Here is a 57,671-nt window from a genome sequence, read left to right as displayed (position 1 = left end):
TTGTCGGCGTCGGCGGCGCGAGCCGCAAGTACAGCGCGAACCAATGCGTCGGCCGCATCCATGGCTGGCTTTTCGCTGACCTTGCCGCTGCCCACGGCCATTCCTGCCGCGTATCCCGCAAGGTAGGTAGTCAGCGGGGCGGCGGGCCTGACGATGGTGTGCGCGGCAACCCCTGCCAGAGAGAGCACCTGATCGATGTCGATCTGGGAATCGGTGAGTTCAAAGGCGGCCAAGAGTTCACTAACCCATTGTTCAAGCTGGGCTTCCTGCATGCTGTGTTCTCCTTGTCAGTGGCCGTTGGCCACCGCTATGCCGTGCCGCCCGGCGTCCCCGGGCGTATCGATGTCGCTGAAGTCCGCGTCGGGAAGCTTCAGTCGCTCCATCTGCACTGTAGCAAGCAGACGCATCATTGATGCATTTTCAAGACTTCCCCGCGGCTCCGAGGCTACAGAGATGGCACGGTGCAAAGAATCGGTAAGGATTGCGCAGGAAAGCGTCTGCAAAACTCCGGCAGCATCCTGCGGGACCCACGCCTCGGTGCCCGGGGCTGGATTCAGCGTGGCCTTCAGCAGGGCTTGGACCACCGGGCCCGGGTCTAAGAGGTCAGACGCCAAGACAACGGTGAGTGCCGAGGGCTGATTCAATTGCTGCGCGTCCTCGTCATCTGGGCCATCATCCAACGCGGCACGTCCTGCAGCCACTGCTGCGGCAGGTCCAGCAAAGCTGGGGTACTCACGGGTGATGACCACGCGCTGGAAATCTGGTGCAGAATCCATGTAGCGGGTGACCGCTTCGGCCAATGCGTGAGCACCCACTACGGCAATGCTTTGGGCATCACGTACCGCATTGAGCGAATGTTCAAGTAGCGTTTCGCCGTGGTGTTCAAGAAGGGGTTTGCTGACGCCGCCCAAGCGTGATCCGCGGCCGCCGGCCACGATGATCGCATCATATTTCATGCTGCACTCCGTAAGAAGGGACTCCATGCTTCCGCGGGGCGCTCTAGTTCGGTGATGAACCACTGTGCACCACGCGGTCTGCTGGGGGCGAACCGTAGTTTCCAGCCGAGTTGCGCAAGCGTCCGGTCTGCTTTGACGCTATTGCAGCTCTGGCAGGCTGCCACTAAATTCTCCCATGAATCCTCTCCCCCACGGCAACGCGGGGTGATGTGGTCAATCGTGTTGGCGCTGCGTCCGCAGTAGCCGCAGCTGTGACCGTCACGGCGGAGCACTCCGCGACGCGAAACGTGGGCGACGTTTCGATACGGTGTGCGGATGTAGCGGTTCAGGAGAATCACCGTAGGTCGTGGCATGACCTGATTAACCCCGATGATGGGGTCGCGGTCGTCATCTGCCAGGACGGTGGCCTTCCCTGTGAGGACAAGGAGCAGCGCCCGGCGAAAAGTAACAACCGCCAGTGGTTCAAATCCTGCATTCAGTACTAGGGTTCGCATGGGCGCATCCTTAGATCCTGACCCGGCGCAACGAAGGGACCCGTTCACAACGGAAATCCCTCACGTCGGCGCACGCGGCACTCGGCTTTGGCTCCTGTGCCCTAGCCTAAAACAAGAAAGCCGGTTTTTGCGCACATTTTGGGGCATCTGGTTAAAAAGCCACCAAAATTTCCCCTGGTGTACATCGTGGCCGTCTCCTGTGCTGAGTGCCAGCTTCGGATCACCTGCTCAGGAGGGGGCCCTTCGAGAGCATCATGGCGCGCTCGGTACAACGCATACGGAACTACCGGTAGCCAGAGGTACTTCAACTCTTGCTCAGGGCGAGCAGAGCTCCGCGAATTCCAGTTCGATGAGCGGAGGATTCTCCGGTTAAACGCAAATCCCCGGTTGATCCAATGAGATCAACCGGGGATTTGTGAAGTTTTCGATTAGCCCTTGAGGGTGTAGTAACCGTAGAGCGGGTTGCGCGATACATCGTGGATGATGGTGTCGACGGTCGGGTTCTGAGCGCCGATCATCTTGCCGCCACCGAGGTAGATGCCAACGTGACCGCCACCGTTCTGGAAGACCAGGTCGCCCGGCTTGGGGCTGCTGGTGCGAACGAACTGGCCCGATGCGCGGATGGCAGAGGTGCCGCGTGAGATGTTGATGCCGTTCTGGGCGTAGACGTAAGCTACGAAGCCCGAGCAATCCCAACCCGACGTTGAGCCGCCGCCCCATACGTAGGGAACGCCAACGTACTTGACTGCTGTTGCCGCGATACCGGAAAGGTTTGCGGTGTTGACCGAATCGCTCTTGGCGGCCGGTGCTTCAGCAGCTGAAGATGATTCGCTGGAGGATTCGCGGTTCGAGCGGGTGACCGGTGCGGAGGCATCCGAATCGCTGCTCGAAGTGGAGCGTGAGCTCGTGTTCGAGGTCGAGTTTGACGTCGAGTTCGAGCTTGAGGTTGCATTCGAGCTCGAACGCGTCACCGGTGAGGTGGAGTTCGAGCTGGAGGAAGTCTGGGCGGTGACCTCATTGGCCACGGCGATAACTACGGGAGCAGGTGCCGGCTTGGAGGTGAACGCTGCGCGTTCGATCGTCAGATCCTTGCTCTGCTTTGCCGAGACAGAAACTGCCTTGACGGCAACGCGCTCTGCGGAGAGGCCTTCAACGGGAACGGCGGTTGCTTCGCGGGAAACATTTCCCTGAGCTGCCGGAACACCGAGGGTCAGTACGAGACCTGATGCGGCTGCAATTACTGCTGCCTGACGGCCAACCGATCCAGCGTTCGAGGCGACTGCCTTCGAAATGGACTCTAGTGGGTTGGTCCGAACTGCGGTCGCGCGGTGGCGGCCTAGTGCTTGACGTGTAGTCACGTGGTATTGCCTCTCCTGATGCCTACGAGGTGAGCTGTCGGGTTCGAGTGGGAGTCACTCGGCAATCCGGTCTCTTAGACCGAACTACTTAACCCCAAGGCTTCCTGTGTGGAAACCGAAAGTGGGTCCCCCGCCACTGCCAAACGAGTTTTGAACGGACACCGTGGGCTGGCAGTGCTCGGCACTTCCCGCGGCGGTGAACAGGGTTGATCCCTGGTCACGTATCTAGAATATATGAAGCGAATCCAAAAGTCACGTTCTGATCACGGAACGGTGACAATTGCCGTTATAACCAGGCTTCGGGGTTGACCCATTGGCCGTTGACGATGACCTCAAGGTGCAGGTGAGGGCCGGTTGAGTTGCCCGTGCTACCACTCAAAGAAACTACGTCGCCACGCTCAACTTTTTGTCCGACCTTTACCTTCAAGACCGAATTGTGGTTGTAGCTGGTGTGCAAACCATTGCCGTGGTCGATCTCCACGCGGTAACCGGAGTGACCCGCGAGTTCCGACTGGACGACGACGCCTGCGGCAGCGGCCTTGACCGGGGTGCCTAGCGGAACTCCGTAGTCCAGACCGTTGTGGTTCATGTAGCCGGCTGCCGTCGGGTTCTTGCGGTAGCCGAATCGCGAGGTCAGTCGAACACTGTCTACCGGCTGGGCCAGAACGCCAGAGGTAGCAATCTTAGTAACGTCCCCACCGGCTGCGGTCATGACCGTCGCCAGCTTGTCTTCCTTGGTGAACTTGCTGGTCACCGATGCCCGAACAATGGAGACTTCTTCACTGGCCGGGGCCTTGACGTCAACGACAACGGACTCGGCCACGCGCTGGGTGTCAGCGGCAAGCTCTTCGGTTTCCTGACCGGGGGTCGCCGCAGCGAACGCCAGACCCGAAACTGCAGCAACAGCAGCGAGTTTGTGCGCGAAACCAAGGCGAGAATGCTTCTTGACCGGCGCGAGCGCCAGTACATTGTCCATCTCATCTGAGCCCGCAGGCAACGGCGCCGGCTCAATAACGGCCGAGGGCAACACGGCGATTTCGGAGGCGGCAATCTCCGCCTGGTCGGGCAGGGCACCGTAGCGCAGCGCCGCACTAAAGCGGCGACCAATGTACTGTGCTGCGTCCGATGCATCAACGGCTTCAGGGACTACGCTCAATGCGCGTCGGCCGGATGAGCGGGAAGAATTTTCGCCGCTGAGTGCGGATTCAACGATCTGGTCTAGCGATTCTTCAACAGGTGAAGCATCAACCGCCCCGGGCGCACGGCGACGTCCGGAAGTGTGCTGCTGTGTCAAATGACAACCTCTCATGTATCGCCTGCGAAGTTAGCTGTCGGATTCGAGTCATGAGATCAACTCGGCCGTGCCCACCAAAGCGGACTCGACTTCACCCCAAGATCCATGGCCAAAAGCCATGCAACGGTTGAATGGGTCCTCCGCCCCTACCGGAAATCCATGCTCCCAGATCCGCCGGTAGGGTTATGCGAACCGGATCAAGAGAGATTGCCTAGTGCAATCCAAGGTGCAACACTACCGGGATTTATACCAAAGTTACAATTCCGTTATCATCCAAGCGACGGACAAATACATGGGCGCTAACTTCGGTCGGAAGTTCCAACGCGCCTTCAATCCCTTCAACGCGGACCACCACGTATTCTCCGGCCCTTTCAAGCGTGACTAGGGCACCAGGGCGAATTCCGCCCTCATCAAGCTGTACGAGCAGTTCGGGTTCAACCTGAATGGTCTCGGCAAGTCGCTCGACTCGAACGGGTCCTACATTGCCATCCAACAGTGCGGAATCGAGATTCTGAACATGTACGGCGATTTCGGCGAAACCGGGACCGCCGAGGGCTTCGAGTCCCGGAATCGGGTTTCCATACGGGGAGACATCTGGTCGGCCGAGCAAGGCGAAGAGTCGCTGCTCAACGCGTTCGCTCATCACATGCTCCCAGCGGCAGGCTTCCTCGTGGACGAATTCCCATTCAAGCCCGATCACGTCGGCCAGTAGTCGCTCGGCAAGACGGTGCTTGCGCATGACGCCGGTGGCGAGGGCAGAGCCCTGTTCGGTGAGTTCCAGGTGGCGATCGGTACTGACAATAACCAGCCCGTCGCGTTCCATCCTGGCCACCGTTTGCGAGACCGTTGGCCCGGAATGTCCAAGCCGTTCCGCAATACGTGCGCGCAAGGCAACAACGCCCTCTTCTTGGAGTTCAAGAATGGTGCGCAAATACATTTCGGTGGTATCGATCAGGTCAGACACGTGTGCAGCTCCCGCATGGGTCGATTTTTCAACAGTTCACTACGCTTTCCACTCTACCCGCGTCACGCGTTCACATTTCGGACGCCTTATTACACATTGGGAGCCAGCGTGCGCGATTATTGATGTACTGGCACCCGCAACACGCGTGAGGAGATTGGCGCAGCGAGGGTGTTAAAGCAAAAAACACCTTTATGAGGAGCAACATGAGCACTGCCGTGACTATTCCCCAAGAACTCTTGCCCGTCGACGGACGTTTCGGCGCGGGACCGTCGAAGGTGCGCCCCGAGCAGGTTCAGGCCTTGCTGGATGCCGGTACGAAGCTCTTGGGCACTTCGCACCGCCAGGCCCCGGTGAAGAACCTGGTTCGCGACATCCAAGAGGGGCTGAAGACCTTCTTCAACGCTCCAGCCGACTATGAAGTGGTTCTCGGCGTGGGCGGTTCCACCGCATTCTGGGACATCGCATCCTTCGGCTTGGTCCGCAACAAGGCTCAGCACCTCTCATTCGGCGAATTCGGTTCAAAATTCGCCGCCGCCACCAACAAGGCACCGTTCCTGGCACCGTCTTCCATCATCGTTTCCAAGCCCGGCACCCGCCCGACTCCCGTTGCCGAAGCCGGCGTCGACGTATACGCCTGGCCCCAAAACGAGACCTCCACAGGGGTTGCGGCTCCCGTGCACCGTGTTGAAGGCGCAGACGAAGGTTCGTTGGTCCTCATTGACGCCACCTCCGCCGCAGGCGGTTTGGATGTTGATGTCTCGCAGGCCGATGTCTACTACTTCGCGCCACAGAAGAACTTCGCGTCCGATGGCGGTTTGTGGATTGCTCTCTTCTCCCCCGCCGCGATTGCCCGCGCCGAGGAAATCGCAGCCTCCGACCGCTGGATCCCGGACTTCCTGAACCTGAAGACGGCGATCGATAACTCGCGCCTGAACCAGACCTACAACACCCCGGCGCTCTCCACCCTGGTGTCGCTTAACGCTCAGGTGCAGTGGCTCAACACCAACGGTGGATTGGCATTCGCAGCAGCTCGCACCGCGGACTCCGCCTCGCGCATCTACGACTGGGCAGAAGCCTCCGAGGTGGCCACCCCGTATGTCGTTGCAGCCGAAGATCGCTCCAACGTCATCGCCACGATCGACTTCGATGATTCCATCGATGCGGCAGCGGTGGCCAAGACCTTGCGCGCCAACGGTGTGGTTGATGTCGAGCCGTACCGCAAGCTCGGTCGCAACCAACTGCGTGTCGCCACCTTCGTCGCCATCGAGCCCGACGACGTATCTGCCCTGCTCAAGTGCATCGAATACGTGCTGAAAAACAGCTAATCACTGAGCTACGATCCGGGGGCGTTGCCCGGGGACACAGAATCATTTCCGTGTCCCCGGGCAACGCCCCCTTTTCTGTATTGGCGGTTCACGCCGTGGTACCAACAGCAGAGGGAGTGGCCAGCGATCACCGATCGCTGGCCACTCCCTCTCCTAAACTGGGTGAAAAATCTCCCGGTTGACTAATCTCCTATTTGGAGTTGTCCTCATCCTGCTCACTGAGCTCTTCACCCGAGGCCGCTTCGTCAACAATCGATTCCTCGGCGTCGTTCTGGCGGGCTGCGAGCTGGCTTGAGTCGACGTCTTCGGCCTCACTCAACACGGTGCCTTCGGCGATGGCAGCTGCTTCCTCGGCGGCACGACGCTCAGCGTCAATTTCTTCCGGACGCACGCGTTCGGCCCAGGGAACCCAAGCCGGAGCCAGGAGTGCTCCCTTGCCAGGAAGGATGCCCACCTCACATACGGTGATGTCCTTGGCCTGAGCGCGAGCAACACGGGTCACCGTTGAGAACCAGCACCAACCTTCGTAGCCGGGCTGGAGTGCATCAAAGAGGTGGGTCACCAGTCGTTCGCCATCGTTGAGCGAATCAAGATGCTCACCGATCGTGGACTCGTCGGTAATTTCCAATAGTGCAGCGCGAGCTTGGTCTACTGCCTTGGCTAGGGTCGTATCAAGTAGTGGTTTGCGTGCCATGTGATCAGGCGTCCAAATCGTCGGCTACGGCGCGCAGGACTGCCGCCATCTTGGCACCCTGCGCCTTTTCGGGGTAACGGCCGCTACGCAGCCCATTGGAGACCGAGTCAAGCACCTTGATGAGGTCCTCGATCAATATGGCCGTGTCCTCTGCCGGCTTGCGCTTGGCGCGTGCCAGGGAGGGCGCAGCATCCAGAATGCGTACGCTTAGCGCCTGGGCACCCTTGCGTCCTTCGGCAATGCCGAATTCCATGCGTGTACCGGCGCGCAGCTCGGTCACTCCCGCGGGCAACGCTGACGCGTTCAAATACACTTCCTGGCCCTCGTCGGTTACCAGGAACCCGAACCCTTTTGAGGGCTCGTACCATTTCACTTTGCCGGTTGGCACGTCTAACTACCTCGGTTCTTGCATCTCAATGGGTACCGACGGATTCAAAGTTTGTTCCGCGATCCCAATTCTTATGATCTCCCGGCGCGAAACCATGCATTCCGACCCCTTCTGGGGCTTGTGGGCGGGCTCATGCGTCCGGGGAAGTCTTATATCTTCTAGGGTACGACATCAGCGGCTTTTACCTTCTCCATGGCCAGATGTCACAAGCATTTAGGGGCCACACTCACCGGCGCGGTAGTTTTAACTTGTGAACACCCCCGCCACCACGCCCCCAGCCCAACGCATACTCACGCTTTTGGCCGGCGCCATCGCCACCATTTCCTTGGCCACCTTGGTCATCATCCTGATCCAATACGTGATGCACGTTAGCCCCACTCCGGCCCTGCTCGCCGTGTCGCTCTATGGTTTACCGATCGCCTTCATCCTGCTCATGGTGATACTGGTGCTGAACTTCCGCCAGCGCCGGGGCTCCAACTAGACGTCCTTGCACGGCAAGTTCGGGTGAAGTTGGAGGAAACCTTAGGGCCAGGAGACCTTGGCCTCTCAAGTAACTCACAGGATTCATACAGTTAGCGGTTGCAGACTGGTATCCATGAATGCCAAAACTCCCGAAGCAAAGCTCCTGGTCGTCGACGACGAACCAAACATCCGTGAATTGCTTTCCACCTCCCTGCGCTTCGCAGGTTTTGAGGTTGTTGCTGCAGCCAACGGCCGCGAGGCCCTTGCCGCGGTAGAGGCAGACACCCCTGACCTCGCCGTGCTCGACGTGATGCTCCCGGACATGGATGGCTTCACCATCACCCGCCGGCTCCGTGCAGCGGGCAAGCATTTCCCCGTACTCTTCCTCACCGCACGTGATGACACCGAGGACAAGGTCACCGGTCTTACGGTGGGCGGGGACGACTACGTCACCAAGCCCTTCAGCCTCGACGAGGTGGTTGCCCGCATCCGCGCGGTGCTACGCCGCACACAGCCAGCCGAGGAAGACAGTGCGATCATCCGCGTTGATGACTTAGAGCTGGATGACGACGCGCATGAAGTCCGCCGCTCGGGTGAAGTTATTGATCTCTCCCCCACCGAATTCAAGCTGCTGCGCTACCTGATGATGAACCCCAACAGGGTTCTCTCCAAGGCCCAGATCCTTGACCACGTGTGGGAATACGATTTCAATGGTGACGCCTCGATCGTGGAATCCTACATTTCGTATCTTCGCCGCAAGATCGATGCGCGCCCGGAGTGGCCATCCCTGATCCAAACCAAGCGCGGTGTCGGTTACCTCATGCGCACGGCTGACCGCCGCTAAACGAAAGGCCGGTTCTCCCACGTGGAAAGCGCCCGCAGATTCTGGCGACAAGTCTCGTTGCGGACCAAGCTGGTGGCCCTGATGAGCGCCCTGATGATTGCGGGCATCGGGGTCACGGCCCTCGGCTCGGCTCAGTCACTACGACTGATGCTCACCGCCCAATTAGACACGGACCTGAAGTCCAACTCAGCAACCATCACCGCCACCATGCTCAACGATTACGCGGGCATCTCCTCCATCAATCCCAAATCCAATGGGCTGGCCCGTTTTTATGGGGACCTGCGTGACGAGTCTGGCAGCATTCTCTACACGATGCCGCACACCACGGCCACTACCAGCGACGCCACCGACATTCCCCAGCTAGATGCCACCGACATAACGCACCTGCGCGAAGATACTACTGCCTCAATCTCGGTGAACGGAAGTACGGAAAATTCGGGCGGGTGGCGGGTGCGTATCGTGGATCTACCACGCACCGACTACGACCTGGTTTATGCCCTGCCGATGGGCGCGGTACAGGACACCGTGACCAAGGCGGCCATGCTGGTGATGTCCACCGGCATGCTGGCCACCTTGTTGATGTCGATGATCGCCTACGGGATCACCACCCGCGCATTACTGCCGTTGCTGCGCGTTGAGCGCACCGCGGCCGCCATTGCCGCCGGTGACCTGTCCCGACGTGTGGAGGACTATCCGCCCGAAACTGAGGTGGGGCGACTCTCCCGATCGCTCAATGCCATGCTGGCCCACATCGAACATGCTTTCCGTGGCAGAGCCGCTTCCGAACGCAAGATGCGCCGCTTTATCCAGGACGCCTCCCACGAGCTGCGCACCCCACTGGTGACTATCCAGGGCTACTCCGAGTTCTACCGTCAGGGCGGTCTTGCCGACCCGGAGATGCTGCGCACCGCGATGGGACGTATCGAGGCCGAATCCAAGCGCATGGGTCAACTGGTCGAGGATCTACTGACCCTGGCACGGCTGGATGAGCAGCGCCCATTGGACCGAAAGCCAGTTGATCTCCTGCTCCTGGCCAGCGACGCAGCCGAGGACACCCGGGTCAACGCCACCGACCGCAAGGTGCGATTGGTGGGCCTGGACGGCGGGGCACCACAGCCTGCGCCGACCAGCGGAGATGAAGCAAGGCTGCGCCAGGTGGTAGCGAACCTGATGACCAACGCCCTGCGGTATACCCCGGAAGGCACCGACATCGAGATCGCCGTGGGCGTTAAGCCGGTGATCGACGGACGTTCGGATGCAGTATTAGAAATTCGCGATCATGGACCAGGTATCTCCGAGGAGGACGCAGGAAGGATCTTTGAGCGCTTCTACCGTGCCGATTCCTCGCGGCAGCGCGAAACCGGTGGCACCGGACTTGGTCTGGCCATCGTTGCCGCCATTGCCGCGCAGCACGACGGTTCGATCCGCCTGAGCGAAACAGCCGGTGGTGGGGCGACCATGTCCATCCACCTGCCCTGGGTCAAACCAGAAGACGAGCCGGAGGACAACAGTCTCGAGATCGACTGAGATTGACCTTCAGAGCTTTTCCACACCCCGTTGCGTACCTTGGGTTCGCGGCGGGGTGTCGGCTTTAGCCTAGGCACGAAGGCACGTCCGGCTAGTCTTGGGCTGCCTCCCGCCGCGGCCAGAAGTTTTTCCCCGCCACGGTGCCAAACGCCAACAGTTGGGAGCCAAACCGATCATGAGCACTTTTGCTGCTAATACCAACGAAATGCAGGCCCGATCCATGAACCTGCAAGCCACCATCGAGCGTGTGCGGGCGGAGGTTAATTCACTGACCTCCTCACTGCAAGATCTGCAGGGCACGTGGCAGGGCGCCGCCTCGACGAATTTCCAATCGGTGGTGGTCGACTGGCGCAACACCCAGGCTCGTGTCGAGGAGTCGCTAACCTCCATCGGTACCGCATTGAACCGCGCCTCGGTGCAATACGACGAGGCGGAGGCCGCCAACGCGTCACTGTTCACCTACTGAGGCTGCTCCACGTGGCACGGTCCGTGCCGGGGAGAGCTGACGCGTATTAGTCTGAGAACGTGTCCATCCTCATTGATCCCCCGGCATGGCCGGCCCACGGAACGCTCTTCTCGCATCTGGTCTCCGACCTGTCGATCGATGAATTGCACGATTTTGCCCGGGCCCATGACCTCCCCGAGCGCGCCTTCGACCGCGACCACTACGATGTTCCACTGCGACTGCACGCGCAATTAGTGGCCGCCGGCGCCATCTCGGTTCCCGCGACCGAGTTAGTCCGCCGGCTCATCGCCTCGGGGCTACGGGTACGGTCCAAGGAACGCCCCGAGCGGTTGGATGCGGTGTTGTCATCCCGCTGGGAGGCGTTGGGTCTGAATGCTCCGGCACTGGGAACTGAGCTTTTGGATTGCTGGAGTCAAGAGCAGCGTCAGTACCATGACCGAGCACATTTGCTGGCCGTTCTCAAGGCGCTGGACACACTGAGCGATACGACAGATCATGGAGTCGATCTCCTCGCGCTGCGTTTGGCGGCATGGTTCCACGATGCGGTGTATCGCGGGACGCCAATGGACGAGGAAGAATCAGCAGCGCTGGCGGCCACTCGCCTCGGCGAACTCGGGATCGCTCCCCAGGTCGTTGATGAGGTAGTTCGGCTGGTCCTCTTGACTCGCACGCACAAGCCCACGCCGGGAGATACCAGCGGCGCACTCCTCTGTGACGCGGATCTGGAAGTGCTCGCTCGCCCCGCGGCCGCCTACAAGCGTTACACCGAAGCGGTGCGGCGTGAGTACGCACATGTGCCAGACGCAGATTTTGCCCGAGGACGCACGCTGATTCTGCGTGGGCTCATGGAGGGCGGGTCGCTGTATTCAAGTGAACGGGCGCGCAGCTTGTGGGAGGGACCCGCTCGAGCCAATCTTGAAGCAGAGCTCAATGATTTGGTTTCCCTGGGCAGCTAGGACCTGATGCCGACAGCAGAGTAGGTGCTAAGGATTTAGGCACTGGGCCCAAAGTGTTTCATGCTCTTTGACGAATCTCGCGGCTTTTGCCCAGTGCGCCCCGTGCCCTTCGACGAACATACGGCCCCACGGTTGGATTCCTTCTTGATAAGAATCTGCCAGTAGGTCGTACATGGCTTGAGTTCTTGCCACCATGGCCGCCGGCAGTCCGACGAGCAGTGGGTGATCGGCGTGATAACCGTCAATAACGACGGCGCGAAGCCGGGCTGCTGCAGCTTTCGGTTCTTGGCCGTCCACGAGGAAGGCAAACGACTGCGCGGCATAGGCTAGGTCCCATAACCGGGTGCTCGGTCCGGCTCCGTCCCAATCGATGAAGACCATGCGCCGTCCATCGATCAGGTTCCACGGAGCCAGATCGTTGTGACAGATCAAATCTGCATGCTCAGCAGGAATCACGGTGTTCCAAGAATCCTCCTCCACGAGTGTGAAAGAAGCCGAAGCGTCGTGAATTTGTCGAATGATCCCACCGACGTCGCGCAGGACAGTATCCGACAGGGGCTGATCTAAGGGGACACAGAGACCCGAAATAAACTCCGCGACCTGTCGCCCCTGCGCATCGCGGCCAAGCGGCTCGGGGACATCGTGTAGCCCCTGTTCCCGTAGGTGCGCCATGAACCGGTGTACCGATGGGGTGCTGGTGTGCCAGGGCTTGCGAACGGTTGAGTCCACGCGCACCACCTCGGCTGTGGCATTGCCGCCGGAGAGCGGCTCTTCAATAGTGGCCATGGGCCCATAGTAAACCGAAGTCAGTCGCGTTAAAGCCGAAAGCCGCCGTCCGGGGCAGATGCACCGAAGCTCCCCTCCCGGGGTATTCGGTACACCGCTGGAAAGCGGCTTTCGGTCTTAGCTAGGTACTGCTAACGCACGTAGGCGTGGTGTGGCAACGGGGGGATTAGAATCCGCCCATGCCACCCATGCCACCCATGTCGTCGCCACCCGGTGCTGCTGCGCCGGCCGGAGCCGGCTTATCAGCAACAACGGCTTCGGTGGTCAGGAACAGACCAGCAATGGACGCGGCGTTCTGCAGGGCAGAGCGGGTGACCTTTACCGGATCGTTCACGCCGGCGGCGAGGAGGTCCTCGTAGACGCCGGTGGCTGCGTTCAGGCCGTGGCCTGCAGGCAAGCCCTTGACCTTATCGGCGACAACGCCCGGCTCCATGCCGGCGTTGAAGGCGATCTGCTTCAGCGGAGCTTCGATGGCAACGCGAACGATGTTCGCACCGGTTGCCTCGTCGCCCGTGAGCTGCAGCTTGGCGAACGCAGCAGCGCCAGCCTGGATGAGGGCAACACCGCCACCGGCGACAATGCCTTCTTCAACAGCAGCCTTGGCGTTACGCACGGCATCTTCGATGCGGTGCTTGCGTTCCTTGAGCTCAACCTCGGTTGCGGCACCAGCCTTGATGACTGCAACGCCACCGGCCAGCTTGGCCAGACGTTCCTGCAGCTTCTCGCGGTCGTAATCCGAATCCGTGTTCTCGATTTCGGCGCGAATCTGGTTCACGCGACCGGCGATCTCCTCGGCGTCGCCCGCACCCTCGACGATGGTGGTCTCGTCCTTGGTGACAACAACCTTGCGAGCAGAGCCCAGCAGGTCGATGGTGGCGTTTTCGAGCTTCAGGCCGATTTCCTCGGAGATGACCTGGCCACCGGTGAGGATGGCGATGTCGGCCAGCATGGCCTTACGACGGTCACCGAAGCCCGGAGCCTTGACGGCGACGGACTTGAACAGACCACGGATCTTGTTCACGATCAAGGTAGCAAGGGCTTCGCCCTCGATGTCCTCGGCGATGATCAGCAGCGGCTTGTTGGACTGCATGACCTTCTCAAGGATCGAAACCATGTCCTTGACATTGGTGATCTTCGAGTTGACGATCAGGATGTACGGATCCTCAAGGACCGTTTCCTGACGTTCGTTGTCGGTGACGAAGTAGGCCGAGATGTAGCCCTTGTCGAAGCGCATACCCTCGGTGAGCTCAAGCTCGAGGCCGAAGGTGTTCGACTCCTCAACGGTGATGACACCTTCCTTGCCGACCTTGTCCAGTGCTTCGGCGATCAAGGCGCCGATTTCGTTATCACCAGCGGAGATCGATGCGGTAGCAGCGATCTGTTCCTTGGTTTCGATTTCCTTGGCGGAAGCCAGCAGCTCGACGGTAACGGCCTCAACGGCCTTTTCGATGCCGCGCTTCAGGGACAGCGGGTCAGCGCCGGCAGCAACGTTGCGCAGGCCTTCCTTGACCAGTGCCTGAGCCAGAACGGTGGCGGTGGTGGTGCCGTCGCCTGCGACGTCGTCAGTCTTCTTGGCAACTTCCTTGACGAGTTCCGCGCCGATCTTCTCGTACGGATCGTCGAGCTCGATCTCCTTAGCAATGGAGACACCGTCGTTGGTGATTGTGGGTGCGCCCCACTTCTTTTCCAAGACGACGTTGCGTCCACGCGGGCCAAGGGTAACCTTGACGGCGTCGGCCAGGATGTTCAGGCCGCGCTCAAGGCCGCGGCGTGCTTCCTCGTCAAATGCAATCATTTTGGCCATAGTGGCTTATGTCCTTTCGGGACGTTCATGCGTATCTACGACCTGAGGCAACGCCCGCGACGGACGAAGAATCCACGATGTCATGGGACGATCGCAAAATCTTCTCGCTGCCCTGGTCAAGGACTCACTCGAACTCCGTCCCGGAACCGCGTATTTCCGCTCGATAATTCGAACGTATTAGCAGTCGGGACGTGTGAGTGCTAATACAAATCTTGGCACTCAACCACTCGGAGTGCAAGCTGTGGGTCTTTGCCGAGAGCGTAGTTCCGCCTACCGCGACTTAGCTGTAAGTGCTTCCCAGGACGATGGCAATATTTCCCGGGATGTTGGCACTCTGCATGACCGAGGTGATGCCCAGTTCCTGAGCTGCTGCTTCGGCAGTGGCCTTCTGGGACTCGACACGGTAGTAGACGGTCGAGTAGGTGACCTTTTTGGTCCAGTTATCGGCGAAGGCGTTTACGAAGCCGGCGCTTTGCAGCTGGGCGCGAGCAATTCCTGCCAGACCACCGGTTTCGGATCCGTTGTAGACGCCCATGGCTAGGGTGGCGTCGACATCCGCGGGCAGGTCGCTTGGACTTGCGCTCTCGGATTCGCTCGAGGAAGGCTCGGACGAGGGTTCTTCGCCCGGCTCGCTCGGGTCAACAGACTCGCTCGGGTCGACAGACTCGCTCGGCTCAATTGACTCGTTGCTGGGCGATGGCTCGGTGGAGGAGGTTGCTTCGGTAGCCGTCGCGTCGCTGGAGCTACTGCTCGCGGCAACCGGCGCCGGATCTTTGGAGGTAGCAACAAACTTGGGGAGGACGGTGAACGATAGCAGTCCCACTACAAGTGCAATCACGCCGAAAGTCATCAGCCAGCTCAGGCCGGAGCGAGCTCCGCCCACGCTGGCGGCAGCTGCCCAACCGTTTTCGCGGTGCGAACCGCTACGGTTGTTGAACTCTGGGACGCGATCGAATTCATCGCGCGGATAGTTGGTCATGCCCGTCCTCGGTGATGTCTCTTGCAATGTGGGCAGGCGCCTGGGTTGGAAAACCAACGTGTCCGGGCACCGAAGCACCCCAGATGCGTTGCTTTCACGCCTCGGTTCCGAGCCGTTTCTCCGACCGAGCGCGATGCCTCGTCGATCTGAGTCTACGCAATCGCTTGACCAGCATGGGGTCATGAGCCAATGCCGCGTCCGTGTCGATGAGTGTATTAAGCAGCTGATAGTAGTTTGTCGGGGAGATAGAAAACATTTCCGAAATGGCTTGTTCCTTGGCTCCGGCGTATTTCCACCACCGGCGCTCTAGCGCGAGAATCCGCTGGGAACGCTCGTCCAGATCGCTGGATTCATCGGGCTCAAATTCGACCCCAAGTGCCTCGCTAGACATCGCACGTCCCTCAACAATCCAGTTCTCGCACGATGGAGAACTGCCGGGCAATCTGCCCCAACTGTAATTATTCTAACGTGCCCCAGCGCCGCGGTAATTGCCCATCATGAGAGTTTTCGATCCACAATGTATGACATGGACCCCCACGAAATGCCGCTTTTTGACCTTCCCACGGATACCTCGGCCATCGATCCGTACCCCTTTGCCAGTGGGCTTGGCGAAGCGGTTGCGAGTGGGCATATGGCAGCCGATTGGGCGGAAGCTCTGGCGCCCGTGGAGGGTGAGCTCATCGCGCTGGCTGGGGAGCTAGAAACACGACGGGCCAGCGGCGAGCAGATCCTTCCAGCACCAGGAAACATACTGCGGGCCTTTGTCAGACCGTTGGCCGAGGCTCGGGTGCTGATCGTGGGCCAGGACCCCTACCCCACGCCCGGGCATTCGATGGGGTTGAGCTTTGCCACTCTCCCGGCACTCCGTCCGATCCCGCGCAGCCTCAAGAACATCTATACCGAGTTGCACGAAGACACGGGGGCGCCGGTGCCGGTGCACGGAGACCTTTCGGCCTGGGCGAAGCAGGGAGTGGTGCTGTTGAACCGGGTATTGACCGTGGCCGCGGGCTCCGCGGGTTCGCACCGGAAGCTGGGCTGGGAGGTCATCACCGATACCGCCATGGCTGCCCTTGCCGCCCGCGGTGGCCCACTGGTGGCAATTCTGTGGGGCAATGATGCCCAGTCTCTGGCTCCGGCCTTGGAAGGGATCCCGACGATCGAATCGGTGCACCCCTCTCCCCTCTCGGCGCGACGCGGATTCTTCGGCTCCAAGCCCTTCAGTCGGGCCAACACCCTGCTCGTCGCCCAGGGTGCAGCGCCGATCGACTGGAGCATTCCGGTGATCCCGCCGAGGAACTAGCGGCGTCGAATGTAGCGACGCTGAGCCAGCGCCTCGGCACCGATCAGTGGACGAGCAAGCGTATCGCCGAAGATGACGCCACCGGCGATCGCCATCATGATGGTGAAGGCGGTGAACATATCCACCATGGCACCGGACATGTCAGCTACGTCGAAGACAATTCCATACATGGAACGGAAGATCATCAATCCGGGCAACAGGAACACAATGGCGGGGGCGGCGAGCACCAGTTGAGGGGCCTTCATCTTGTAGGCAACCCAGCGTCCAGCCAGTCCGATGAATGTCGCAGCCACCGCGGGCGCGGCACGATCTCCCACACCGAGTGCTTCAATGCCCAGCAGGATCAGATAGCCCAGCAGCGCGATGGCACCGGTGGGCAGCAGCAACTTGGTATCCGACTGCTCGGTGATGGCTCCCATGATGACGGCAACAACCACAAGGGCCGCCAATAACCAACCCGGGTAAACGATCTTGTCGATAACCCGAACATCAAGTTGTGGGGCCCCGAGCAACGCCCCTCCGACCAACGCCGTCATAATTCCGGTCAAGATCGAGGCATAACTCAACGCCGCGGAGAAGAAGCGTCCGGCCGCGGTGACGGGAAACCCATTGATGGCGTCCTGCAGCGCCGAAACGAAGCGAGACGAGGGCAACAGCAGCAAAATGCCGCCGGCAACCACCAGCGACGGGTCAATGGGTGCGTTCAACGCATGGAAGAGCATCGCTACCGCGGTGATGAAGAAGCTAGCTGTGGCGATCGAGAAGAACTCCGGCACGCGCCACCGCGCGGAATACTTAATGATCTGTCCCACGACCAATGATGAGAGAAATGCTAGGGCAGCACCCAATATCGATCCACCGATGAAGAGTACAAAAAGCGCGGCAAAGGTGCCGGAGGCACCGCCAACTATCCATCGCGGGAAAGGTTTCGGTCGTCGAGAAATTTCTCGCAGCCGGTCCACAGACTGCTGACGGGTCACGCCTCCAGAGACAATATCGGAGACCAGACGGTGCACATGAGCTAGACCGGCGAAGTTGTTGGTCCAGGAACGCACCACGCGCAACATGGAGTACGACTCTCCCTCGGGCGGAGCGAAGTTCAGATGGATGGACTGGTTAGTGATATCGACGTCCGTGTGGCTGAGCCCGAGTGCCGCGGTCACCGCGATGACGCTGGTCTCCACCTCGAGAGCACCCGCTCCGTATCGGAACATCGTCTCGGCTAGGTCCAAGGCAAAATTGAGGGTCTTGCGCGCCGACGCGTCCTGGGCGTTAATCTTCGGGTTTGCATAGGGTGTGCCCTTGAGCCGCTCAACAATGTTAAATGCCTGGGTGGGAGGCGTATCGGATGACAGGAACCGCGCAATCATCCGGCGTGCGGCGGGGTTTGCTCTCGGTGGCAAGGCGATGGCACCGGTGGCGCTGACGCCGACCTGTCCGGTCTTGGCATTGATCGCAACCTGAGCCGCGGAGGTTGGACGTGGCGTATTGCTACCCCGGGGTGCCTTTCGCTTGAGCGGAGAGGTGTTCGCCAGCTGCACCGGCGATGACGGCGCCGGAGGTACTTTAGGGGCGGTGCTCGCGTGGGCAGCAGCAGCCTTTAAGGCCTCAGCGATATTGATCATTTCCCGCGTCTGTACCCGGCGCATACTCGAAACCTGCGGATGAGGATCCTCGCCCGAGGGCTCCGGTGTGGTGTTGTCCGGGCCCGTACCTGAAGACACGCTTTCTCCTGTCATTTGCGCTTCCTGAGACCACCATACCGCCGCACGATCTGCCTTCGGTTCGATGCTCCGAACGCGTATTCTTCCCCGAGGTCTACGGGAGGCTAAACGAAGCCCGGGAATAACCGGCGAATCCTCGCCGTTGGAGTCATATGAATGCAAACGCATATAAAATTTGTAGGGAGAGACACAGGAAATTATGAGCGAGCCCACCACTAAATCTCAACAAATCGAGATCGGCGTCGAAACATTCGGCGACGTCACCCACGACGCTAATGGACAACCCCTCCACCCGGCCCAGGTATTGCGCAACGTCGTTGCCGAAGCCAGAGCCGCCGAAGCCGCAGGGCTCGACTTCTTTGCAGTCGGCGAGCACCACCGTGACGACTACGCGATCTCCGCTCCCGAGGTCGTGTTGGGAGCCATCGCCGCGGTCACCGAAACGATCAGACTTGGCACAGCAGTAACGGTCCTCAGCTCGGATGATCCGGTCCGCGTGTATGAGCGCTTTGCCACCGTGGACGGACTGTCCAATGGTCGCGCCGAGGCCATTCTGGGTCGCGGCTCCTTCGTGGAGTCCTTCCCGCTCTTCGGCTACGAATTGTCCGACTATGAGCTGCTCTTCGAGGAAAAGCTGGCCCTCTTTGCCAAGCTACGCAAGGGCGAACCAGTCAGCTGGTCAGGTAAAACTCGATCTGCACTGCGCAACCAAGCGGTTTACCCGCCGATCGAAAACGGCAAACTGGACGCATGGGTCGGTGTGGGCGGTAGCCCAGAGTCGGTAGTCCGCGCAGCAAAGCACGGACTTCCCCTGTTCCTGGCCATCATCGGAGGAGCGCCCATGGCCTTTGAACCGCTAACGCGGCTCTACAAGCGCTCACTTGAGGAATTCGGCCACGAGCCCCAGCGCATCGGCGCACACTTCCATGGACTCGTCGCCGACACCGACCAGGAGGCACTGGACCTCCTGTGGCCTCACTACAAAGTCACCATGGACCGATTGGGCGCCGAGCGCGGATGGCCGCCAGCGAGCCGCATGCGCTTTGAGGCCTCGGCCGGACCCGACGGGTCACTGCTAGCAGGAAGCCCCGAAACCGTGGCGCGCAAAATGGCGAAGTTCGCCACCGGACTCGATCTCTCACGGATCGATATCAAGTACTCGGCAGGTTCTTTGCCCCACGAAACCATGCTGCGCAGCATCGAGCTCCTGGGCACCAAGGTCAAGCCGTTAGTCCAAGAGTTACTCGACGCCAAATAGTCCCGCCCCTGGGTCCACCGACCCCGGGACGACAAAAGAGCCCCAGAAAAATCTGGGGCTCTTTTGTCATTGGTGGTTCTTAGCAGACTCGAACTGCTGACCTCTCGCGTGTGAGGCGAGCGCTCTAACCAACTGAGCTAAAGAACCGATTTGTCGCTCCCTAAGGAGTACCTAGCAAGATTAGCCGAGCATCACTACACACACCAAATCGACAACAAACTTTCTTGCTCGCGCGTGGAGAACCGCCGGCGCGATTTGCGCTCGGTCCGAAACTCGATTCGGCCCCATCGCACAGACGAAACTGGCCAGTGAATTCTTGGCAAAACTTGAGTATCTCAGGTATCACGATTGGGGCCTGAACCCGCGTGGTTCCGCGAAATTTGGGGCACTTTTCATAGTCAATTCGCGAGCGAAATTTGAGGAGCCAAACGAGGGCGCATCGGCGGTGTTTACAACATGGCATTCGTCGGGTAATAATTTCCTTGTCGATTTCCTCGACGCCCAAACTGGGCCCTACAAGGAAGCTGCCGGGAACCACCGGTCAGCGGTCCCCTACCGGCCAAAGAACCGGCCCGGCGTAATTCCGGGAACCACTTCTTTTGTTCGCTCTCTTTTACATTTAGAGGACCGCTCCCAGTGCTTCCAAACATTGAGTACTCCCTGTCTTACGCCGCGCCCACGGGCATCGAACGCGATGCCCTCTCCGCGCTTGCGCTGAACCCCGATGCCCGCTGGCACGACCGCATGGACCATGCTCAGTTTGTGGTCACAGCGATGCATGAAGGCACCCGCGTGGGCCTGGGAATCGTGCACACCTCGGTGACGGCACCGTCCGAGGTGCCACGACCCATGGAGCTCGGTGGCATGTTTGTGCACCCGGCCTACCGCCGGCTGGGCATCCGCCAGTACATGGCCGAGACTCGCCTGACATATGCACTGTCGATGGGTGGCACGCCGATCACGGTGATTGATAACCGCAACGCCGCATCCTGGAGCTACTACGAGCGTTCGGCCCGGTGGGCCATCGAACGCGAGTACACCGGTTATTTCACTTCAATGCCCATGACCATCTGGGTGTCCACCGAGTCCTCGTGGTACCGCACCGGCATGGGCCTAGCCCCGCTGGTCCCGGCGCAGCCGAACACCGTGCTGCCCCAACAGTTGAACCACGTTCGGCCGCTGGCCCTGGGACCAGACCAAGACAGCTCGGTGACAGCTTAAGAAACAAGGCCCGTTGTGCCCGCCCTCGAAGGGTGTGCACAACGGGCTCTAGACAATGCTCGAACGTCAGCTCTAGACGCTCGGACGCATGTCACCAGAATCGATATAGCGCTGGTGCCACGACAGGGCCTCGCCCAGCAGGTGCGGTGTGTGTTTGCCGTAGCTACTGACCTTAGCGCGGTCGAAGTAGTCCTGCAGCATCGGGCGGTACTCAGGAGCCGAGCATTTGTCGATGACAACCTGGGCGCGCTGCTTGGGTGAGAGACCACGCAAATCCGCCAGGCCCTGTTCGGTAATCAAGATCATGGTGTCGTGTTCGGTGTGGTCCACGTGGCTGGCCATCGGCACGATCCCGGAGATCTTGCCGCCCTTGGCAACCGACGGGGACATGAAGACCGAGAGGTATCCGTTGCGGGCGAAGTCGCCCGACCCACCGATGCCATTCATGACGTGTGATCCCACCACGTTGGTGGAGTTCACGTTGCCATAGATATCTGCCTCGATCATGCCGTTCAGGGCGATGCACCCTAGCCGGCGGACTAGCTCCGGATGGTTGGAGATTTCCTGGGTGCGCAGCAGGATGTGTTCGCGGTAGAAGTCAACGTGGGCGTTGAACTCGTCGATGCCCGCGGCCGAAAGGGAGAAGGAGGTTGCGGAGGCAAACTCGAGGGTTCCGTCTTTCAGCAGTGACAGCATGCCGTCCTGGATTACCTCGGTGTAGGCCTGCAGGCCCTTGTATCCGCCGCGGGCAAGACCCGCGAGCACAGCATTGGCAATATTTCCCACGCCAGACTGCAAAGGCAGGAGTTTGTCGGTCAAACGGCCCGCGCGGATCTCGTGATCCAGGAAGTCCAAGAGGTGATCGGCAATCTGCGTGCTGGTCTCATCAACCGGGGCAAAGGGGCTCAGCCGGTCCGGCGCATGCGTCTCGACAATACCGACGATCTTGGCGGGATCCACACGCAGGTAGGGCTCGCCGATGCGCTGGTCAACGGTGGTCAGCTCGATGGGCTTGCGGTGTGGGGGAAGGGCAGTGCCGTAGTAGACATCGTGCATGCCCTCCATCGCGGCGGACTGCTCGGTATTGACCTCGAGGATGACCTTGTCGGCCATCTCCAACCAGGTCTTGTTGTTCCCGACGGAGGAGGATGGGATCAGCTGGCCGTCCTCGGTGACACCAACGATTTCAATGATGGCCAGATCGATGTTTCCGTAGAAACCGAACCAGGCATGCTGTGCCACGTGGGAGAGATGAATATCCATGTATTCCATCTCGCCGTCGTTGATGCGGCGTCGCAATTCCGGGTCGGACATGTAGGGCAGGCGCAGATTCATACCGCCGGCTTTGGCCAGCACACCATCAAGCTCCGGTGCGGTGGAGGCGCCGGTGAGCACGTTGATTTTGAAGGGATTGCCGGAGGCCTGTTCCTTCTCCATCAGTGCTGCGAGTGCGCCGGGGACGGCCTTCGGATAGCCGGCGCCGGTGAAGCCACTCATCGCTACCGTCATACCCGGCTTAATCAAGGCCGCGGCCTGTTCCGCCGACATTCGGAGGTCGAGAAATTGGGAGTATTTGATCCGATCGTGCACAGCGGCCCTTCCTAGAGATTTGCGACACGAATTGCTTAGGGTGTCATCCGCGCCACTTTAGTCCCTGATCGCGTCACATTTTCGCCACTTGGTGGTTTCAGCATGAAGAACCGCCCGAGTGTTCGCTAAAGAGACCCGCATTTGCGGTGACTGGCAGGGAACCGCCCGGCAATGAGATGCAAATCCGATGCTCCAGAGCGCGGTGCTGAGCTGAATATCGAGGTGTCTGGCGCTACCGGTAAGCGGTGAGAGGTGCGCTGGAGTTCATTTCGAGGAATTAGGTTACCCCTGTGCCAGCTCAAGCGCGATATGCCTGTAGCTATCAACGAGACCGAGGATTCTCGCACCTAGGCCACAGACTCGGTAGGCGTTTGGCCGTTAAGAACCGATCAGCATGCTCAGTCCGCTCGGGGACCGGAAGCCGTCGACTCATTAGTTGCGTCGCTTGTCCCCCAGTAGCGGATCGCTTTAATGAAATCGATTCGCTGCTACCAACGGTTCGGTCCGCGCTACCCGTCAGGTCATTCGTGCCGAAACCAAAATTGGAGTGTGACCATGTGGTCACACTCCAATTTCTACTGCACATCGGCTAGGGCCGTTCAATTCCCCAGCCAACTACATTTTTATGCGGCCTGCTCGGCGCGTGGTTCGATCTGATCGCGATGGGTCTTGCGGTAACGCATGACCATGGAAGCCGATAAGGCGCTGAGTAGCGCGATCATCGTGAAGGCCGCAATAACCAACGTTTCTGGACTTGATGTCATTTTGATCCGTCCTTTCCTGACAGTGCGGTGAGTGGACAGGTTTCCCTTAACCTTCACCGCCGGAAGCGCCAGATTCGCCGTTTATAGGCGACTGACACTGAGCGCATTCCGTTTGGTGCTGAAGCTGCATCTGCCGCGATCCCTTCATGGAAGGGATCGTCGTGGTTGTGGACAGCCCTCGAGGAAACCCTCGAGATGAATGACCCGGTGCCTGCAAAGAATTCTGGCACGTCATTCCCGATCGAGCGGCAACTCCGAGGGAAGTGGCGTCAAGGCCGTCAGCGCTGCATCGGGCCCTGGCATTAACTTCCCGGCTGGGCTATCCGTTCCATCCAAGAAATCGAGGTCACGTCGAAGCGAATCGACAGTCCCGATACTTCTAGAATTCCTTGGATGGGTCTACAATTGTCGCACGTTTGTACTAAATAAGCAAATGTTAGATATTCGTCGAAAACTAGCGGCACGACGTCCAGACGCACGAACTCACCGTTCCAATTCGCCGTGGGCCGTCTCAAGATCCAACACTCTGGCGGCAACACCGTAGCGGGTCAATCTAAATCGCGGGTCATCACCTTCCCATTCATCAATGTCGAGCCCTTACGCGAGAGAGCGACTCCAGCACCTCGGGAGGCACCCCGGATGGAATTTCTTGCTTGGTCTCACCCCTGATGCAGAATGATCAACGGTCCTCTCGCGGCAAGCGCCCTAATGGCCGTCCCGTGGCCTCCATCCGTGATGACCAGCGGGGCGTGCTTCAGCACATGGTGGTGGGTGCGGACGTACGGTGCCACCGGCATCTTTGAGGGCGAAAAGATAGGTGCGACGCGTGGGCTCCGTGGCATGCCCGGCCTGACCGGAACCCTGGCTACGTGCACTCATCGAAGTCACGGTACGCGCCGGCGAAGGCAACACGTATCGGTGTCAACACCTGTTTTTGGGTCTCGGCAATGCGGGGATGCACCGGCTTGCCTCAGCAATCGGGTAGTAGGATTCGATTCATGGCCGCCATCGTCTTTGTTGCCGTGCTTTCCCTGCTGCTGCTCTTCCAACTTGCCCTGGCTCTCGGTGCCCCGTGGGGCAGGTTCGCTTGGGGCGGGCAGCACCCCGGGGTGCTGCCCGCAGGCTATCGAATCGCTTCCGCGTTCTCCATCTTGTTGTACGGGTTCATGGCACTCGTAGTTTTGAACAGGGCAGGGTTTCTGGCTGTACTTCCGGATGCCTTCTCCCGGGTGGGAATCTGGGTTGTATTCGCAATATTCGCCCTCGGTGTGGCAATGAACGCGATGTCCAGATCCACACCGGAACGCTGGGTCATGGCACCGATAGCACTTGTTCTCGCCGTCCTTGCCCTTGTCACTGCGCTTTCACCCGCCGCGGAGCGGTCGTTCTCCGGCATGGTGCTGGATAACGGTAACGGGCCGATATTCTGCACGACTGTCATGGAGTCGTACCCACCGCAATGTGGTCGGGATTCTCCTTCGGTACGCGGTTGGGATTGGAACAACGTTGCCCATGAGCAATCCCAAGCAACACGGTGGGGTGAATATAGCTTCACGGGCGTGCACGAAGACCACACGATCATTGTGGTGGACGCGGCAGTTCCGTTGCGATGACCAAATCAAGAATGGGAGTTCGGTGATGATGGCAGTCAAGGGCGTGAGACGGCTAAACGTCGTGGCTACTTCGGTCTTGCTGCTGTCTAGCTGTTCTGGGCCCACGAGCGTCGCCGAGCGGGTTACCCGGGGTCTCCCCGACGCGCTGAGCGAGACCCAGCTTGCGGAAATCACCATGAAAGATCCGGCGGCCTTTTGGCTCGACATGGGCAAAACCATCGCACTGGTGACTTTCGGCAGTTCCTCCTGTCCCGCTGTGGTGAGCAGTATGGAGGCTATTGGAACCGATACCCTCAAGCTGCGGATCGATTCCTCCAGCGGGTCCGGACCGTGTACCGCGGACTTGACGGCGACTACCCACGAATTGATGGTGCCAATCTCGGTGGCGCAGCGTCCAGTAATCCTCACACTGAGCTACCCAGAAGGCGACGCCAGCCCACCGCTGGTTCTGGACTAAACCGGATTTCCAGGTCTTCGACCACTTTTGGGTTAAACACCAGATCCTTTCCGGGAACGGACCGAAAAGGATCTGGTGCTGGGTTGGACCACTCCTCGTGATACGGGAGCGATCCAAGTATTTGCCTAGCCGTTGCGCTTACGCGCCACAGCTTCCGCATCAGGATACGCGGCCTGCGTACCCTTCTTGGTGGCGGCCAAGGCCGCACCCACGGAGGCGAAGGCAGCAGCTTCCGCCAACGAATCCCCCGCGGCCAGGCGTGCTGCCAAGCCGCCGGTGAAGGCGTCGCCGGCTCCGGTGGTGTCTACGGCGTCCACGCGCGTGGGGTTGATCCGCACAATCCGCTCACCAGCGCTGGCGTTCGAATCGAGCACCACCGATCCTTGAGCACCGAGGGTCACCACTGCGCTTGGCAGACCGCGGGCCACCAGGTGCCCCAGCACCGGCTCCCAGTCGGCCAGCGAGGCGTCGGGCGTCGGAATGGGTGCCCCATCGAGGAATTGTGAGGCCTCGTGCGCGTTGACCAACAGCACGTCACAGGCCCCGGCCAGCGAGGCGGCGATCGGCGCATACGGAGAAAGATTCAGCAGTACGCGGGCCCCGGCGTCACGGCCGGCCATGGCCGCCGCCTCAACGGTTGCTTGTTCAACTTCCAGACACAGGCAGAGCACCGCAGCGCCTTCAAATACCGCATGGGCCGCCTCGACGTCGCTAGGAGCTAGGGTTCCGTTGGCGCCGGCGGAGATGACAATGCTGTTCTCTCCTTGGGCGTCCACGGTGACCACCGCGACGCCTGTTTCAACGTTCTCCGCCCGGCGCACGTGGGAAACATCCACGTTGGCTGCGGCACACGACTCGAGCAGCATGGTGCCATTGGCGTCCTGACCCACGGCCCCGATCAGCGAAACGTTGGCACCGAGCTTGCCGGCGGCCACGGCCTGGTTGGCACTCTTGCCTCCAGGGTTCACCGTGAAGCCCTCGCCGTGCAGGGTCTCTCCCGGCTCCGGTAGACGCTGGGTATAGATGGTCAGATCGGCATTCAGCGAACCGAGCACCACAATGCGCGATGACCCTTGGGAGGGGGTTTGGTTCGGCATGTTATTTCACCTCTGCATCAACGGGCTTGGGGATCAACAGTGAGGCGGCGAAGGCTGCCACGGTGATGATCAGACCCACCACCACCACGGTCGTATAGGAGCCGCGCTCCCCCATGGAAGAAGTTCCCACGAGCACCGCCGGTAGGACCAGGAAGCTCAGTCCGGCACCAAGGTTGAAGGCGCCGGCGTTCATGCCCGGCAGGAAGCCGGGGTTGCCCTTGGGCGAGAGCACCACGCCCAAGCCGTTCAGCATGATGTTGGCGGTACCCGCATACATGATGCCCAGCAGCGCGGTGCCGGCGACCATCAGGGGCAGCGAATCAAGGCCGAAGAACACAATGATCAGCAAGGACACAACCGAACCGATCATGCCGATGCGCAGCACCTTGTTGTATCCCCAGACCGGGGCCAAACGTCCACTGATCGGTCCGAAAACCCAGCCCAGCAGCGCGTACGGCGTGAGGATCAGCAGTGCCGTCTCGGTGGGTCCAACGCCGAAGCCGGGGGCTGCGGCCTGAACGTAGGCCGGGACAATGCCATTGATCACGGCAAAGATGCCGGTCATGGTCAGTACCGTGGTCAGCAGCGGTGCCCAGGTAGCACGCTGACGCAGGTGCTCCACCTGAACCATGGGTTCGGCCACGCGCTTCTCGGTGGCCCAGAAGCCATAGAAAGCTGCTGCGCCGACTCCAAGGAGCACCACGGAAATGATGAGCGTTCGCATATCCATGCCGCCAACCAGCTTGGCTGCCTCGTTGAGGGCGGTCAGCAGTGCGCCGACGGCCACCACGATGAAGAAGACGCCCTTCCAGTCCATCTTGGTGCCGGCCTGAGGCTTGGACTCACGAGTGAACGCAGCGACACCTGCCGCGGCGATCACTGCCAGGACCACCATGACCCAGAAGATCGAGCGGAAGCCGTGGTTTTCGGCCAGGTAGCCACCCAGGAAGGAGTCAATGCCGGCAACTCCACCGTTAACGGCCAGGATCAGGCCCATCAGCGAGCCATAGCGGCGATTGTTCGTAACGGCACTGCGGAGCATCAGCAGGGCCAAGGGAACCGTGGGGCCGGAAACACCCTGAATGATACGCCCGGCGAAGAGCCACCCAATGTTGGGTGCAAGTGCTGCCACCACGGAGCCAACGGCCGTCAGCAGCATCATGAAGATCAGGATTTTCTTGCGGCCCACCACGTCGGAGAGACGAGGCAGGAAGAGGGAGAACAGTGCTGCGGTGGTGAAGAACCACGTCTGCGACAGGCCGATGGAGCCCTGATCGGTCTTTAGTTCCTCGCCCATGGTGACCAGCGCGGGGCTGAGCATCGAGGCGTTAAGTTGGAAGGCAATGCAGGCGGTGAGCAGAGCAACCGTCAGCGCGACGACTCCGCCGCGGGTCCCGGCGCTTGGTTGCGTAGCGGTACTCACAGGGCAGCGACCTCAACGTCGCCAATGCGTACCAACGCGTCGGTGACCAGGTCCCAGAAGCGCTGGTGATCAAGGTCCACGGCCACCGACGTGTGGCAGTCTGCGGGGGCCGGGGCGCGGAAGTCCGCGACCGTCATGCCCAGGGTGAGGGTACCGGTGAGTTCGATGTTCACCGGGACCTTACGGGTTGAGACAATGCTCGGGTCAATCACATAGGCCACGGCGCAGGGGTCGTGGACCGGGGGGAAGTCGAAGCCCTGGGCGTCCTTGTAGGTTGCCTTGAAGAAGTCCATCAGTTCACGCACGAACCTGGCCGGGCCGGTGCCGATGGCCTCGATTTTTGCGACGACCTCGTCGGTGGCAAGTGCCTGGTGGGTCAGATCCAGTCCAACCATGACTACCGGCCACTTCTCGTTGAACACGATGTGAGCAGCTTCGGGGTCAATGATGATGTTAAATTCGGCCACGGCGCTCCAGTTGCCCACGTGGTAGCCGCCGCCCATCAGGACAACTTCCTTCACGCGTTCAACGATGCGCGGTTCCTTGCGGGCGGCCATGGCGATGTTGGTCAACCCGCCGGTGGGGACCAAGGTGATGGTGCCCGGCTCGTGGGCCATGACGGTGTCAATGATCAGGTCAACGGCGTGGCGGGAATCCAACGTGATGGTGGATTCGGGCTGCGCGGGTCCGTCCATGCCGGATTCGCCGTGAATGTCGGGTGCGTTTTCGATGGTGCGCACCAGCGGGCGGGCGCAACCCGCAGCAAAGGGAACACCGGTAATGCCGGCGATGGTACCCACGGCGAGCGCGTTCTTGGTGACCTTTTCCAGCGTTTGGTTGCCAACTACCGTGGTCACGGCCAGCAACTCGATCGCCGGGCTGCCGTGCGCCAGCAGAATGGCTACCGCGTCATCGTGTCCGGGATCGCAGTCAAGAATGATCTTTCGCGGCTCGGTCGAGGCGATGGGTGCGCCCATGGTTTTCTCCACATCTTCGGGGATAAATGTTCATGGCGCGAAGCCACAAACAGGACAAGCTATTTCATCCGAATTCTGGCACCATTTTGACCGTCCGTCAAACGCTTAACTGATGGTTCGACGAACACCCTAGTCAAGCGTTTGACCCGGTGCGGTTCGGGGATCGGCGGGCTGGACTAAGATTGAAGCCATGCATCCGTCCGAAAAGCCGCGCGCCAGCGCACCGATCCGGCGCCGGGTGACCGCCGCTATGGTGGCCGAACGCGCAGGAGTTTCCACCGCAACGGTCTCACTGGTGGCCAACGGCAAGGCTAGCGGACGGGTGTCGGCCAGCAATGAAATTTTGGTCCGCGAGGCCATTCGTGAACTCGGCTACGTGGTGGACAGCATCGGTTCCTCCCTCGCCCGAGGCGTGAGCAATACCGTGATCATGGTGGCTCCGGATATCTCCAACCCATTTTTTGCCATGGTCATCGCCGGGGTCCGCGCAGCATTAGGCTCCGAATACCAATTACTGCTTTCGGTCACCGACGCCGGCCAGCTGCCCAGCGCAGAGAACACCCGTCGCCTATTGGGACTACGTCCTGCCGGACTATTGGTGGATGCGCCAGATCCCACCTTCCTTCAAGAGCTGTCGGCTCCCGGTCCGATGGTGTTGCTTGATGCCCCGGGCTTCGGCTCCGATGTTCCGGCGGTGAACCTCGATGTTGCACAGGGCGCACTGGCCATTGCGGCACATCTCTCAGCCACCGGCCACACCACCGTTGCCTACTTGGACGGCGACACCGGAACCACCACCTTCGACGTTCGCCGCGAGGCATTTTTGACCGCGGCCGAGGAATTGGGCATGAGCGTGCCACCGGAGGCGCAGATCGCCACCACTATCAACGTTGGTCTGGCGGCAAACGCCTTTGCCACGGCATGGCCATCGTGGAAAAAAGCCGGAGTCACCGCCGTTGTCTGCGCCACCGACACGCACGCCTACGGAATACTCCAGGAAGCACGAGCCGCAGGAATCTTGATTCCCGGGGAACTTGCCGTGACGGGCTTTGACGACCTGCCTTATTCGACGACCAGCTCCCCCGGGCTGACCAGTGTGCACCTCCCCGGCGAATTGCTGGGCCGCCGAGCCGCCGAGCAGTTGCTGAGCCTCATTGCCGGCGAAGAGCTCGAGCAACAGCCCATCACGCTGGAGAGCTCACTGATGGTGCGTGGCTCTACACTCGAGCCCTAGCCTGGGCGTTCGTTTCTGATCGGTTCTACTACCTCACGGTCGACAACCATGGTTCGGGCAGCCAGATCATGAGGCCCGCGGCCCGTGATGAGCACCAGAAGTAGATATACCAACGCGGTGAGACTGACTGCGTTCAACCCCACGAAGATCCAAACAGGGGGCGTGGCGTCATACCCCCGCTGATAGTACACATGCATCATCTGCCAGATGAAAAAGTGGGCACTTTCCCAGGGCAGCAACTTCACGACGGTCCTGAGCAAGATATCCATCCGGCCCGGCACCTCACCACTCACGGACCTCACTTGAAGTCCCATCCTCCGTTTGCCCCACGTTGCGTGGTGGGCACCGGACTCGGTCTTGTAGAGGTAAATGCCGACCACCAACGTGAGCAGCAGGAAATACACCAGCTGGCTGCCAAGCGGGCCAATGGTTCCCAAGGTATCGGGAAGTTCCCCACGGATCAGAAAAATGACGGTTGAGATCACGCCGAGCACCATCATCCACGACAGAATGACGAGGTAGTCAAGGCCCGCGGCGGCTAGGCGTCGCTTCCGTTCGCGCATGCGCCCAGCCTACGTGCGGCACCTCGCCGTACCAACACATTCCAGGAGCCACTTGCCTCCTGCACGACCCTGAAGAACTTTGGAGCCCTCACCGATGTTCAGCGGCTTCCCGCTGACGCCCCTAACCGATTCACGCGTTAACGACGCAGCCTTCAGCAAGCGGCTTCAGCGGACCAGCTCCACCGACGTCGACCCGATCGGCGCCCTCGGATCTACCTACAGTTATGCCTCTTCGGAACTTTCCGAGCGGGCGTGCATGACCAACCTCAGCAGGCAAAGACCCTTGGACGGCTGGTCCCCATTACCGAGATGATCGTCGGATATCGATTGAAGGGAACAAAACTGGAGATTTTCTGCTTAACAACGCTCGGCAGTATTTACACGATTTTTGGAGAACACGATGGAACACGAAGGCAAAGCACTAGCTGCCGATGAAATCGACGCACACCAGCATCGGAAACCGGGTGTCGCCTCGGTGCACGTTCGAGCCATCCTCACGTGGTGCGCGATTTTCCCCATGGTAGCCATCGGCATGACCGTTTTGGGTCTCTTCGCCGAGCACTGGCATCCAATTCTGCGGGCATTCGTGCTCACCGCGGTGGTTGTCCCGACGGCCGTCTACGTGGTTGTACCGCGGTTCTTGATATGGCACGGAAAACTGAGTGCGGCTGCGCAACGACGCAAATTCAACAAGCAACAGACCGCATAGTTGCGAACCAACTAACCAACTGTCCGCCGGGGAGCGCCACCCTTCCAGAGAGCTCCCGAGAGTTAAATATCGGGCTCTCCTGGAGGGAATGGCGAGGGTGGTTTCTTAGCTTCCGGGAGCGCTGAGCGATCTCTAGGGAATGAGTTTCTCGGCGCGGTATCGCTCGAATAGCGAAATGAAAGCGTCGTAGGTCCGCCGGTATCCGGTAAACCCTGCGACCCTACTTTTGCTCATGTCGGCCACCACTTCGATGTTTCGGCCTAGGTCAGCGTCCGTATGCCACCACGAGGCCAACTTATCTAGGCTTGGCTCTGCCAGACCGTGGCGCGATGCAAGCTCTCTCCACTGATCTTCCCGGCCCGACATAGCCTGTTCAAGTGGCCGCGGCGCCTGCTGGTAGCCCTCCCACTCCATACCAAAGTGAGCTGCGATCTTTGGCCACATCCAACGCCAGCGGAACACATCCCCATTCACGATGTTGAAGGCCTCGTTGGCCGCAGCGGGGGTCGTCGACGCCCAGATCATCTGCTCGGCGAGGAGACCCGAGTCCGTCATATCGGTCAGCCCGTTCCACTGCATCTCCGAACCAGGGAAAACGAAAGATTCTCCGGTTTCCTTGCAAAGTGCAGCCTGCGCAGCAAGCGTGAGGCCCATGTTCATGGCATTGCCCACGGCGTGGCCAATGACGGTGTGTGCACGGTGCACCGACCACGAGAAGCCCTGTTCTGCGGCACTCGCGAAGAGCTCGTCTTCCTGTGCGTAGTAAAAGTTTCGAACGGGCAGACGCGGTTCTTCCTCGTGGAACGGCGTATCAGCCATTTCCCCGGCAGCGTAGGCTTCGAATGGACCAAGATAGTGCTTGAGTCCAGTCATCAGTGCCACATGCTCCACGGGTTTGCCTCGCAGTCCGGCCAAGAGCGAGCGCACCATACCAGCGTTAACGGCGATGTTCTCTTCCTCCGAGTTCTGCCTCGACCATGCGGTGAAGAAAACGTGAGTCGGGCGCTCCGGAGCCAGAGCAGTGGCCACAGACGTGGTGGAGGTCAAATCCGCCGATAGCCAACGCACCCCGTCACGTTCGGGACCGGGCCTGCGGGAAAGAGCAAGTACCTTCCAACCAGAGTTCGTGAGGGTATCCACCAATGCGGACCCCGCGATGCCCGTGGCACCGACGACGAGCGCTGATCGTTGGGCACCTTGGACTGTTTCGTTCACGATTGTCATACCTGTGGCAAGCCGCGTTACCGGTGAGATATTCCCGGCATAATATGCGGTGTTTGACGTTGAAGCTGCCACGTCATCAGGTCATTGAGGTGGACCGTCCGTGCTGCTGCGGTTTGGTCCACGACGACTTAATGAGCGACCACATCCAGACGCAGCAAAGGCCCCGATTCCCTTATTTATCGGGGATCAGGGCCTTGCTCGTGGAGCCTCCTGCCGGATTCGAACCGGCGACCCTCGCTTTACAAGAGCGATGCTCTGGCCAACTGAGCTAAGGAGGCAAACTGCGTTGTGTCGATCATTCACGACACAAGTGCAGGAACTAGCGTAGCCGACAATCCCTCACAGGATGAAACCGGTGCGCCAAAGACCGCTGGACGACGTCTAACCGATCGGTCGCGACGCCCCCGTTGCCAAGATGGATGGGGCGCCGCGACCGATCGATCAGCGACGATTGTCCTAATCGCTACTTGTTGGCAGCAATCGCAGCGTTCACAACGCCGACGAAGTCGGGCTCGGTGTTCGCATCGTAGTACTTGCCCTGGATAAAGACGCTGGGGGTTCCACCAATAGCATCAACACCGGATGCGGCGTGAGTGAACGCGGCAAACGAGCGGAAGGTTCCCTTGTCAATGCAATCAGCAACATCGGCGCCGTTGTCCTTAGCCATCGCCGCCAATTCGCTGTTCTTCATTTCGCCCTCCGGGTAGTGAGCGAACACTGCCTTGGCGAAGGGAAGGTAGGAGGCCGGAGCGGCATCGGCTACGCAGGCAAGAGCGTTGGCGCCACGTGAGGAGTAGTTGGTGGGTGATGCACCATCAAGAATGGCCACGTTGCGGTATTCGACCCGAACATCGCCGGCAGCCAGCCAGGTGCTGATCTGGTCCCCATAGGCGCCCTCAAATTCGGCGCAGTGAACACAGTTCACGTCCACGTAGAGAATCATGTTGATCGGTTCACCCTTGGGGGCAACCGTCTCACCTCGGGGTGTTGGCGAAGTCTGACTCGCGTCCCGGGTTCCCACGTTGTTGATGTCAACGCTCAAACCTGAGGTATCAGCAAGGGTCTTATCGGAGGTGAGGGTGATGCCACCGAATTCGTTTCCGCCCTTGGGCACCGCGCCCGAATCGGCCACCTTGCCCGAATTGTTCTGCAGCACCAGCGCCACGATCAATCCAACGACGGCAAGCACTGCCACCAAGACACCCAGCTTGATAAACAACGACTTTCGTTTGTCAGCTGCCTCTTGAGCAATACGCATGCTCTGTGCCTGCTCGCGCGCGCTCGCTGTCCGTTCGGCCTTGCTCGGCCGCTGGCTATTGGTTGCCATAGGTCAAAACGTCCTTTTAGATTGGTGTGGAACTCCCCCGACCACTCCAGTTTAGGGCACGGACTACGCGTAGCTTAGCGCCTTCATGTCGCCTACATCACCCTCTTAGCCTAAGCTCGAGGTAAATCTTGAGCGCAGGAATGGAGGGTCAACATGAACGCCGAACAGCAAAACAGTAGTGAAACCGGTAGCGAAGCACCGGGCTACGACTTCATCGTGGTGGCCAATAGGCTTCCCGTCGATCGAGTACAGGGTGAGAATGGCGAGCTCTCGTGGCGCCGAGCCCCCGGCGGTCTGGTGACAGCCATCGCACCGGTCATGCAAGAGTCCGACGGAGCCTGGATCGGCTGGCACGGCGGCGCGGGTGAGGAGCTTGAGCCCTTCGAGAATGAAGGAATCCATCTCATCCCGGTTCCCTTGGACGAAGAAGACCTAGAGCTGTACTACGAGGGTTTTTCCAACTCAACGCTTTGGCCGCTGTACCACGATGTGATCGTGCCCCCGGAGTTCCACCGCACCTGGTGGGACAGCTACAAGAAGGTTAATAGGCGTTTCGCCGATGCCACCGCAAAGGTCGCCGCACACGGCGCTACGGTGTGGGTGCAGGACTACCAATTGCAGTTGGTGCCCAAACTCCTGCGCGAGGCCCGCCCCGACTTACGCATCGGGTTCTTCAATCACATTCCATTCCCCTCCCCCGGCATCTTCTCCCAGCTACCGTGGCGCAAACAGATCCTCGAGGGTCTGGCCGGAGCAGATGTGGTGGGCTTCCAGCGCACCACCGACGCTAGCAACTTCCTACGTTGCATGCGGCGCTTCACCGACCGCACCGTCAAGGGCTCGATGGCCATCCCACCGGTAGCCACCGAGGCCGGCGAGACCACCGGCAATATCTGCCGCGCCGAGGCACATCCCATCTCCATCGATACTCAGCAGGTCGCCGAGCTGGCCCACGACCCGGAGATTATTGCTCGAGCCAAGCAGATCCGTCAGGAACTCGGCAACCCCAAGACGGTCCTACTTGGCGTGGATCGCCTCGATTACACCAAGGGCATTCGCCACCGGCTCAAGGCCTACGGTGAACTATTGGCCGACGGGGAGATCCAAGTCGGCGAGGCTTGCATGGTTCAGGTAGCCAGTCCCAGCCGCGAAAATGTCGAACGCTACCAGCAGCTCAAGGATCAGGTCGAGCTGATGGTCGGCAACCTCAATGGTGAACACGACACCATGGAACACACGGCCATTCGCTATCTGCACCATTCCTACCCGCTGCGGGAAATGATTGCGCTCTACCTCGCCGCCGACATCATGTTGGTGACGTCGCTGCGCGACGGGATGAATCTGGTGGCCAAGGAATTTGTCGCCGCCCATACCGATAACACCGGCATGCTGGTACTTTCCGAGTTCACCGGCGCCGCCGACCAGCTCACCCAGTCGGTCTTGGTGAACCCGCACGACATCGACGGCATGAAGTCGGGCATCCTGCGCGCATTGCGCATGGACCCCCAGGAATCGGCTCGCCGTATGCGACGCATGAGACGTCACCTACGCGAACACAACGTCAGCAATTGGTCCAAGGAGTTCCTAGTCTCACTGGGTGCGCCACTACCGGTGGACACGCTGGTCTAGGCTGGTGTTAATCTGGCGCGGGTGCCGAGGTACATGAATGTACCTCGGCACCCGCGCACTTTTTTCTCTGGGTGCTGGACCGACCGGCGCCCACTATTGCTCCGCTTTTCGAGCGCTTCCCCCATTCCCCTGCACGAAAGGACCGGCTGATTAATCATGGGCCCCATCACTCCCGATCTCGCCGATGCCATCGAATCATTGGCAAATACTCAGATCTTGCTGGTCGCCTTGGATTTTGACGGCACCTTAGCGCCGCTGGTTGACCGTCCCGAAGATGCTCGCCCCTTGCCAGCGGCGGCCGAGGCCCTGACGGAATTGTCCAAGCTGGAAAACACCATCACCGCGTTGATCTCCGGACGCGATCTGGCGTCCCTGCGCGCGGTGGGTAATCCGCCGGAGGCCACCTTGCTGGTCGGCAGTCACGGCACCGAGCGCTGGGCTCCGGAAGCATTCGGCGCCGAGGATGAGAACATCGACCTCAGTGCCGCGCAGGAAAGCGCCCTGGCACAAGCCACTAGCATCTTGACGGATATCAGTGCCGCACATCCGAAAACCACGCTTGAATACAAACCAGCATCGATAGTTCTGCACGTCCGACAGGCAACGCCGGCGGTTGCTAGCGCCGCATTACGAGCGGCCCACGAGCGACTCGAGGGCATCAATAACCTTCAGGCTCTGGACGGCAAGGCCGTTCTGGAGGCCAGCGTGCTGGCCGGAACCAAGGGTGACGGACTGAATTGGTTGCGCGAGGTGGCAGATGCTTCCACCGTCATCTTCGCCGGTGACGATGTCACCGACGAAGATGCCTTTGCCGCTCTGCGCCCCGGAGATATTGGGGTAAAGATTGGCTCTGGTAAATCGAAGGCACAATTCCGTCTTAATGGGCCAGGAGAATTGCCAGCCCTTTTGGAAATGATCCTAGATATGAGAAGCTTGTGATTCCATTCACTACGGATCGTCGGGCACGTACCTGCCCGTGAAAGGTTTGCTACCCCATGGCATCAGTAACTTTTGACCAAGCCACCCGCATTTACCCCGGAGCCACCAAGCCCTCGGTAGATAAGATTTCCCTCGACATCGCCGATGGCGAATTCTTGGTTCTTGTTGGCCCCTCAGGCTGCGGAAAGTCCACGACGCTGCGCATGCTCGCCGGCCTCGAGGACGTCAACTCCGGTCGTATCCTCATCGGTGACCGCGACGTCACCAACGTACCGCCCAAGGACCGCGACATCGCGATGGTTTTCCAGAACTACGCGCTGTACCCGCACATGTCCGTGGCCGACAACATGGGCTTCGCCCTGAAGATCGCCGGTATCGATAAGGAAGAACGTGCCCGTCGCGTCCAGGAAGCGGCAAAGCTTCTGGACCTCGAAGATTATCTGGACCGCAAGCCGAAGGCACTCTCCGGCGGCCAGCGTCAGCGTGTGGCCATGGGCCGCGCCATCGTACGTAGCCCGCAGGTCTTCCTCATGGATGAGCCGCTGTCGAACCTCGATGCCAAGCTGCGTGTGCAGACTCGTACGCAGATCGCCTCACTGACCCGCCGTTTGGGCGTCACCACGGTCTACGTGACCCACGACCAGGTCGAGGCATTGACCATGGGTGACCGTGTGGCAGTGCTCAAGGACGGGCTGCTGCAGCAGGTCGGCACCCCGCGCGAACTCTATGACACCCCGCAGAATGTCTTTGTTGCAGGATTTATCGGCTCCCCCGCCATGAACCTGCTCGAACTGCCGGTGGCAGATAGTGGAGTCGCTTTCGGCGGCACTACCTATCCCGTCGCCTCGGCTACCCTCGAAGCAGCAACGGGCAACACCGTCACGTTGGGCGTTCGACCCGAGGACCTCGATCTGGTCAACGCCAGCGAGGGCCTGGCCGTGGAGGTCGATGTGGTTGAAGAACTCGGCGCAGATGCCTACGTTTACGGCCACACCACCGTGGGCGGCACCGAATACCAGATGGTAGTCCGCGTTGATGGTCGCAAGCCCCCGTTCAAGGGCGACACCATTCACGTAGCTCCGAAGGTTGGACACGTTCACCTCTTCGATACCGCATCCGGCGAGCGCTTGGCCGAGCCAGCGCGCAGCGGAGCCCACGCATCGGCGGCCAGCGAGGTCTAAGACCTTTTCCAGCCATCGTGTAACCGCACGTATACTGCCGAAGGCGGCCGTACCCAGCCCGTGCTGGATGCGGCCGCCTTTGTACATCCCCCGTTTTTCCGCTCCAAGAGACGGCAGCCACGCCCATGATCCGACACACCGCCAACTGGCACGACGAACCCACCAACCATTCCCAATCCGGGAAGTTGCCCCGGGAAAATTCGCCCGCCACCGCCCCGAACATCGCGGGGTCGTTGTCCATCACTGCTGCCACGGCCGACCCCGGATTACTCGAGCTGCCCTGGCAGATCCCCCTGGAGCAATGGCCAAGTGACAAGCTCGCTCCGTTACCCCGTGGCATCTCCCGGCATGTGGTGCGATTCGCCATGATGGGCGAGGCAGTGATCGCCATCAAGGAAACCGGCGAGCACGTGGCCCGACACGAGTATCACATGCTGCGTAAGCTGCGCCGACTGGCGGCCCCCTGCGTGGAGCCCGTCGCGGTGATCACCGGGCGCAAGGACAACGAGGGCAACGACCTGGATCCGGTGCTGGTCACTCGGCACCTCAAATATTCTCTGCCCTACCGCGCCCTGTTCTCCCAGAAACTACGTCGCGATACCCTGACTCGACTCATTGACGCACAGGCACTGCTCTTGGTGCGCCTGCACCTGATTGGTTTCTACTGGGGAGACGTATCGCTGTCTAATACGTTGTTCCGGCGCGATGCCGAAGCTTTTGCCGCCTATCTGGTGGATGCGGAGACCGGTGAGCTCTACCCGGAGTTATCCTCCGGTCAGCGCGAATACGATCTGGAAATCGCACGGGTGAACATCGCCGGTGAGCTGATGGATCTCATGGAAGCTGGCCTCATTGAGGACACCGTTGATCCGGTGGCCACCAGCGAGGATATCCTGCATTCCTACCGAGGACTCTGGGCCGAGCTGAACGACAAGGAGTCCTTCGATCTCTCCGAACGCTGGCGCGTGGACGAGCGCATCCGTCGACTCAATGAGTTGGGTTTCGACGTGGAGGAAATCAGCCTCAAGACCTCCCCCGACGGCGGCCAGCTGCTCATCCAGCCCAAGGTGGTGGACGCCGGGCATCACACGCGCCGGCTCCTGCGGCTGACAGGACTGGATGTCGAGGAGGGCCAGGCCCGTAGGCTGCTCAACGACCTTGATGCTTTCCGTGCCAAGAAGCACCCGGAGGCAGATGAGGAGATGGCTGCCGCGCGCTGGGTCATCGATGTTTTTGACCGCATCACCGGGGCCATCCCCCGCGAATTCCACGGCAAGCTGGAACCTGCCCAGATCGTGCATGAGGTGCTTGAACACCGCTGGTACATCTCCGAGGCGCGCGGCTCCAACGTCCCGATGGAAGAGGCCGTGGCTTCCTATGTGGAGGCAGTGCTGCGTCATCGGCGCGATGAGGCTCGCCTGGTACTTGGTGATGACGGTGCCTCCCCCGCTGACTAGCTGTCCATGCTCTAAGGGTCGCCATGTTGCGAAGAATGTTCCACGAAGACGGGTCATGTGGGCGAAACTTCGCTTTGTTGGCGAAGCGAATCGCGAGGCGGGAGGACGGGCACCCCTCACCGTAGCCTTTGGACTCCCCGGCCAACTGCCATCGCCGTCCCGCGTATGTTGGTCACGAAGAAAAGGACGTCCTGACCAGACCAGATTCCGCTGCGCCGCCGTCATCACGGCCATAATCACTGCCCGTGCCTTAACTCCACTCACCTAGATTAAGGACCTTGTCCACCTTTGTGTCCGTGAACAAGCCGTCAAAGCCCTTTCATTCAGCTTCTAGGTCGGCCAATGTGGCAAAAACGTCCCCGTTCCTCCAGGATGCTTGCCCGATCGCCGGTGTGCTTCGGAAGCCAGGTCTTACCCTGTCGTGAGCACCTCATCGCTCACCGGTAGTTTGTCATCGCTTGCGTAGCACGCGCACTCGCGTCTGTGCGATTTTCTTCCATGCTCCATTCGGACACTTGAAATCGAGCGAGTTGCTTTGGGCAGCAGAAAACATGGCGGAGCTGTTAACGTCTCTCTGTTGTCGGTACCGATTACATGCTCAGCGGCAGGCGCCATTTCAAACAGTAACGAGAATTCTGCCGGTGACTCAGCCGCGTTTGCTACTGTACCGGTACGACTTACATCGCGAAGCTGGTCGAAACAATAAGCAAAAACCGAGCCTGACGGCTCACTAATTGTCCAACAATTATGTACTTTCGATGGTTACACAAGGAGCACTGAATGGAAATAAGTTACCTAATTGCCATGTTATTGGGGATTGGACTCATTGCGGTGTGCGCGTCATACGGGAGACGTCGCAAGCGCAATAAAGATTCAGATTGAGATCCGGAACGCCCTAGACGGACGGCACTTCTTAGGTCACCGAGAGGATTCCCTCTTCCTTCCGCCCATAACCCTCCATTCGTTGGGCCAGCCGCCTTCGACTTGCGCGCGACGCTTTTAGGAACGCTTCTGAACAAGTCAAACGTCCGCATGAAATGAATTGCTGAACGAAGGGCGGATTCACCCAAGAGTCCATGCTCAATTTGGCGCACAAAACGATTGCACTGTTCGAAGGTAAGTATATATTAGAACAAAACAATGGATCATGAATTGTCTTTACCGCGTAAGGCAAGCATCGCTCCGCCCGCACTCCCCGACCTCTATGCGCTCCGCCGCGCACAGAAGTGCAGCAAAAGATTCGAGTGCGCCCTTACCGCCATGACGTCATCTTTGGCTGTAATCCGAAGAAATCGGACGCGATACCCATCTCCGAGCGAATACCGTCACGACTCGCCGGCACCCCTCTTCCAAAGGCGCGGCCGGGACCACTCGTCACCCGGTTCATATAGACCTTTGTCTACACTTCTTTCCAGTTTGCCGAGTTTCCCGCATTTGAACCATCGAATTGTGTAAAGTAATTTTTACTGGTCAACTAGGCATTCGTCCTGATGCTCGACGTCAGGACCTGCGTGGGAGCGATCAACTCAAAAACGAGAAGGAGGTTGCGCATGTTGAAGTGGCTTGGATTTAGCGGGGAACGTCCCGAAGGAGAAGTACCCTTTTGGGCAGGGCTGCCACGAGGCCTACGATGGCTTGTTGGTGCTCTCTGGCTAGCGGTGGCCGCAGGGTTTTTTACTTTGTTACAACTTAGGCTTCCGGAGAGTGATTGGGGGCGCGGGTTCCTACCCATTCTGGTCGCCAGCGTCGTCTTCGCTATGGGAAGCGCTGCGACCGAACGCGGGATGGTACGTATCCGAGCCGCATCATCCGAAGGCTAGCCCCAAGTCGGCACCGCAAGGGCATGGTGGAACAGTGCACCAGGTCCCTCGGCACTAACTAACAGCTTTCCCTCGGCATTGGTCGACAGTCGCGGCGAAATTCCCACGCTCATGAGTTCTGCGCCCAGTTCTCCAACCAGCCGAGTCGCTGCCCCCATCGAGGTCTCCGGCACCGGGCCGCGCGCCAGCAGGCAAAGCACCGACCCGCTCTCATGCTCACGAATGTAGACCAGTAGATCCTTTTCCGCGTGGATGAATCGCAGCGAGCCATCCACCAGCGCACGGCGCGCCTTGCGCAGCTCGGCCAATTGGGTATACAGCGGACGAAGGTCACTTCCCCACTTTTCGGGTTGTTCCCAGGGCATGGGCGTGCGCGAATCCTCACCGTTATAACCGTGCAGTCCAAATTCGTCGCCGGCAAAGACCAGCGGGATGCCGGGGAAGCTAAATTGCGCGCAGGCCGCGATCTCCTGGCCCCCGGCGATCATATGGCTGGCCGCTCGGGCCGTGTCATGCGTATCCAGTGCGTTGGCGTTGGCCAGCCGCACCTCCCAGCTGTAGCCTGCCGACATTTCCCGGTGGGTAGCGACAAAGTCGCCCGCCTCGATGCGCACCGGTCCGGCCTGCGGCAAACCAAAGAACCAGCCGAAGGCCTCGGGGTCCGGGTCCTTGGCCAGCCACTGCCAGAGCGGTCGGGTGAAGTTGCTGTAGCTGACCACCCCCTGCCAGCCGTCCCCCGGAACATCGTTCGAAGCATCGGAGGTTGATTCGGCCAACAGCATGGCCCCGGGGCGCACCTGCTCAATGCGCCGCCGCAGCATTCTGGCGACCTCGTGGTTCAGCTCGTCGGCACCGTGCCGACCGGTCATATTGCCCACGTCGATCCGCCAGCCATCTAGATTAAACGGTTCCTTGAGCCAGCGCACTGCCACTGCGTCATCGTCCAGAATAAAGCGCTCGCGAAGGGCAGCGGAGTTCCAGTTCAGTTTGGGCAGCGAAGGTACTCCCAGCCACGCCTCGTACTGGCTATTGTCCTCATTAAAGTAGTAGTACTCCCCCGTGGCCGCGCCCGGACGGTTGTGGGCGGCGGTGAACCACTGGTGCCCGGCACCGGTGTGATTGCTGGTTAGATCCCCCACCACCCGCAATCCGCGGGCATGCGCCGCGGCGATGAGTGAGATCAGGGCGGCATCCCCGCCGAGTAGTGGATCCACCTCATCAAAGGAAGATGCGTCATAGCGATGATTGGAGGCGGCCGGGAAAACGGGGGTCAGGTACAGGATGGTCGCCCCGAGATCCAGCAGATGATCCAGCTTGGACTCGATGCCGGCCAAGTCCCCGCCGTAGAACTGCCTGCTGGTTTGTTCCCCGCGTCCCTGGACCGGGGTATCCCAGGCGCAGGAAATCATCCACTCGGCCGTGGGTTTTTCGCTGCCGGAGTTCGCGAATCTGTCGGGAAATACCTGGTACATGATCGATTCCTTGACCCAGTGCGGAGTCGCGAAATCGCCGTGAATTCTGAAGTCCTGGATGTCGGGGACGTCGCGGGTGTGCCAGCCGGCGGCGTTCAACCACCGGTAATCTACTGTTCCCTCCGCGGCGCGATAGCTCACCAACCAGCGGTAGCGCTGCACCGGGTTCACCATCCGCAGCGGGGCTTCAAAAAACAGCTGGGAGCCATCTCCCGCCATGCGGTTAGCCTCGGCGAAACGCGGTTCGCCATCTTCCAGGCTACGCAGCCAGACGGCCTCGGGTTCAAGAATTCCGGCCGGCACCCGCAACCGCACGCGTAGTTCCTGGCCCAGCACCGGCGCCGAGCCCCCTGCAACATAAACGGGAGATCCGTCGTGGTGTGGCTGGAGCGCAACCAATGAATCGATGCTATGCATTGCGGTAACCATCGGTGTTATCCCTTGACTCCACCGGCGGTCAGGCCGGAGGTGATGTAGCGCTGCAGGAAGAGGAACAGAGCCATCACCGGCACCGCTGCCAGCACGGCACCGGCGGCAAAGACTCCCCAGTTTTCGCTGCGCTGTTGAGCAACATAGGAGTAAAGGCCCACGGCCAGGGTCTGGGATTCGGGGTCGGTAAGCACCACCGAGGCGATCACAAACTCGGAGGAGATACCAATGAAGACCAGCAGTCCCACCACCGCAAGGATCGGGGTGACCAGTGGCATGATGATGCGGAAGAAGACCTGCACGTGGCTGGCCCCGTCGATGCGCGCCGATTCATCCAGCGACATCGGAACGGTATTAAAGAAGCCGTACATCAAATAGGTGTTCACTCCCAGTGCTCCGCCCAGATACACCATGATCAGACCGAGCTGAGAGCCGAGCCCGAGGGAGGGAATGATATCTCCGATGAAGTTCAGCAGCAGGAAGATGGCCACCACGGTAAGCAGCTGCGGGAACATCTGCAGCAGTAAGAGCGTCAAGAGGCCCACACGGCGCCCGGAGAAGCGCATGCGGGAAAACGCATAGGCGGCCAGCGCGCCAAGGAAGACCGTGGCCACCGAGGTGATGGTCCCGATGACCAGGGTGTTAACAAACCAGCGGCCGAAGGGTCGCTCCTGGTTGGCAAAGAGTTCCTGGAAGTTGCCCAGCCCGAACTCGGTGAACATGGTGCTGGCCCCGGCCATGGTCCCGGTGGGGTTCAGCGCCGCGGAGAGCACATAGAGCAGCGGGAAGATGGAGAAGATGGTGGCGGCGATGGCGATCAGGTGTCGCCATCCCTTGGTGGCGAACCAGCGACCGAAACCTTGTTTGTTGGCCTGGGCCATGGTTCCGGATAACGCAATTTTCTGAGTGCTCATTAGTTCAGATCCTCCAGTGCCTTGGTCTTCTTGAAGCTCAGCGCCGAAACGGCGGCAACAATGATGAAGATGATGATGGCCAGCGCGCTGGCCAATCCGTAGTCGCGGCCGGTTCCGGTACCAAAGGCGATCTTGTAGACCATCGTGATCAGGATGTCGGTGGAGCCGATGTCGAAGGTGGTCCCGTCAAAGCGTGGGCCGCCGCCGGTGAGCATGTAGATGACGTTGAAGTTGTTGAAGTTGAAGGCGAAGGAGGAAATCAACAGTGGTGCCAGGGAAACCAGCAGAAGCGGTAGTTTGATGGCGGTGAAGATCTTCCAGACTCCTGCCCCGTCCATGCGGGCCGCCTCGTCAACTTCCTCGGGCAATGACTGCAACGCGCCGGTGCAGACCAAGAACATGTAGGGGTAGCCCAGCCACAGGTTCACCACGAGTACAGATATTTTCGATAGCACCGGGTCGGTGAGCCAGGGAATTTGTGCACCGCCCAGCAGTGCGTTGTTGATAAACCCAAATTCGGGGTTCAACAGGCCCGACCACACTAATCCGGAGAGGAAGGCGGGGAAAGCATAGGGAAGGATCATCAGGATCCGGTAGATCTTCTGCCCCTTCAGATCCTTCTTGTTGAAGGTAATGGCCAAAAACAGGCCCAGGGCGAACGTGGTGGCCACAGAGAGGATGGCGAAGGCGAAGGTCCAGAGGATGACCTTCAGCAGGGGTCCCTGCAGGTTTTCGTCGGTGAACGCGCGCTGGAAGTTATCCAGTCCCACATTCACCTTCCAGCCGGTATTCAGTGCGCTGCCGTCTTGCGCGGCAAAGGAGCCGCGGCCGTTATCCGTGTAGATGACACCGGTGGTGGTGTCGGTGAAGGTATCGGCTGCCTCGTCGTACTTCAGCTTGGGTGTGTACACATAGGAGGTGGACCCATCGGCGGTTTTCAGCGCACCGTCTTCCGGGTTCTCGCTCAGTGGCACGGTAAGGGCGGTGATTTCTTGCTGGTGGGCCAGCAACGTGGTGAAGTCCAGCGTGCTGTAGCCCTCAACACCCGTGGCGGCTCCCGTGGGGCCGCTCACCGATGGGCTCACGATAGCTAGCGGGGTGTCTGCACCGCCGAGCTTCGCCTCGCCCTCGGGGGTGGTGACCAGTAGGAAGTATTTGCCACCCTTTTCCAGCACGGAGGTGGGGAATTGCGGGGAATCGGGCACTCGTTCGGAGGCCGAGAGCTGGATCGAGGCGATCGCGTCCGCCTTGGTGGAGTTGTGCCCGTCCCCGTAGTTGGTGAACGCGATGTAGGTGGAGAAGATCATCACGAAAACCTGGAAGATCAGCAGGAAGATGACCCCTGGTGCCAGGTACTTGGCCGGTAGGCCGCCACGGCGCAGGTAGATCCAGTTGATGACGAATGTGGTGATCAACGAGATGACAAAGATCAGCCATTCGCCGGAGAGCATCAGTTGGAAGAGCACGAAGGCGGCCACTGCATCGGTCAGGCCCAAGAGCACGATTTTGGCCAAAATGCCGCTGAGCGAATCGGGGCTCCGGTCCTTTTTTCGTGCTGGCTTTTCATCCCGGCGCCCGGTCTTTACACCCGACTTTTCTTCGATTTGTACCATGTGGTCCAACAACTTTCTTGATGCGCTCTGCCGCCGCGCGGCGGAGGTTTTTGGTGGGGGCAGCGGTGGGGGCGGGCCGATTCGGCCCGCCCCCACCATTGCGGACCTGTTTACTGCGAACTAGCTACTTGCTGCTGGCGATCTTCTTTTCGATGTTGGCAGCCATCTTGGACCATGCGGTTGCCGGATCGGCTTCCTTGCCCTTGATGAGGTTCAGTTCAGTTGCTCCCCAGTCGGCCCAGACCGCGTCCATGGCCGGGACCGCCGGCATCGGTACGCCGTTGGCGCCGATCTCGCCAAAGGCCTTGACTACCGGATCGCTGGCTGCGGTATCAAAGGATGCGGTGAGTGCCGGTGGGCGTCCGCCAACCTTGAACAGTTCGTCCTGTGCCTGTTGCTGCGTGAGGTAGTTGACCACAAATTCGTTGGCGGCCAGCGCGTTGGTGGACTTGGCGGAGATGAAGAAGCCGTTAACACCAATGAACGGCTGGGCCGGCTGATCTCCCGTGGTCGGCAGCGGGTCAATAGCAAACTTGATGCCCTTTGCCTCGATGTCCGGGACATTCCACGGGCCGGTGAGGAAGTACGGTGACTCCCCGGCCAGGAACTTTTCCTTGGCGATGTCGCCGGTGATGTTGGAGTTCAGGACCTTAGAACCCTTGTCTCCAAGGTCTGCCAAAAGCTGAGCGAATTTTTTGCCGCCTTCGCTATCCAGCAAAAGCTTCGAGGAGTCGTAGCTGCCGTCCTCGTTCTGGGCGAAGACCTGTGAACCCAGTGAGGTCTGCAGCGGGTAGAGGTGGTAAGGATCTGCCTGCTTGGGATCAAGGCCTACCAGGAAGGGGAACTTGGCGTCTCCCGCGGTGACGGCCTTCTTGCCCTCGGCAAGGACGTCATCCAAGGTGGTTTTTGCTTCGGGAACCAATGCGGTGTTGCGGACCAGGGCGACGTTCTCGATGGAGTACGGCACCCCATAGGTCTGGCCGTCATAGGTCATGGCCTTGATGGAGCTTTCGGCAAATTGTGCACTCTTGTCACCCAGCTGGACGGGAGCTACGACACCGTTTTGGACGAGTTTTCCTAACCAGTCGTGGGGACCGACCATGATGTCCGGGCCCTTACCGGTGGGCGCCTGGGTGATGAAGTCATCGCGGACAGCGGCGAAGTCTTTAACAACCAGCTTGACGTCGATGCCCTTTTCCGTCTTGAACTTGGCGGCGATGGACTTCAAGGCCGGTGCGCGTTCCGCGTCAACCCACATGGTGAGGCTGGCGCCGGTCGCCGGGACCGATGCTGCAGCACTGGTGGTTGCGGCGGCCGTGCTGGCGGCCGGGGTGCCCGAACCACCGCACGCGGTCAGGGCCAGTGCCGAGAGGGCACCCACTGCGCCCAAGGTGAAGGTTCGGCGCGTGAGGCGTGCACCGGGTGTGTTATTTCCCGTCATGATGATTCCTCTTTCGAGTGTTATGCGCCCGGGATCGAACCTTCGGCGCTGGAGTCGTGAGATTGAGTGTAAACGCTTCCACTCATGTCGTCCAGATCACAATAGCCCAAATTCTTGGCCGCAACCCCCTTCGGTGACAACATTCCCGCATACCTACTGATAGACAGGCGAGTTTTCGGGACGACAAATAATTTTCGCAACGGCATGGGTGGCCGACGGTTCGGACTATGCATAATGGAAACGCTTCCACTTTTCGTGATTTCATCGTTATGATGGAGCGCATGTCACAGACCGAAGAACTCCCCACCGCCACCCCGCACGAAATCCACGCCCGTTTTCAGGACCCGACCCATGAGTCCTCTACGAGTGCGGAATGGTGGCGCCGCTCGGTCATTTACCAGATCTACCCACGCTCCTTCCGTGACACCACATCCAATGGCATCGGGGATCTGCCCGGCATTACCGCCGAACTTCACCACGTTGCCGACCTCGGTGTTGACGCCGTCTGGCTTTCCCCGTTTTTTGCTTCCCCACAAAAAGACGCTGGCTACGACGTCTCCGACTACCGCGCGGTTGACCCGATCTTCGGAAACCTGCAGGACTTTGATGACCTCATCACCGAGGCCAATCGGCTCGAGGTCAAAATACTGGTGGATCTTGTACCCAACCACTGCTCCGACGAACATGCCCTCTTCCGCCAAGCGCTGGTCTCCCCCAAGGGCTCTGCTGCCCGCGAGTTCTTCATCTTCCGCGACGGACGGGGAGAAGATGGCCAGTTGCCGCCCAATAACTGGCTTTCGCACTTTGGCGGGTCCGCCTGGACTCGCATTACCGAACCCGACGGCACCAAGGGCCAGTATTACCTGCACCTCTTTGATTCCTCCCAGCCCGATTTCAACTGGGACAACCCGGCGGTAGGCGACGAATTCGAATCCGTACTGCGCTTCTGGCTGGATCGCGGCGCCGGAGGTTTCCGCGTGGATGTCGCCCACGCTCTGGTCAAGGCCCCCGGCCTTCCGGATTGGAACGGCCGGGCCGATGGCGCGGACTCCCCGGGCTACCCCTTCGCCGACGCACCGATGTTTGGCCAGAGCGCCGTCCACGATGTCTACCGTCGCTGGCGTGCGGTTTGCGAGGAGTACGACGGCGAGCGCGTGCTGTGTGCGGAGGCCAATGTACACCCCATCGAGGCCATGGCTGACTGGGTGCGCCCGGATGAGATGCACCAGTCCTTCAACTTCCCCTTCCTGCACACCGGATGGGATGGGAAGGCGCTCAAGGCCATCATTACTCGCTCATTGAAGGCCTTTGATGCCGTCGGTGCACCCACCACCTGGGTGCTCTCGAACCATGACGTCCCACGGCACGCCACCCGACTCGGAGCAGTCGCCCCCTCCCCACGCGACGGTGATGGCCTGGGCCCGGACGATATCCAACCAGATTTACACCTCGGGCTGGCCCGCGCCCGCGCCGCCACCTTATTCATGTTGGGGCTTCCCGGAGGCGCCTATCTGTATCAGGGCGAGGAGCTGGGCCTCGGAGATAACACCATGCTCGATCCCGAGTACCGGCAGGACCCGTCCTTCGCACGCACCAACGGCGAGCGCCTGGGCCGTGATGGCTGCAGGGTCCCGTTACCGTGGGACTCATCGAGCGCGTCGCTGGGCTTCAGCGATTCCGAAGCATCGTGGCTCCCGCAACCACAAGAGTGGGCGTCGCTGACACGGGAAGCCCAAACGGCCGATCCACACTCCACCCTGAACTTCTACAAGGAGGCCCTCCGACTGCGCTCCGCACACCAGCTGGGCTTGGGCGACCTAAACTGGCTTGAGGACACAAACACCTCAAGCCTGTTGGGCTTCGAAAATTCCGAGATCCTCGTGGTGCTGAATCTGGGGACCGAGCCGGTGGTTTTGCCCGCCGGAGAGGTGTTGCTGGCCAGTTCAAGCAGTGCCTTAGACGCGGCTACTTCGGCGCTGTTGAATCCGAACTCTGCGGTATGGATTTCTCTGCACCATGCCTAACGGCTGAACCCACGGGGTCAGCGGCGCATCATCATGAACTACAACGAAGGAGTTTGGGAGTACATGGCCAGCATCAAGGACGTCGCCCTGCGCGCAGGGGTCTCCGTTGCCACGGTTTCCCGAGCCCTCTCCGGGAATGGGAAGGTCTCCGCCGCATCGCGCGAGGCGGTGCAACAGGCCGCTAAGGAACTGGGCTACGTTCTTTCCTATAACGCGTCATCCCTGGCTTCGGGGCGCAGCCGCAACATTGGTATCGTGATGCCCACGGTTTCGCGCTGGTACTACGCCAACGTGCTGCAGGGCGCCACGCAGGAACTCAACGAACGCGGTTATGACCTGACGCTGTACAACACCAGCGGTGAGCAGCGGCATCGCGATGCCGTCTTCCAGGACCTGTTGATGCGCCAACGCCTCGACGGAGTCATCACCGTGACGCTGAAGTTGACCGACGCGGAGCTGGCGCAGCTGCGCGCGGTGAACAAGCCGCTGGTGGCACTGGGCGGTCTCTTGCCAAAGGTGGACACCATCCGTGTTGATGACTTTAATATCGCCTCGCTGGCCACCGAGCACCTAATCTCCCTGGGGCACCGGGACATCGCCTTCCTGGGCGGCGCCGACATCTTTAACGTGGACTTCAACTTGCCCACCGCCCGGCTTGATGGCTTTGAGTACGCCATGGATCAGGCCGATCTAGCGGTGAACCCGCAATGGCTACTGGACGCGGATTTCACCATGGCCGGTGCCCACCAAAAGGTACGCAGCATGCTCTCAAATCCGCGCGGCCGGCCCACCGCCATGCTGTGCGCCTCCGATGAGATGGCCTTCGGCGCCATCATGGCCGCGCGCGATCTGGGACTGTCATTGCCCGGGGATTTCTCCGTTATCGGCATCGACGGGCACGAACTTGGTGAACTCTTCGGACTGACTACCGTGGCACAGCACCCCAGCGCGCAGGGTGAGGCCGCGGTGGCGCGCATGATGGAGTTGCTCGATGAATCAACCAGCGAGGCTAAAGCGCTGGCGCCGGCCGACGAATTTTTCCCCACCGAATTTGTGCTGCGCACCTCCACCGCGCCGCCAGCCACTCACTAGCAACCCATCGATTCTTCCCGCATCGCTCCCACCAGTAGATAGGCTGGAACTCATGTCGCTACCCTTGGATGCCTCCGGCACACCGGATACCCAGATCACGTCCGGCTCCCCCTACGCACTACAGCCGCTGCTACATGAATCATCTGAAGGCGAGCAGTGGTGGCGCCGCGCGGTGATCTACCAGATCTACCCACGCTCCTTCAAGGATTCCACCGGGTCCGGCATGGGCGATCTGGCCGGTATCACCGCCGAACTGCCCAAGATTGCCACCCTAGGCGTCGATGCCATCTGGCTCTCCCCCTTCTTCCCCTCCCCACAAAAAGACGCCGGCTATGACGTCTCCGATTACCGGGGCGTGGATCCGCTCTTTGGCACCATGGAGGATGCCAAGACGCTGATCAGTACCGCCGCATCCTTCGGCATCCGCATCATCATCGACATCGTGCCCAACCACTGCTCCAACGAGCACGAGTTGTTTAAGGCAGCGCTAGCCGCGGCGCCGGGCTCGGGCGAACGCGCCATGTTCCACTTTGCCGATGGGCTGGGTGAGGGCGGGAACACCCCGCCAAATAACTGGTTCTCACTCTTCGGCGGTTCGGGCTGGACCCGCGTTCCGAACCCCGATGGAACCCCGGGCCAGTACTACTTCCACCTCTTTGACGCTACTCAGCCAGACTTCAACTGGCGCAATCCCGAGGTGCAGGAAGAATTCGAAACGACGCTGCGCTTCTGGCTGGATGCCGGCGCCGGCGGCTTCAGGATTGACGTCGCCCACGCGATGTTCAAGAAGGAGGGCCTGCCTAACTGGGGCGGCGCCCCGGACGGTACCCCGCGCCCGGGCTTCCCCTTCGCCGATGCTCCCATGTTCGCCCAGCCCGAGCTGCACCAGGTGTTTGCGCGCTGGCGCGAGATCTGCGATGAATACCCGGGGGAACCGGTGCTCTGCTCGGAGGCCAATGTGCGCCCGCTGACCCGCCTGGCCGATTGGGTGGCCCCGGGCCAGATGCATCAGTCGTTCAATTTCGATTACTTGCGCACGCTCTGGGACAGGGACGCCCTGGCCACCGTCATTGGCGAATCTCTCCAGGCCTTTGATGCTGTTGATGCCCCTACCACCTGGGTGCTCTCCAATCACGATGTCTCCCGTCATGCCACGCGCTTCGGGCTCGATAATGTTGCGCTGGATCTGGGCGACGGCATTGGTCCGCGCGATCCGCAGCCGGATACGGCGCTGGGCCTGGCCCGGGCGCGGGCAGCGACAGTGTTCATGCTGGGCCTGCCCGGCGGCGCCTACCTCTATCAGGGTGAGGAGCTGGGCCTGGGTGACCACACCACATTGGCCGATCATTTCCGCCAGGACCCCACCTTTTTGCGCAGCAACGGCGAACGCATTGGACGCGATGGCTGCCGGGTGCCGATCCCCTGGGTACATGATGCCCCCGCCTATGGTTTCTCCCCCACCGGGAACACCTGGCTACCGCAGCCGACAGATTGGGCCAAGCTGGCCCGCGACGTGCAGCAGGATGACCCCGCCTCCACACTAAATCTCTACCGCACGGCACTGGCCCTGCGCAGCGAGTTGGGTCTGGGTCTGGGGTCGCTGGCATTCTTTAAGAATCCCGACCTGCCCGAGGTGCTGGCGATCCGCAATTCAAACACCATCAGCGTGCTGAATCTTTCCGCCGTTTCGGTGCCGCTGCCGGCCGGCGAACCGCTGCTCTACTCCGATCCCGACGGTGCCACGCTGGCCGCGCAGGGCCTACTGGGCGCCAATTCCGCGATCTGGTTGCGCGCCATAGATCACTAATACTCGCTGAGTGAGCGTTTCGCGGGTTCTACACCTGGGTGCGGCTGCGTCCCTCGCGGGCCAGCAGCCAGATCAGGTAGATGCCACCGATGCTCACCGTCACCACGCCTACCGGCAGTTGCACCGGGGCAAAGACGCGTTGTGCCACCAGGTCGCTGGCCACCAACAGCAATGCGCCCATGCAGGCGGCGGGGGCCAAACGCATGCCCGCGGCTCGATTCAACCGCTTGGCCAGTTGCGGGGCCACCAACGCCACGAAGGCGATGGGTCCGGCGACGGCGGTGGCCGCGGAGGTCAGCAGCACCGCCAGCACGATCAGGACCAACCGCGCCGGTTCTACCCGCACGCCCAATGCCGTGGCCGTGTCGTCTCCTAGCTCCAGCATGCCCAAGTGTCTGCCTCCGGCCAGAGTGAGGCCCAGGACCGGCACAATGGCGAGCAACGCGGGAATGAGAACCGGCCAGCCGACCCCATTGAGGGTTCCTGCTCCCCAGACCGCCGCGGCCATCGCCACCTCGATTTCGGCGCGCAACACCAGCCATTGGTTCAGCGCCGCCAGCATGGCCGAAACCCCGATGCCCACCAGGATCAGCCTGAAGCCGTGGGACCCGCGCCGCCAGGCCAGGAAATACACGGCCAGGGCCGTGGCCAGACCTCCGGCTAGCGCACCCATCGAGGTGGCCAGGAAGCTGCCGCCCACCAGGGTCAGCGCCAGTAGCGCGCCGGTGTAGGCACCGGTGGAAAAACCGATGATGTCGGGTGAGCCCAACGGATTGCGGGTCAGCGACTGGAATACCGCACCGGCCACGCCGAGTGCGGCGCCAAAAGCCAACGCCGCCACCGCGCGGGGGGCACGCCATTGGAACACGATGGTGCTCTCAAGTCCCTCCCCGCCGCCGAAGATCACCTGCATGACCTTCACCGGCCCCATCGGATAGTCGCCGCTGCCGATCACCAGTAGCGCGATGAGCGCGGCCAATGCCAGGAGCACCAGGCAGAGCGCCGTCTCGCGGCCCAGGTGCGAGACGCCCGCTTTCTTGCCCGCCGTGGTGGCCGGAGTCAGGGAGAGAGGTTTTGAGGTTCGTTTGGTGTTGCTCATACCGCCACCGGCTTCTTGCGGCGTGCCAACAGGATCAGCACCGGGGCGCCGATAAACGCACAGACAACCCCGGCCTCGAGCTCGCCGGGAATGATGACTCGTCCCAGTACATCTGCCAGCAGCAGGATGATCGGGGCCAGCACCGCGGTATAGGCAAGCATCCAGCGTGCATCGGGGCCGGAAAAACGTCGGGCCAGGTGTGGTGCCATCAAGCCGAGGAAGCTGATCGCCCCCACCGCGGCGGTTGCGGCGCCTGCCAACACCGTGACGGCCAACAGGATCAGCACCCGGGCCCGCCCCACCTTGTAGCCCAAGGCCAGGGCCGTGTCGTCTCCCAGCGCCAGCGCGTTCAGCGACCGGCCGGTGCAGGCTGCCAGCACGAAGCCCAGCAGCACCGCTGCGGTCAGCGGGACCAGGACCTCGCCCGAACGGCCTTCCAAGGAGCCGATGGTCCAGGCGCGCAATTGGTCAAAGGCCGAGGGATGCACCAGCGCCAGCGCCGTACCGATGCCCGAGAGCACCGCACCTAAGGCAACACCTGCCAGCACCAGCCGCACCGGGTCGCTGGACCTGGCCCCTGCCATCCCGACCAGATAGACGGCACCCGTGGCGAGCACCGCACCGCCGAAGGCAAACCAGACGTAGCCGTTAAAACCGTTGATCCCGAAGGTGCCAACGGCGATCACAATCGCCAGCGAGGCGCCGGCATTCACGCCGAGGATCCCGGGTTCGGCCAGTGCATTGCGAGTCATGGATTGGACCAGCGCCCCGGCAATGCCCAGTGCGCTTCCGGCCAGGATCCCCAGGATGGCCCTAGGCAGGCGCGAGTCACGGATGATGGCGTGGTCGGCCGAGCCGTCGGGGGCCACCAGCGCGTCGATCACCACCGAAAATTCAATATGTTTGGATCCCACGGCCAAGGAGCAGAGAGCCGTAAGCAGCAATAATGCGACAAGGCCCAGCAACGGCAGCAATCGGCGTAGCGTTATGGACGCTGTTGCAGGCTCGGCGTCGGGGCCCCGGTTTTCGGGGTTCACCGCGGTGGGCATCGGGCTGGCCACAAATCATCTCCTTGGCTTCGAACCGTTCCACACTACCGCCTCTGCGCTCAGCAGCCGGCGGGCGGTGCGCAATCGGTGAGGCATTGGTTACTAAAATACGGTACATTGACGTGGTGAAATTATTCTCTTCGACGCTTCGGCCCCGCCTCGGCGCAGCCAAGGCCACCGCAGCTCTCTTCCTCATCGCCTTGACCGCCGGTTGCGCAGCAGGTGGCTCCACAGACACCGCCGCAGGTAACTCTGACGTTGCGGTGGGCGGAGAGCGCTTCTCCACCGCCGATGAGCAGACCGCAAAGTTTGGTGCGCCCGTTGAGGCAGGGGTATTCCCGCGCACCGTCACGCACGCCAATGGTGAGACCACCCTGGACAAGAAACCCGAGCGCGTGGTGGTGCTCGACACCGGCGAACTCGACGCTGTAGTGTCCTTGGGCATCACCCCGGTAGGTATCCCCTCCACCGAGGGCGCCAACTCCATCCCCAGCTATTTGGCCGATGCCGTCAAAGACGCTAAGAGCGTGGGCACCATTCAGGAACTGAACGTTGAAGCCATCGCCGCGCTGAAACCTGATTTGATCATCGGTTCGCAGTTGCGTGCCGATAAGTTATACCCGCAGCTCTCGCAGATCGCACCGACCGTATTCTCCATCCGTCCAGGATTCCCATGGAAAGAAAACTTCCTGCTAGCGGGCTCCGCCCTGGGTGAAGAAACCAAGGCGATTGAGGTGCTCAACAGCTATCAGGACAAGGCCAGCGCCCTGGGCAAGGACGTGAAGGGAGATCCCAAGATCTCACTGTTGCGCTTCATGCCGGAGAAGATCCGCCTCTACGGCAATGCCTCACTGATCGGCGTGATTCTCAATGATGCCGGATTCTCGCGGCCCGCCAACCAAGATATTGATGATTTGGCCAAGGAGATCTCCGGGGAGAACCTGGCCGAAGCTGACTCGGACTGGATCTTCTACACCTCCTACGGCACCCCGGAGGCCACCGGCGAAAAGGCCGCGCTCGAGGGCCCAATTTGGGACAAGCTCGAGGCCGTCAAGGCCGGGAACGTGCAGCGCGTGAACGACGACGTTTGGTTCCTGGGTCTGGGCCCGACCGGCGCGTCGATCGTCCTGGACGAACTGCGCAGCTACCTGGTCAAGTAGCAACCTCTACTTAACTCAAAACCTCACGTCGTCTGTGGGACCGGCCATGGTCGGTCCCACAGACGTTTAATGGAGAATCAGTAAATGAGCGGCCCGCTGGGCGCGACGCCGATGGCACCGATAACAGCAGATCGAGCCTTCCCCTTCGGTCGACCTGCTTGGTTCCACGTGGAACAGTTCTCAGATCACGGAGAGAATCATCAGTGTGATGGCGGGTGCCTTCGCCACCGGTCCCGGTACAACGCTGACCACAGTCATAGCAGCCGCGGAGGTAGCCGTCAGCGACCGCGTGGAGGCACCGGCGAAAGAGACGCCGTAGAGCCGATCCTCAGCTGGCGGAGAGCATCCACCGCGCCTGGAGGCTGGGGCTTATCCACCTGCTCGAGTCCGATGCGAGGGTGCATTTTGGTTGTTAAAATGGGACGAGCCCCGCATGAAACCGAAGTTTCTTGCGGGGCTCACATTGGTCGGGATAACAGGATTTGAACCTGCGACCTCGTCGTCCCGAACGACGCGCGCTACCAAGCTGCGCCATATCCCGGTGTTGTACCAACGAATAAAAATTCTACAGACAATTCACTTCAACGCCTAATCGAGGTAAGGTCTGCTGCGTCACAGGATGGCCTTTCCCGGGTTCAGGATGCCCTGTGGGTCGAAGATCGCCTTGATCTTGCGTTGGATCTCAAGCACTTCAGCCGACTGTTCCCAGGCCAGCCAGTCGCGCTTCGCGGTCCCCACCCCGTGCTCCCCGGTAATGGTTCCACCGGCCTCCAGCGCCGCCCTGATCGACTCCTCAAGTGCCGCGTCAAGGCGCGCCACCCCCGCGGCTCCATCCTCCGGGTCAACCCAGAATGTGGGGTGCAGGTTGCCGTCGCCAGCGTGGGCAACGATGCGCACCATGACCCGGTTCCGGGCGGCAATCTGATCGAGGGTGCCCATGTATTCGACCATGGCCGAGCGGGGCACCGCCACGTCCTCCCCCACCCGATATTTATCGTCCTGTCCGTCGCCGCGGCTGGCCCTGCGCATCTCGATCAGACGCACGGCTTCCTCGTCGTCCGGCTCGCTCACGTGCGCACCCAAGTTCTCCAGAGCCGAGCGCACAATGTTGGCCTCGATCTCGGCACCGTGACCATCGGTACGCACCAGCAGCATGGCGCCGCCCCGCGCCGCGAGGTCCGAGCCATAGGCGACATCAAGGACACGCATAGTCCCGATATCCAGCAACTCCAGGATCGCCGGTTGCACCCTGATCCGGGCGATCGCCATCACGCCGGCGGCCGCCTGAATAACGTCGGTGAATACGGCGGCGATGGAGCAGGTTTTTGCGCTCAGGTAGCGCAGGCGTACCGTCACGGAGACCACCACGCCCAGCGTGCCCTCGGAACCCACCAGCAGGGACGTGAGGTCGTAGCCGGCCACCCCCTTGAAGGTGTTGCGTCCGGTGGAGATCAGTGTGCCATCAGCCAAAACCACGTCGAGGCCAAGCACCGAATCGGTAGTCACGCCGTACTTGGCACAGCGCAGACCTCCAGCGTTGGTTGCGACGTTGCCGCCAATGGTCGACTGCTGGTAACTGGCCGGGTCCGGGGCGTACATGAGCCCATGCTTGGCAACCGCATTGTTCAGCACCGCGTTGACGACGCCGGGTTGAACCACCGCCACCTCATCATCGGGTCGGATCTCCAAAATGCGGTTCATGCGTTCGAGCGACAGCACGATGCAACGCGCAGTGGCATGTGCGCCGCCTGAGACGCCCGTGCCAGCCCCGCGCGGCACGACCGCAACTCCCGCCGCAGATGCTAACCGCAAGGTCGCCTGAACGTCTTCAACGCGTTCGGCAAAAACCACGGCAAGGGGTTGCTGGAGATCAACGATCTTTCCGAAGTCGTGGCTGTGCGCGAGAAGAACCTGAGGCTCGGTGGATACTGCGCCCTCGCCAATCTGCTGGCTTAGCTCATCGATCAGGATCGAGTCGGCGGTTTCGAGGCTCATGAGGCCCTTTCAAACGATGTTGATGTTTTTTACGTGACGTCGTCTTCTCGGTGGCTACGACCGAGATTCGTTAGCGGACCTGCTGGTTATTGGCGCCCATGAACCGGGCGTAGTAGCCAAGAATCTCGGGCCACTGACTGTATTGCTCGTATTGCTCCTGGCCTACATGCCCGGAGGCCCAACCGTCGTGGGTCAGGACGATCTCGGTTGCTGTCCCCTGTTCGTGAAATTCGAGGCTCACGTGGGTCGGTGGGGCAGTTTCCATGCCAAGCGTAAAGTCCAAAACGATGGTCGAGGGAGCGTCAAGGTGTACGACCTTGCCCCAAAGGTGCTGGTCGCCATCTTCCGATTCTTCAACGAGGCTTCCGCGCTCGAAGGTCACGTGGCTACCTGGTCCGTAGTGTGAGAACTTGCTCACGGGCCACCAGAGATGAATGTATTCGGAGAAGCCCTCAAAGGCTTGCTCGGCAGCCACCGGGACGCTGACTGTGTGCCGGAGTTCCGGCAAGCGGTAATCGTCGTGGGAGCTAGGCTCGTTGGCCGATGCCGCGTGTGAAAATAATCCATCCATCTCACCACAGTAACGGCAATCACTGACAACAGCATTTGTGCGTATTGGTGTGTCCATGGAGGTGACAACCACCAAATGGCAGGTGGTGGTTAAACATCGAAGCCCCCAAACACCTGGTGTTTGGGGGCTTCGGGACAGTTATGTCCGGCGGTGACCTACTCTCCCACACCCTCCCGAGTGCAGTACCATCGGCGCAGTGGG

General features: G+C 60.6%; 50 protein-coding genes, 3 tRNA genes and 2 riboswitches (1 of these 55 running past the window's edge). Of the genes, 21 read left to right on the top strand and 32 right to left on the bottom strand.

The window, feature by feature from the left end; genetic code table 11:
• The 6 genes from HED64_RS12865 to HED64_RS12840 form a co-directional block, all read right to left on the bottom strand.
• Nucleotides 1-272, bottom strand: partial view of a DUF6457 domain-containing protein gene (locus HED64_RS12865; RefSeq protein WP_168152403.1) — the 5' portion only. Its footprint begins 7 nt before the window's first position; only the first 272 of its 279 coding nucleotides appear in the window; the start codon lies at nt 270-272; its stop codon lies off the left edge, out of view.
• Nucleotides 273-287: 15 nt separating this feature from the next.
• Nucleotides 288-956 (bottom strand): molybdenum cofactor guanylyltransferase, encoded by a 669-nt coding sequence (gene mobA / locus HED64_RS12860; protein ID WP_168152401.1) that lies wholly within the window; start codon nt 954-956, stop codon nt 288-290.
• Nucleotides 953-1,450: an HNH endonuclease gene (locus tag HED64_RS12855; RefSeq protein ID WP_168152400.1), complete on the bottom strand. Its 498-nt coding sequence runs from the start codon at nt 1,448-1,450 to the stop codon at nt 953-955. Before HED64_RS12855 ends, mobA begins: the two co-directional genes overlap by 4 nt.
• A gap of 428 nt (nt 1,451-1,878) precedes the next feature.
• Nucleotides 1,879-2,808 carry an NlpC/P60 family protein gene (locus HED64_RS12850; protein ID WP_168152399.1) on the bottom strand — a complete coding sequence of 310 codons (930 nt, stop codon included), beginning with the start codon at nt 2,806-2,808 and terminating at the stop codon, nt 1,879-1,881.
• Nucleotides 2,809-2,813: 5 nt separating this feature from the next.
• Nucleotides 2,814-2,975, bottom strand: a riboswitch (cyclic di-AMP (ydaO/yuaA leader).
• Nucleotides 2,976-3,094: 119 nt separating this feature from the next.
• Nucleotides 3,095-4,102: a M23 family metallopeptidase gene (locus HED64_RS12845; protein WP_245325981.1), complete on the bottom strand. Its 1,008-nt coding sequence runs from the start codon at nt 4,100-4,102 to the stop codon at nt 3,095-3,097.
• 3 nt (nt 4,103-4,105) lie between these two features.
• Nucleotides 4,106-4,289, bottom strand: a riboswitch (cyclic di-AMP (ydaO/yuaA leader).
• 57 nt (nt 4,290-4,346) lie between these two features.
• Nucleotides 4,347-5,066 (bottom strand): iron-dependent transcriptional repressor DtxR, encoded by a 720-nt coding sequence (locus HED64_RS12840; RefSeq protein ID WP_168152395.1) that lies wholly within the window; start codon nt 5,064-5,066, stop codon nt 4,347-4,349.
• A 203-nt stretch (nt 5,067-5,269) separates the two neighbouring features.
• Here HED64_RS12840 and serC point away from each other — a divergent pair, with 203 nt between their 5' ends.
• Nucleotides 5,270-6,391, top strand: a complete 1,122-nt coding sequence (gene serC, locus HED64_RS12835; protein WP_168152394.1) for a phosphoserine transaminase — start codon at nt 5,270-5,272, stop codon at nt 6,389-6,391.
• A gap of 190 nt (nt 6,392-6,581) precedes the next feature.
• Here the strand turns inward: serC and HED64_RS12830 are convergent, their stop codons facing one another.
• Both HED64_RS12830 and HED64_RS12825 read right to left on the bottom strand, forming a co-directional pair.
• A complete protein-coding gene (locus HED64_RS12830) occupies nt 6,582-7,085 on the bottom strand; it encodes a DUF3027 domain-containing protein (protein ID WP_168152393.1) in 504 nt (167 codons plus the stop codon).
• A gap of 4 nt (nt 7,086-7,089) precedes the next feature.
• Nucleotides 7,090-7,473 carry a cold-shock protein gene (locus HED64_RS12825; protein WP_132362403.1) on the bottom strand — a complete coding sequence of 128 codons (384 nt, stop codon included), beginning with the start codon at nt 7,471-7,473 and terminating at the stop codon, nt 7,090-7,092.
• A 250-nt stretch (nt 7,474-7,723) separates the two neighbouring features.
• On the opposite strand from HED64_RS12825, the gene HED64_RS12820 reads away from it, so the two are divergent.
• From HED64_RS12820 to HED64_RS12800, 5 genes are all read left to right on the top strand, one after another.
• Nucleotides 7,724-7,954, top strand: a complete 231-nt coding sequence (locus HED64_RS12820) for a hypothetical protein (protein WP_168152391.1) — start codon at nt 7,724-7,726, stop codon at nt 7,952-7,954.
• Between the two features lie 114 nt (nt 7,955-8,068).
• Nucleotides 8,069-8,779 carry a response regulator transcription factor gene (locus HED64_RS12815; protein ID WP_168152390.1) on the top strand — a complete coding sequence of 237 codons (711 nt, stop codon included), beginning with the start codon at nt 8,069-8,071 and terminating at the stop codon, nt 8,777-8,779.
• 21 nt (nt 8,780-8,800) lie between these two features.
• Nucleotides 8,801-10,306 (top strand): sensor histidine kinase, encoded by a 1,506-nt coding sequence (locus HED64_RS12810; protein WP_168152388.1) that lies wholly within the window; start codon nt 8,801-8,803, stop codon nt 10,304-10,306.
• 175 nt (nt 10,307-10,481) lie between these two features.
• On the top strand, nt 10,482-10,772 hold the full coding sequence (locus tag HED64_RS12805) for a WXG100 family type VII secretion target (protein ID WP_132362409.1): 291 nt from the start codon (nt 10,482-10,484) through the stop codon (nt 10,770-10,772).
• A gap of 59 nt (nt 10,773-10,831) precedes the next feature.
• Complete coding sequence (locus tag HED64_RS12800; RefSeq protein ID WP_168152387.1) at nt 10,832-11,728, top strand: DUF4031 domain-containing protein; 897 nt, start codon at nt 10,832-10,834, stop codon at nt 11,726-11,728.
• 27 nt (nt 11,729-11,755) lie between these two features.
• Here the strand turns inward: HED64_RS12800 and HED64_RS12795 are convergent, their stop codons facing one another.
• The 4 genes from HED64_RS12795 to HED64_RS12780 all read right to left on the bottom strand — a co-directional run bounded on the left by HED64_RS12795 (nt 11,756) and on the right by HED64_RS12780 (nt 15,688).
• On the bottom strand, nt 11,756-12,514 hold the full coding sequence (locus HED64_RS12795; protein ID WP_168152386.1) for a phosphotransferase: 759 nt from the start codon (nt 12,512-12,514) through the stop codon (nt 11,756-11,758).
• A gap of 166 nt (nt 12,515-12,680) precedes the next feature.
• Nucleotides 12,681-14,318: a chaperonin GroEL gene (gene groL / locus HED64_RS12790; RefSeq protein ID WP_132362414.1), complete on the bottom strand. Its 1,638-nt coding sequence runs from the start codon at nt 14,316-14,318 to the stop codon at nt 12,681-12,683.
• Between the two features lie 280 nt (nt 14,319-14,598).
• Nucleotides 14,599-15,297 (bottom strand): LytR C-terminal domain-containing protein, encoded by a 699-nt coding sequence (locus HED64_RS12785; RefSeq protein ID WP_168152385.1) that lies wholly within the window; start codon nt 15,295-15,297, stop codon nt 14,599-14,601.
• A gap of 94 nt (nt 15,298-15,391) precedes the next feature.
• Nucleotides 15,392-15,688: a DUF3263 domain-containing protein gene (locus tag HED64_RS12780; protein ID WP_168152383.1), complete on the bottom strand. Its 297-nt coding sequence runs from the start codon at nt 15,686-15,688 to the stop codon at nt 15,392-15,394.
• Between the two features lie 135 nt (nt 15,689-15,823).
• On the opposite strand from HED64_RS12780, the gene HED64_RS12775 reads away from it, so the two are divergent.
• Nucleotides 15,824-16,597, top strand: coding sequence for a uracil-DNA glycosylase (locus HED64_RS12775; protein ID WP_168152382.1), 774 nt, complete (start codon nt 15,824-15,826; stop codon nt 16,595-16,597).
• On the opposite strand, the gene HED64_RS12770 is transcribed toward HED64_RS12775, so the two are convergent.
• Complete coding sequence (locus HED64_RS12770; protein WP_342590723.1) at nt 16,594-18,321, bottom strand: threonine/serine exporter family protein; 1,728 nt, start codon at nt 18,319-18,321, stop codon at nt 16,594-16,596. The genes HED64_RS12775 and HED64_RS12770 overlap by 4 nt on opposite strands.
• A gap of 199 nt (nt 18,322-18,520) precedes the next feature.
• Between HED64_RS12770 and HED64_RS12765 the strand changes: the two genes are divergently transcribed.
• The gene (locus HED64_RS12765) at nt 18,521-19,579 is read left to right on the top strand and encodes an LLM class flavin-dependent oxidoreductase (protein WP_168152380.1); all 1,059 of its coding nucleotides are present in this window, start codon (nt 18,521-18,523) and stop codon (nt 19,577-19,579) included.
• 70 nt (nt 19,580-19,649) lie between these two features.
• Here the strand turns inward: HED64_RS12765 and HED64_RS12760 are convergent.
• Nucleotides 19,650-19,726: transfer RNA gene (locus HED64_RS12760), tRNA-Val, on the bottom strand.
• Between the two features lie 489 nt (nt 19,727-20,215).
• Between HED64_RS12760 and HED64_RS12755 the strand changes: the two genes are divergently transcribed.
• On the top strand, nt 20,216-20,800 hold the full coding sequence (locus HED64_RS12755; RefSeq protein ID WP_168152378.1) for a GNAT family N-acetyltransferase: 585 nt from the start codon (nt 20,216-20,218) through the stop codon (nt 20,798-20,800).
• A gap of 72 nt (nt 20,801-20,872) precedes the next feature.
• On the opposite strand, the gene scpC is transcribed toward HED64_RS12755, so the two are convergent.
• Together scpC and HED64_RS12745 are read right to left on the bottom strand one after the other, a co-directional pair.
• On the bottom strand, nt 20,873-22,390 hold the full coding sequence (gene scpC / locus HED64_RS12750) for a succinyl-CoA:acetate CoA-transferase ScpC (RefSeq protein ID WP_168152377.1): 1,518 nt from the start codon (nt 22,388-22,390) through the stop codon (nt 20,873-20,875).
• 623 nt (nt 22,391-23,013) lie between these two features.
• A complete protein-coding gene (locus tag HED64_RS12745) occupies nt 23,014-23,154 on the bottom strand; it encodes a hypothetical protein (protein WP_168152376.1) in 141 nt (46 codons plus the stop codon).
• A 998-nt stretch (nt 23,155-24,152) separates the two neighbouring features.
• Between HED64_RS12745 and HED64_RS19690 the strand changes: the two genes are divergently transcribed.
• Together HED64_RS19690 and HED64_RS12735 are read left to right on the top strand one after the other, a co-directional pair.
• Nucleotides 24,153-24,767 carry a hypothetical protein gene (locus tag HED64_RS19690; RefSeq protein ID WP_210149674.1) on the top strand — a complete coding sequence of 205 codons (615 nt, stop codon included), beginning with the start codon at nt 24,153-24,155 and terminating at the stop codon, nt 24,765-24,767.
• Nucleotides 24,768-24,792: 25 nt separating this feature from the next.
• Nucleotides 24,793-25,224: a hypothetical protein gene (locus HED64_RS12735; protein ID WP_168152375.1), complete on the top strand. Its 432-nt coding sequence runs from the start codon at nt 24,793-24,795 to the stop codon at nt 25,222-25,224.
• Between the two features lie 125 nt (nt 25,225-25,349).
• On the opposite strand, the gene HED64_RS12730 is transcribed toward HED64_RS12735, so the two are convergent.
• From HED64_RS12730 to uriH, 3 genes are read right to left on the bottom strand one after another with little or no spacing between them, the layout of a single operon-like run.
• Nucleotides 25,350-26,321 (bottom strand): ribokinase, encoded by a 972-nt coding sequence (locus HED64_RS12730; RefSeq protein ID WP_168152373.1) that lies wholly within the window; start codon nt 26,319-26,321, stop codon nt 25,350-25,352.
• Nucleotide 26,322: 1 nt separating this feature from the next.
• Nucleotides 26,323-27,744, bottom strand: coding sequence for a uridine transporter UriT (gene uriT, locus HED64_RS12725; RefSeq protein WP_168152372.1), 1,422 nt, complete (start codon nt 27,742-27,744; stop codon nt 26,323-26,325).
• Nucleotides 27,741-28,721: a uridine-preferring nucleoside hydrolase UriH gene (uriH, locus tag HED64_RS12720; protein ID WP_168152371.1), complete on the bottom strand. Its 981-nt coding sequence runs from the start codon at nt 28,719-28,721 to the stop codon at nt 27,741-27,743. The genes uriT and uriH overlap by 4 nt, the downstream gene beginning before the upstream one ends.
• A gap of 190 nt (nt 28,722-28,911) precedes the next feature.
• Here uriH and HED64_RS12715 point away from each other — a divergent pair, with 190 nt between their 5' ends.
• Nucleotides 28,912-29,955 (top strand): LacI family DNA-binding transcriptional regulator, encoded by a 1,044-nt coding sequence (locus tag HED64_RS12715; protein WP_245325980.1) that lies wholly within the window; start codon nt 28,912-28,914, stop codon nt 29,953-29,955.
• Here the strand turns inward: HED64_RS12715 and HED64_RS12710 are convergent.
• Nucleotides 29,952-30,518, bottom strand: a complete 567-nt coding sequence (locus tag HED64_RS12710) for an RDD family protein (RefSeq protein WP_168152370.1) — start codon at nt 30,516-30,518, stop codon at nt 29,952-29,954. The genes HED64_RS12715 and HED64_RS12710 overlap by 4 nt on opposite strands.
• Before the next feature lie 400 nt (nt 30,519-30,918).
• Here HED64_RS12710 and HED64_RS19900 point away from each other — a divergent pair, with 400 nt between their 5' ends.
• Nucleotides 30,919-31,227: a hypothetical protein gene (locus tag HED64_RS19900; protein WP_245325979.1), complete on the top strand. Its 309-nt coding sequence runs from the start codon at nt 30,919-30,921 to the stop codon at nt 31,225-31,227.
• Between the two features lie 132 nt (nt 31,228-31,359).
• Here HED64_RS19900 and HED64_RS12700 read toward each other — a convergent pair whose 3' ends face one another.
• The 3 genes from HED64_RS12700 to HED64_RS12690 all read right to left on the bottom strand — a co-directional run bounded on the left by HED64_RS12700 (nt 31,360) and on the right by HED64_RS12690 (nt 33,778).
• Nucleotides 31,360-32,451 (bottom strand): SDR family oxidoreductase, encoded by a 1,092-nt coding sequence (locus HED64_RS12700; protein ID WP_168152369.1) that lies wholly within the window; start codon nt 32,449-32,451, stop codon nt 31,360-31,362.
• Between the two features lie 201 nt (nt 32,452-32,652).
• Nucleotides 32,653-32,729 (bottom strand) — tRNA-Thr (locus HED64_RS12695).
• Nucleotides 32,730-32,914: 185 nt separating this feature from the next.
• Nucleotides 32,915-33,778 (bottom strand): DsbA family protein, encoded by an 864-nt coding sequence (locus HED64_RS12690; protein WP_168152368.1) that lies wholly within the window; start codon nt 33,776-33,778, stop codon nt 32,915-32,917.
• A 153-nt stretch (nt 33,779-33,931) separates the two neighbouring features.
• Between HED64_RS12690 and HED64_RS12685 the strand changes: the two genes are divergently transcribed.
• The 4 genes from HED64_RS12685 (at nt 33,932) to HED64_RS12670 (ending at nt 38,984) form a co-directional block, all read left to right on the top strand.
• Complete coding sequence (locus tag HED64_RS12685; protein WP_168152367.1) at nt 33,932-35,407, top strand: alpha,alpha-trehalose-phosphate synthase (UDP-forming); 1,476 nt, start codon at nt 33,932-33,934, stop codon at nt 35,405-35,407.
• A gap of 156 nt (nt 35,408-35,563) precedes the next feature.
• The gene (otsB, locus tag HED64_RS12680; protein ID WP_168152366.1) at nt 35,564-36,346 is read left to right on the top strand and encodes a trehalose-phosphatase; all 783 of its coding nucleotides are present in this window, start codon (nt 35,564-35,566) and stop codon (nt 36,344-36,346) included.
• 56 nt (nt 36,347-36,402) lie between these two features.
• Complete coding sequence (locus HED64_RS12675) at nt 36,403-37,527, top strand: ABC transporter ATP-binding protein (RefSeq protein ID WP_168152365.1); 1,125 nt, start codon at nt 36,403-36,405, stop codon at nt 37,525-37,527.
• A gap of 125 nt (nt 37,528-37,652) precedes the next feature.
• On the top strand, nt 37,653-38,984 hold the full coding sequence (locus tag HED64_RS12670) for a DUF4032 domain-containing protein (RefSeq protein WP_168152364.1): 1,332 nt from the start codon (nt 37,653-37,655) through the stop codon (nt 38,982-38,984).
• Nucleotides 38,985-40,800: 1,816 nt separating this feature from the next.
• On the opposite strand, the gene HED64_RS12665 is transcribed toward HED64_RS12670, so the two are convergent.
• The 4 genes from HED64_RS12665 to HED64_RS12650 form a co-directional block, all read right to left on the bottom strand.
• The gene (locus tag HED64_RS12665; RefSeq protein WP_168152363.1) at nt 40,801-42,705 is read right to left on the bottom strand and encodes a glycoside hydrolase family 13 protein; all 1,905 of its coding nucleotides are present in this window, start codon (nt 42,703-42,705) and stop codon (nt 40,801-40,803) included.
• 5 nt (nt 42,706-42,710) lie between these two features.
• Nucleotides 42,711-43,619 (bottom strand): sugar ABC transporter permease, encoded by a 909-nt coding sequence (locus HED64_RS12660; RefSeq protein ID WP_168152362.1) that lies wholly within the window; start codon nt 43,617-43,619, stop codon nt 42,711-42,713.
• Nucleotides 43,619-45,232 carry an ABC transporter permease subunit gene (locus HED64_RS12655; protein ID WP_168152361.1) on the bottom strand — a complete coding sequence of 538 codons (1,614 nt, stop codon included), beginning with the start codon at nt 45,230-45,232 and terminating at the stop codon, nt 43,619-43,621. Before HED64_RS12655 ends, HED64_RS12660 begins: the two co-directional genes overlap by 1 nt.
• Nucleotides 45,233-45,356: 124 nt before the next feature.
• Nucleotides 45,357-46,673 carry a sugar ABC transporter substrate-binding protein gene (locus tag HED64_RS12650; RefSeq protein WP_168152360.1) on the bottom strand — a complete coding sequence of 439 codons (1,317 nt, stop codon included), beginning with the start codon at nt 46,671-46,673 and terminating at the stop codon, nt 45,357-45,359.
• 281 nt (nt 46,674-46,954) lie between these two features.
• Here HED64_RS12650 and HED64_RS12645 point away from each other — a divergent pair, with 281 nt between their 5' ends.
• From HED64_RS12645 to HED64_RS12635, 3 genes are read left to right on the top strand one after another with little or no spacing between them, the layout of a single operon-like run.
• A complete protein-coding gene (locus HED64_RS12645) occupies nt 46,955-48,697 on the top strand; it encodes a glycoside hydrolase family 13 protein (RefSeq protein WP_210149672.1) in 1,743 nt (580 codons plus the stop codon).
• Between the two features lie 33 nt (nt 48,698-48,730).
• Nucleotides 48,731-49,789: a LacI family DNA-binding transcriptional regulator gene (locus HED64_RS12640; RefSeq protein WP_342590722.1), complete on the top strand. Its 1,059-nt coding sequence runs from the start codon at nt 48,731-48,733 to the stop codon at nt 49,787-49,789.
• Between the two features lie 52 nt (nt 49,790-49,841).
• Nucleotides 49,842-51,596 carry a glycoside hydrolase family 13 protein gene (locus HED64_RS12635; protein WP_168152358.1) on the top strand — a complete coding sequence of 585 codons (1,755 nt, stop codon included), beginning with the start codon at nt 49,842-49,844 and terminating at the stop codon, nt 51,594-51,596.
• Between the two features lie 28 nt (nt 51,597-51,624).
• On the opposite strand, the gene HED64_RS12630 is transcribed toward HED64_RS12635, so the two are convergent.
• Both HED64_RS12630 and HED64_RS12625 read right to left on the bottom strand, forming a co-directional pair.
• Nucleotides 51,625-52,695, bottom strand: coding sequence for a FecCD family ABC transporter permease (locus HED64_RS12630; RefSeq protein ID WP_245325978.1), 1,071 nt, complete (start codon nt 52,693-52,695; stop codon nt 51,625-51,627).
• The gene (locus tag HED64_RS12625) at nt 52,692-53,756 is read right to left on the bottom strand and encodes an iron chelate uptake ABC transporter family permease subunit (protein WP_342590721.1); all 1,065 of its coding nucleotides are present in this window, start codon (nt 53,754-53,756) and stop codon (nt 52,692-52,694) included. The genes HED64_RS12630 and HED64_RS12625 overlap by 4 nt, the downstream gene beginning before the upstream one ends.
• 110 nt (nt 53,757-53,866) lie before the next feature.
• Between HED64_RS12625 and HED64_RS12620 the strand changes: the two genes are divergently transcribed.
• Nucleotides 53,867-54,904, top strand: a complete 1,038-nt coding sequence (locus HED64_RS12620; RefSeq protein WP_483428612.1) for an ABC transporter substrate-binding protein — start codon at nt 53,867-53,869, stop codon at nt 54,902-54,904.
• Between the two features lie 464 nt (nt 54,905-55,368).
• Here HED64_RS12620 and HED64_RS12615 read toward each other — a convergent pair.
• The 3 genes from HED64_RS12615 to HED64_RS12605 all read right to left on the bottom strand — a co-directional run bounded on the left by HED64_RS12615 (nt 55,369) and on the right by HED64_RS12605 (nt 57,470).
• Nucleotides 55,369-55,445, bottom strand: a tRNA-Pro gene (locus HED64_RS12615).
• Between the two features lie 71 nt (nt 55,446-55,516).
• Nucleotides 55,517-56,899: an FAD-binding oxidoreductase gene (locus HED64_RS12610; RefSeq protein ID WP_168152357.1), complete on the bottom strand. Its 1,383-nt coding sequence runs from the start codon at nt 56,897-56,899 to the stop codon at nt 55,517-55,519.
• Between the two features lie 70 nt (nt 56,900-56,969).
• Entirely contained in the window at nt 56,970-57,470 is a 501-nt protein-coding gene (locus HED64_RS12605) for an SRPBCC domain-containing protein (protein ID WP_168152356.1), read from the bottom strand.
• Nucleotides 57,471-57,671: the final 201 nt, after the last annotated feature.

It is taken from the genome of Paeniglutamicibacter terrestris (genome assembly GCF_012271785.1).
Classification (GTDB): Bacteria; Actinomycetota; Actinomycetes; order Actinomycetales; family Micrococcaceae; genus Paeniglutamicibacter; species Paeniglutamicibacter terrestris.
This window is presented reverse-complemented; position numbering and strand designations above follow the sequence as displayed.

Bases quoted from the DNA above. Each gene is read 5' to 3' on its own strand.
- HED64_RS12745 (WP_168152376.1), bottom strand. From the start codon at position 23,154: ATGACATCAAGTCCAGAAACGTTGGTTATTGCGGCCTTCACGATGATC.
- HED64_RS12855 (WP_168152400.1), bottom strand. From the start codon at position 1,450: ATGCGAACCCTAGTACTGAATGCAGGATTTGAACCACTGGCGGTTGTT.
- HED64_RS12815 (WP_168152390.1), top strand. From the start codon at position 8,069: ATGAATGCCAAAACTCCCGAAGCAAAGCTCCTGGTCGTCGACGACGAA.
- HED64_RS12765 (WP_168152380.1), top strand. From the start codon at position 18,521: ATGAGCGAGCCCACCACTAAATCTCAACAAATCGAGATCGGCGTCGAA.
- HED64_RS12655 (WP_168152361.1), bottom strand. From the start codon at position 45,232: ATGGTACAAATCGAAGAAAAGTCGGGTGTAAAGACCGGGCGCCGGGAT.
- HED64_RS12635 (WP_168152358.1), top strand. From the start codon at position 49,842: ATGTCGCTACCCTTGGATGCCTCCGGCACACCGGATACCCAGATCACG.
- HED64_RS12775 (WP_168152382.1), top strand. From the start codon at position 15,824: ATGGACCCCCACGAAATGCCGCTTTTTGACCTTCCCACGGATACCTCG.
- HED64_RS12780 (WP_168152383.1), bottom strand. From the start codon at position 15,688: ATGTCTAGCGAGGCACTTGGGGTCGAATTTGAGCCCGATGAATCCAGC.
- mobA (WP_168152401.1), bottom strand. From the start codon at position 956: ATGAAATATGATGCGATCATCGTGGCCGGCGGCCGCGGATCACGCTTG.
- HED64_RS12805 (WP_132362409.1), top strand. From the start codon at position 10,482: ATGAGCACTTTTGCTGCTAATACCAACGAAATGCAGGCCCGATCCATG.
- HED64_RS19900 (WP_245325979.1), top strand. From the start codon at position 30,919: ATGGAACACGAAGGCAAAGCACTAGCTGCCGATGAAATCGACGCACAC.
- HED64_RS12795 (WP_168152386.1), bottom strand. From the start codon at position 12,514: ATGGCCACTATTGAAGAGCCGCTCTCCGGCGGCAATGCCACAGCCGAG.
- HED64_RS12690 (WP_168152368.1), bottom strand. From the start codon at position 33,778: ATGGCAACCAATAGCCAGCGGCCGAGCAAGGCCGAACGGACAGCGAGC.
- HED64_RS12715 (WP_245325980.1), top strand. From the start codon at position 28,912: ATGCATCCGTCCGAAAAGCCGCGCGCCAGCGCACCGATCCGGCGCCGG.
- HED64_RS12670 (WP_168152364.1), top strand. From the start codon at position 37,653: ATGATCCGACACACCGCCAACTGGCACGACGAACCCACCAACCATTCC.
- HED64_RS12675 (WP_168152365.1), top strand. From the start codon at position 36,403: ATGGCATCAGTAACTTTTGACCAAGCCACCCGCATTTACCCCGGAGCC.
- HED64_RS12630 (WP_245325978.1), bottom strand. From the start codon at position 52,695: ATGAGCAACACCAAACGAACCTCAAAACCTCTCTCCCTGACTCCGGCC.
- serC (WP_168152394.1), top strand. From the start codon at position 5,270: ATGAGCACTGCCGTGACTATTCCCCAAGAACTCTTGCCCGTCGACGGA.
- HED64_RS19690 (WP_210149674.1), top strand. From the start codon at position 24,153: ATGGCCGCCATCGTCTTTGTTGCCGTGCTTTCCCTGCTGCTGCTCTTC.
- HED64_RS12730 (WP_168152373.1), bottom strand. From the start codon at position 26,321: ATGCCGAACCAAACCCCCTCCCAAGGGTCATCGCGCATTGTGGTGCTC.
- HED64_RS12645 (WP_210149672.1), top strand. From the start codon at position 46,955: ATGTCACAGACCGAAGAACTCCCCACCGCCACCCCGCACGAAATCCAC.
- uriH (WP_168152371.1), bottom strand. From the start codon at position 28,721: ATGGGCGCACCCATCGCCTCGACCGAGCCGCGAAAGATCATTCTTGAC.
- HED64_RS12710 (WP_168152370.1), bottom strand. From the start codon at position 30,518: ATGCGCGAACGGAAGCGACGCCTAGCCGCCGCGGGCCTTGACTACCTC.
- HED64_RS12685 (WP_168152367.1), top strand. From the start codon at position 33,932: ATGAACGCCGAACAGCAAAACAGTAGTGAAACCGGTAGCGAAGCACCG.
- HED64_RS12700 (WP_168152369.1), bottom strand. From the start codon at position 32,451: ATGACAATCGTGAACGAAACAGTCCAAGGTGCCCAACGATCAGCGCTC.
- HED64_RS12735 (WP_168152375.1), top strand. From the start codon at position 24,793: ATGATGGCAGTCAAGGGCGTGAGACGGCTAAACGTCGTGGCTACTTCG.
- HED64_RS12830 (WP_168152393.1), bottom strand. From the start codon at position 7,085: ATGGCACGCAAACCACTACTTGATACGACCCTAGCCAAGGCAGTAGAC.
- groL (WP_132362414.1), bottom strand. From the start codon at position 14,318: ATGGCCAAAATGATTGCATTTGACGAGGAAGCACGCCGCGGCCTTGAG.
- HED64_RS12785 (WP_168152385.1), bottom strand. From the start codon at position 15,297: ATGACCAACTATCCGCGCGATGAATTCGATCGCGTCCCAGAGTTCAAC.
- HED64_RS12665 (WP_168152363.1), bottom strand. From the start codon at position 42,705: ATGGTTACCGCAATGCATAGCATCGATTCATTGGTTGCGCTCCAGCCA.
- HED64_RS12640 (WP_342590722.1), top strand. From the start codon at position 48,731: ATGAACTACAACGAAGGAGTTTGGGAGTACATGGCCAGCATCAAGGAC.
- HED64_RS12605 (WP_168152356.1), bottom strand. From the start codon at position 57,470: ATGGATGGATTATTTTCACACGCGGCATCGGCCAACGAGCCTAGCTCC.
- otsB (WP_168152366.1), top strand. From the start codon at position 35,564: ATGGGCCCCATCACTCCCGATCTCGCCGATGCCATCGAATCATTGGCA.
- HED64_RS12610 (WP_168152357.1), bottom strand. From the start codon at position 56,899: ATGAGCCTCGAAACCGCCGACTCGATCCTGATCGATGAGCTAAGCCAG.
- HED64_RS12660 (WP_168152362.1), bottom strand. From the start codon at position 43,619: ATGAGCACTCAGAAAATTGCGTTATCCGGAACCATGGCCCAGGCCAAC.
- HED64_RS12650 (WP_168152360.1), bottom strand. From the start codon at position 46,673: ATGACGGGAAATAACACACCCGGTGCACGCCTCACGCGCCGAACCTTC.